The sequence below is a fragment of the Streptococcus sp. KCJ4932 genome (assembly GCF_004352745.1).
GTDB classification, from domain to species: domain Bacteria; phylum Bacillota; class Bacilli; order Lactobacillales; family Streptococcaceae; genus Streptococcus; species Streptococcus ruminicola.
Map to the genome: position 1 here is coordinate 1 of NZ_SJWW01000014.1, position 57,671 is coordinate 57,671.

At 37.3% G+C, this 57,671-nt stretch carries 54 protein-coding genes, 2 pseudogenes, 1 riboswitch and 1 other annotated feature (1 of these 58 running past the window's edge); of the genes and pseudogenes, 49 read left to right on the plus strand and 7 right to left on the minus strand.

Annotation, left to right across the window (positions count from 1 at the left end; genetic code table 11):
* The first annotated feature begins 57 nt into the window (after positions 1–57).
* The 6 genes from E0E02_RS06880 to mmuM all read left to right on the plus strand — a co-directional run bounded on the left by E0E02_RS06880 (position 58) and on the right by mmuM (position 6,005).
* On the plus strand, positions 58–897 hold the full coding sequence (locus E0E02_RS06880; RefSeq protein WP_039696780.1) for a thymidylate synthase: 840 nt from the start codon (positions 58–60) through the stop codon (positions 895–897).
* Between the two features lie 82 nt (positions 898–979).
* On the plus strand, positions 980–1,474 hold the full coding sequence (locus E0E02_RS06885) for a dihydrofolate reductase (protein WP_074560308.1): 495 nt from the start codon (positions 980–982) through the stop codon (positions 1,472–1,474).
* Positions 1,475–1,702: 228 nt separating this feature from the next.
* Positions 1,703–2,932 carry an ATP-dependent Clp protease ATP-binding subunit ClpX gene (clpX, locus tag E0E02_RS06895; protein WP_133018206.1) on the plus strand — a complete coding sequence of 410 codons (1,230 nt, stop codon included), beginning with the start codon at positions 1,703–1,705 and terminating at the stop codon, positions 2,930–2,932.
* Between the two features lie 10 nt (positions 2,933–2,942).
* Positions 2,943–3,536, plus strand: coding sequence for a ribosome biogenesis GTP-binding protein YihA/YsxC (yihA, locus tag E0E02_RS06900; protein WP_074560304.1), 594 nt, complete (start codon positions 2,943–2,945; stop codon positions 3,534–3,536).
* Between the two features lie 137 nt (positions 3,537–3,673).
* Positions 3,674–5,050 (plus strand): amino acid permease, encoded by a 1,377-nt coding sequence (locus E0E02_RS06905; protein ID WP_133018207.1) that lies wholly within the window; start codon positions 3,674–3,676, stop codon positions 5,048–5,050.
* Between the two features lie 10 nt (positions 5,051–5,060).
* Positions 5,061–6,005, plus strand: a complete 945-nt coding sequence (gene mmuM, locus E0E02_RS06910) for a homocysteine S-methyltransferase (RefSeq protein WP_133018208.1) — start codon at positions 5,061–5,063, stop codon at positions 6,003–6,005.
* Between the two features lie 32 nt (positions 6,006–6,037).
* Here mmuM and E0E02_RS06915 read toward each other — a convergent pair whose 3' ends face one another.
* Complete coding sequence (locus tag E0E02_RS06915; RefSeq protein WP_074561098.1) at positions 6,038–6,706, minus strand: YoaK family protein; 669 nt, start codon at positions 6,704–6,706, stop codon at positions 6,038–6,040.
* Between the two features lie 203 nt (positions 6,707–6,909).
* Positions 6,910–9,018 (minus strand): ATP-dependent Clp protease ATP-binding subunit, encoded by a 2,109-nt coding sequence (locus E0E02_RS06920; RefSeq protein WP_039696785.1) that lies wholly within the window; start codon positions 9,016–9,018, stop codon positions 6,910–6,912.
* A 400-nt stretch (positions 9,019–9,418) separates the two neighbouring features.
* Positions 9,419–9,554, plus strand: a sequence feature (ribosomal protein L10 leader region).
* A 28-nt stretch (positions 9,555–9,582) separates the two neighbouring features.
* On the opposite strand from E0E02_RS06920, the gene rplJ reads away from it, so the two are divergent.
* The 3 genes from rplJ (at position 9,583) to E0E02_RS06940 (ending at position 10,975) form a co-directional block, all read left to right on the plus strand.
* Positions 9,583–10,086 carry a 50S ribosomal protein L10 gene (gene rplJ, locus E0E02_RS06930; protein ID WP_039696786.1) on the plus strand — a complete coding sequence of 168 codons (504 nt, stop codon included), beginning with the start codon at positions 9,583–9,585 and terminating at the stop codon, positions 10,084–10,086.
* Positions 10,087–10,154: 68 nt separating this feature from the next.
* Positions 10,155–10,523 carry a 50S ribosomal protein L7/L12 gene (gene rplL, locus E0E02_RS06935; RefSeq protein ID WP_004232036.1) on the plus strand — a complete coding sequence of 123 codons (369 nt, stop codon included), beginning with the start codon at positions 10,155–10,157 and terminating at the stop codon, positions 10,521–10,523.
* 125 nt (positions 10,524–10,648) lie between these two features.
* Positions 10,649–10,975 carry a hypothetical protein gene (locus E0E02_RS06940; protein WP_133018209.1) on the plus strand — a complete coding sequence of 109 codons (327 nt, stop codon included), beginning with the start codon at positions 10,649–10,651 and terminating at the stop codon, positions 10,973–10,975.
* Between the two features lie 31 nt (positions 10,976–11,006).
* On the opposite strand, the gene E0E02_RS06945 is transcribed toward E0E02_RS06940, so the two are convergent.
* Positions 11,007–11,621: a TetR/AcrR family transcriptional regulator gene (locus E0E02_RS06945; protein WP_133018210.1), complete on the minus strand. Its 615-nt coding sequence runs from the start codon at positions 11,619–11,621 to the stop codon at positions 11,007–11,009.
* A 249-nt stretch (positions 11,622–11,870) separates the two neighbouring features.
* On the opposite strand from E0E02_RS06945, the gene E0E02_RS06950 reads away from it, so the two are divergent.
* On the plus strand, positions 11,871–12,059 hold the full coding sequence (locus E0E02_RS06950; RefSeq protein WP_133018211.1) for a hypothetical protein: 189 nt from the start codon (positions 11,871–11,873) through the stop codon (positions 12,057–12,059).
* Positions 12,060–12,098: 39 nt separating this feature from the next.
* On the opposite strand, the gene E0E02_RS06955 is transcribed toward E0E02_RS06950, so the two are convergent.
* Complete coding sequence (locus tag E0E02_RS06955) at positions 12,099–13,040, minus strand: polysaccharide deacetylase family protein (RefSeq protein ID WP_133018212.1); 942 nt, start codon at positions 13,038–13,040, stop codon at positions 12,099–12,101.
* Between the two features lie 220 nt (positions 13,041–13,260).
* Between E0E02_RS06955 and E0E02_RS06960 the strand changes: the two genes are divergently transcribed.
* From E0E02_RS06960 to E0E02_RS07040, 17 genes and pseudogenes are all read left to right on the plus strand, one after another.
* Complete coding sequence (locus E0E02_RS06960; protein WP_074563836.1) at positions 13,261–14,547, plus strand: homoserine dehydrogenase; 1,287 nt, start codon at positions 13,261–13,263, stop codon at positions 14,545–14,547.
* 55 nt (positions 14,548–14,602) lie between these two features.
* Positions 14,603–15,469, plus strand: a complete 867-nt coding sequence (thrB, locus tag E0E02_RS06965) for a homoserine kinase (RefSeq protein ID WP_133018213.1) — start codon at positions 14,603–14,605, stop codon at positions 15,467–15,469.
* Positions 15,456–16,340: an EamA family transporter RarD gene (gene rarD / locus E0E02_RS06970; RefSeq protein WP_133018214.1), complete on the plus strand. Its 885-nt coding sequence runs from the start codon at positions 15,456–15,458 to the stop codon at positions 16,338–16,340. The genes thrB and rarD overlap by 14 nt, the downstream gene beginning before the upstream one ends.
* Positions 16,341–16,352: 12 nt before the next feature.
* Positions 16,353–18,071: pseudogene (pabB, locus tag E0E02_RS06975) on the plus strand (aminodeoxychorismate synthase component I).
* Positions 18,072–18,251: 180 nt separating this feature from the next.
* On the plus strand, positions 18,252–19,505 hold the full coding sequence (locus E0E02_RS06980) for a folylpolyglutamate synthase/dihydrofolate synthase family protein (protein ID WP_133018215.1): 1,254 nt from the start codon (positions 18,252–18,254) through the stop codon (positions 19,503–19,505).
* Positions 19,506–19,541: 36 nt separating this feature from the next.
* Positions 19,542–20,105 carry a GTP cyclohydrolase I FolE gene (folE, locus tag E0E02_RS06985; RefSeq protein ID WP_039696794.1) on the plus strand — a complete coding sequence of 188 codons (564 nt, stop codon included), beginning with the start codon at positions 19,542–19,544 and terminating at the stop codon, positions 20,103–20,105.
* Between the two features lie 34 nt (positions 20,106–20,139).
* Positions 20,140–20,940 carry a dihydropteroate synthase gene (folP, locus tag E0E02_RS06990; protein WP_133018216.1) on the plus strand — a complete coding sequence of 267 codons (801 nt, stop codon included), beginning with the start codon at positions 20,140–20,142 and terminating at the stop codon, positions 20,938–20,940.
* Between the two features lie 67 nt (positions 20,941–21,007).
* Positions 21,008–21,370: a dihydroneopterin aldolase gene (gene folB, locus E0E02_RS06995; RefSeq protein ID WP_074564781.1), complete on the plus strand. Its 363-nt coding sequence runs from the start codon at positions 21,008–21,010 to the stop codon at positions 21,368–21,370.
* Entirely contained in the window at positions 21,367–21,846 is a 480-nt protein-coding gene (folK, locus tag E0E02_RS07000; RefSeq protein WP_133018217.1) for a 2-amino-4-hydroxy-6-hydroxymethyldihydropteridine diphosphokinase, read from the plus strand. Before folB ends, folK begins: the two co-directional genes overlap by 4 nt.
* A gap of 173 nt (positions 21,847–22,019) precedes the next feature.
* A complete protein-coding gene (gene murB, locus E0E02_RS07005) occupies positions 22,020–22,922 on the plus strand; it encodes a UDP-N-acetylmuramate dehydrogenase (RefSeq protein ID WP_093814627.1) in 903 nt (300 codons plus the stop codon).
* A gap of 27 nt (positions 22,923–22,949) precedes the next feature.
* A complete protein-coding gene (locus E0E02_RS07010; RefSeq protein ID WP_039696797.1) occupies positions 22,950–24,101 on the plus strand; it encodes an ABC transporter ATP-binding protein in 1,152 nt (383 codons plus the stop codon).
* Positions 24,088–24,879 (plus strand): ABC transporter permease, encoded by a 792-nt coding sequence (locus E0E02_RS07015; RefSeq protein WP_006531059.1) that lies wholly within the window; start codon positions 24,088–24,090, stop codon positions 24,877–24,879. Before E0E02_RS07010 ends, E0E02_RS07015 begins: the two co-directional genes overlap by 14 nt.
* Positions 24,876–25,667 (plus strand): ABC transporter permease, encoded by a 792-nt coding sequence (locus E0E02_RS07020; protein ID WP_061407897.1) that lies wholly within the window; start codon positions 24,876–24,878, stop codon positions 25,665–25,667. Before E0E02_RS07015 ends, E0E02_RS07020 begins: the two co-directional genes overlap by 4 nt.
* Positions 25,660–26,733, plus strand: a complete 1,074-nt coding sequence (locus E0E02_RS07025) for an ABC transporter substrate-binding protein (RefSeq protein ID WP_133018218.1) — start codon at positions 25,660–25,662, stop codon at positions 26,731–26,733. The genes E0E02_RS07020 and E0E02_RS07025 overlap by 8 nt, the downstream gene beginning before the upstream one ends.
* Before the next feature lie 147 nt (positions 26,734–26,880).
* Positions 26,881–28,413: a ClC family H(+)/Cl(-) exchange transporter gene (locus E0E02_RS07030; RefSeq protein WP_074625651.1), complete on the plus strand. Its 1,533-nt coding sequence runs from the start codon at positions 26,881–26,883 to the stop codon at positions 28,411–28,413.
* 200 nt (positions 28,414–28,613) lie between these two features.
* The gene (locus tag E0E02_RS07035; protein WP_133018219.1) at positions 28,614–29,453 is read left to right on the plus strand and encodes a PRD domain-containing protein; all 840 of its coding nucleotides are present in this window, start codon (positions 28,614–28,616) and stop codon (positions 29,451–29,453) included.
* A 356-nt stretch (positions 29,454–29,809) separates the two neighbouring features.
* Positions 29,810–31,723, plus strand: a complete 1,914-nt coding sequence (locus E0E02_RS07040; protein ID WP_133018220.1) for a beta-glucoside-specific PTS transporter subunit IIABC — start codon at positions 29,810–29,812, stop codon at positions 31,721–31,723.
* A 69-nt stretch (positions 31,724–31,792) separates the two neighbouring features.
* Here E0E02_RS07040 and E0E02_RS07045 read toward each other — a convergent pair whose 3' ends face one another.
* Complete coding sequence (locus tag E0E02_RS07045) at positions 31,793–32,719, minus strand: AraC family transcriptional regulator (RefSeq protein WP_074563816.1); 927 nt, start codon at positions 32,717–32,719, stop codon at positions 31,793–31,795.
* 449 nt (positions 32,720–33,168) lie between these two features.
* On the opposite strand from E0E02_RS07045, the gene E0E02_RS07050 reads away from it, so the two are divergent.
* The 22 genes and pseudogenes from E0E02_RS07050 to E0E02_RS07155 all read left to right on the plus strand — a co-directional run bounded on the left by E0E02_RS07050 (position 33,169) and on the right by E0E02_RS07155 (position 54,641).
* The gene (locus E0E02_RS07050) at positions 33,169–33,456 is read left to right on the plus strand and encodes a hypothetical protein (RefSeq protein WP_039696806.1); all 288 of its coding nucleotides are present in this window, start codon (positions 33,169–33,171) and stop codon (positions 33,454–33,456) included.
* Positions 33,457–33,472: 16 nt separating this feature from the next.
* The gene (locus E0E02_RS07055) at positions 33,473–35,041 is read left to right on the plus strand and encodes an AarF/UbiB family protein (RefSeq protein ID WP_133018221.1); all 1,569 of its coding nucleotides are present in this window, start codon (positions 33,473–33,475) and stop codon (positions 35,039–35,041) included.
* Between the two features lie 108 nt (positions 35,042–35,149).
* Positions 35,150–36,583, plus strand: coding sequence for a 6-phospho-beta-glucosidase (locus E0E02_RS07060; RefSeq protein ID WP_133018222.1), 1,434 nt, complete (start codon positions 35,150–35,152; stop codon positions 36,581–36,583).
* Between the two features lie 97 nt (positions 36,584–36,680).
* Positions 36,681–36,920 (plus strand): SemiSWEET transporter, encoded by a 240-nt coding sequence (locus E0E02_RS07065; protein WP_014334819.1) that lies wholly within the window; start codon positions 36,681–36,683, stop codon positions 36,918–36,920.
* 191 nt (positions 36,921–37,111) lie between these two features.
* Positions 37,112–37,414, plus strand: coding sequence for a hypothetical protein (locus E0E02_RS07070; RefSeq protein WP_074625659.1), 303 nt, complete (start codon positions 37,112–37,114; stop codon positions 37,412–37,414).
* 180 nt (positions 37,415–37,594) lie between these two features.
* Positions 37,595–37,921 carry a hypothetical protein gene (locus E0E02_RS07075; RefSeq protein WP_039696811.1) on the plus strand — a complete coding sequence of 109 codons (327 nt, stop codon included), beginning with the start codon at positions 37,595–37,597 and terminating at the stop codon, positions 37,919–37,921.
* A 17-nt stretch (positions 37,922–37,938) separates the two neighbouring features.
* Entirely contained in the window at positions 37,939–38,277 is a 339-nt protein-coding gene (locus tag E0E02_RS07080; RefSeq protein WP_240789021.1) for a hypothetical protein, read from the plus strand.
* A gap of 234 nt (positions 38,278–38,511) precedes the next feature.
* Entirely contained in the window at positions 38,512–38,829 is a 318-nt protein-coding gene (locus tag E0E02_RS07085) for a PTS cellobiose transporter subunit IIB (protein ID WP_020916863.1), read from the plus strand.
* 50 nt (positions 38,830–38,879) lie between these two features.
* Positions 38,880–40,853 carry a BglG family transcription antiterminator gene (locus tag E0E02_RS07090; RefSeq protein ID WP_074563808.1) on the plus strand — a complete coding sequence of 658 codons (1,974 nt, stop codon included), beginning with the start codon at positions 38,880–38,882 and terminating at the stop codon, positions 40,851–40,853.
* 18 nt (positions 40,854–40,871) lie between these two features.
* Positions 40,872–41,186, plus strand: a complete 315-nt coding sequence (locus E0E02_RS07095) for a PTS cellobiose transporter subunit IIA (RefSeq protein WP_020916861.1) — start codon at positions 40,872–40,874, stop codon at positions 41,184–41,186.
* A gap of 22 nt (positions 41,187–41,208) precedes the next feature.
* Positions 41,209–41,721: a hypothetical protein gene (locus E0E02_RS07100; protein WP_074560265.1), complete on the plus strand. Its 513-nt coding sequence runs from the start codon at positions 41,209–41,211 to the stop codon at positions 41,719–41,721.
* Between the two features lie 40 nt (positions 41,722–41,761).
* A complete protein-coding gene (celB, locus tag E0E02_RS07105) occupies positions 41,762–43,087 on the plus strand; it encodes a PTS cellobiose transporter subunit IIC (protein WP_039696815.1) in 1,326 nt (441 codons plus the stop codon).
* Between the two features lie 259 nt (positions 43,088–43,346).
* The gene (locus E0E02_RS07110) at positions 43,347–44,120 is read left to right on the plus strand and encodes a helix-turn-helix domain-containing protein (protein WP_133018224.1); all 774 of its coding nucleotides are present in this window, start codon (positions 43,347–43,349) and stop codon (positions 44,118–44,120) included.
* Positions 44,107–44,676, plus strand: coding sequence for a sugar O-acetyltransferase (locus tag E0E02_RS07115; protein ID WP_133018225.1), 570 nt, complete (start codon positions 44,107–44,109; stop codon positions 44,674–44,676). Before E0E02_RS07110 ends, E0E02_RS07115 begins: the two co-directional genes overlap by 14 nt.
* Position 44,677: 1 nt before the next feature.
* Positions 44,678–45,382 carry an SDR family oxidoreductase gene (locus tag E0E02_RS07120; RefSeq protein ID WP_074602066.1) on the plus strand — a complete coding sequence of 235 codons (705 nt, stop codon included), beginning with the start codon at positions 44,678–44,680 and terminating at the stop codon, positions 45,380–45,382.
* 44 nt (positions 45,383–45,426) lie between these two features.
* Positions 45,427–46,263, plus strand: coding sequence for an aldo/keto reductase (locus E0E02_RS07125; protein ID WP_039696818.1), 837 nt, complete (start codon positions 45,427–45,429; stop codon positions 46,261–46,263).
* Positions 46,264–46,388: 125 nt separating this feature from the next.
* The gene (locus E0E02_RS07130) at positions 46,389–47,207 is read left to right on the plus strand and encodes a Cof-type HAD-IIB family hydrolase (protein ID WP_039696819.1); all 819 of its coding nucleotides are present in this window, start codon (positions 46,389–46,391) and stop codon (positions 47,205–47,207) included.
* A gap of 24 nt (positions 47,208–47,231) precedes the next feature.
* Positions 47,232–47,885 (plus strand): SGNH/GDSL hydrolase family protein, encoded by a 654-nt coding sequence (locus tag E0E02_RS07135; protein ID WP_133018226.1) that lies wholly within the window; start codon positions 47,232–47,234, stop codon positions 47,883–47,885.
* A gap of 95 nt (positions 47,886–47,980) precedes the next feature.
* Positions 47,981–49,483 (plus strand): family 1 glycosylhydrolase, encoded by a 1,503-nt coding sequence (locus E0E02_RS07140; RefSeq protein WP_074602060.1) that lies wholly within the window; start codon positions 47,981–47,983, stop codon positions 49,481–49,483.
* A 126-nt stretch (positions 49,484–49,609) separates the two neighbouring features.
* A complete protein-coding gene (locus E0E02_RS07145; RefSeq protein ID WP_133018227.1) occupies positions 49,610–52,960 on the plus strand; it encodes a GBS Bsp-like repeat-containing protein in 3,351 nt (1,116 codons plus the stop codon).
* A 187-nt stretch (positions 52,961–53,147) separates the two neighbouring features.
* Positions 53,148–53,606 (plus strand): annotated as a pseudogene (tnpA, locus tag E0E02_RS07150) (IS200/IS605 family transposase).
* A gap of 180 nt (positions 53,607–53,786) precedes the next feature.
* Positions 53,787–54,641, plus strand: coding sequence for a Cof-type HAD-IIB family hydrolase (locus E0E02_RS07155; RefSeq protein WP_240789022.1), 855 nt, complete (start codon positions 53,787–53,789; stop codon positions 54,639–54,641).
* Positions 54,642–54,675: 34 nt separating this feature from the next.
* On the opposite strand, the gene E0E02_RS07160 is transcribed toward E0E02_RS07155, so the two are convergent.
* Both E0E02_RS07160 and E0E02_RS07165 read right to left on the minus strand, forming a co-directional pair.
* Complete coding sequence (locus E0E02_RS07160; RefSeq protein WP_039696828.1) at positions 54,676–56,007, minus strand: sodium:alanine symporter family protein; 1,332 nt, start codon at positions 56,005–56,007, stop codon at positions 54,676–54,678.
* A gap of 134 nt (positions 56,008–56,141) precedes the next feature.
* Positions 56,142–56,319: riboswitch (glycine riboswitch) on the minus strand.
* Positions 56,320–56,499: 180 nt separating this feature from the next.
* Positions 56,500–57,671, minus strand: the 3' portion of a protein-coding gene (locus E0E02_RS07165) for a PLP-dependent aminotransferase family protein (RefSeq protein ID WP_074563783.1). 229 nt of this gene lie beyond the right edge of the window; the window shows 1,172 of its 1,401 coding nt (coding positions 230–1,401); its start codon lies beyond the right edge, outside the window — the gene reads right to left on this strand; it ends in the stop codon at positions 56,500–56,502.

Below are 57,671 nucleotides of genomic sequence, written 5' to 3' on the forward strand. Positions count from 1 at the left end.
AAATAGGAAGGAATGATTTTTTCAAAAAATCAATACAATCAAAGGAGAGCGGATAGCATGACAAAAGCAGATGTTATTTTTAAAGAAAATATCAAAAAAATTATGAATGAAGGGGTATTTTCAGAGAATGCACGTCCTGTTTACCAAAGTGGTGGGCAAGCAAATTCTAAATATGTAACAGGTGCTTTTGCGGAATACGACCTTAGTAAAGGTGAGTTCCCAATTACAACCCTTCGTCCTATTCCCATTAAAAGTGCTATCCGTGAAATCTTTTGGATTTATCAAGATCAAACCAATGATCTTTCAGTTTTAAATGACAAATATAATGTTAAATATTGGAATGATTGGGAAGTTGATGGCACTGGTACAATCGGCGAACGCTATGGTGCAGTTGTTAAAAAACACGATATTATTCGTAAAATCTTAAAACAACTCGAAGAAAATCCATGGAATCGTCGCAATGTTATCTCGCTTTGGGATTACGAAGCTTTTGAAAATACAGACGGGCTTTTGCCATGTGCTTTCCAAACTATGTATGATGTCCGTCGTGTTGACGGTGATATTTACCTTGATGCGACATTGACACAACGCTCAAATGATATGTTGGTCTCTCATCACATCAATGCCATGCAATACGTAGCGCTTCAAATGATGATTGCCAAACATTTTGGTTGGAAAGTTGGTAAATTCTTCTATTTTGTTAATAATCTACATATTTATGATAATCAGTTTGAACAAGCAGAAGAATTATTACGCCGTCAACCAACTGACTGTCAACCGCGTTTGGTTTTGAATGTGCCCGATGGAACAGATTTCTTTGATATTAAACCAGAAGATTTTGAATTAGTTGATTACGAACCCGTTAAACCGCAATTGAAATTTGATTTGGCTATTTAATCTTTTTCAGTGGCTTTCGTATCGCATCTCAGCATTTTTATAGGAAATCTGATAAAATGAAAGTAATGAATGAGAGGACAATATGACAAAGAAAATCGTTGCAATCTGGGCGGAAGATGAAAATCGCTTAATCGGGGTAGATGATAGATTACCTTGGCGTCTCCCAAAAGAATTGAAACATTTTAAAGAAACAACGATGGGACAAGCCTTGTTGATGGGACGTGTTACCTTTGATGGGATGAAACGTCGCATTTTACCAGGTCGCGAAACTTTGATTTTGACACGTGATAAAAACTTTGAAGCCGATGGTGTGACAGTTGTTCATGATGTAGAACAAGTCCTTGATTGGTTTAAAACTCACGACAAAACCCTTTATATCGTTGGTGGGGCAAGTATCTATAAAACTTTTTTGCCATACTGTGATGCTATCGTTAAGACAACGGTTCATGGTGAATTTGAAGGTGATACTTATTTCCCAGATCTTGATTTAAAAGCCTTTAAAAAGGTTTCAGAGTCATTTAACGAAAAAGATGACAAAAACGCCTACGATTTTACGATTACAGTTTTTGAAAAATAAAAATAACACAGGGAGAAAGGAATGCAGAGAAGTATTTTTGGTGTGTTCACGGCTCTACTAGCAGTTATCTGTTTTTTGTGTGCTCTCCCAGCACTTAGAAAAAAACGTTATGGGTTAGCTGTCCTTTTGTTTTTGAATGCCTTTACTAATGTAGTAAATACCATTCATGCCGTGTATGGTACCTTGTTTTAATAAATAGAGAAAGTATAAAGTTAGAGAGAACGAAAAATGGTTGGAAATCGAACAAATGATGTAAAAGTTTATTGCTCATTTTGTGGAAAAAGCCAAGACGAAGTAAAAAAAATCATTGCCGGAAATAACGTATTTATCTGTAATGAATGTGTGGCTTTATCACAAGAGATTATTAAAGAGGAGTTAGCAGAAGAAGTTCTCGCAGATTTGGCTGAAGTTCCAAAACCAAAAGAATTATTGGCAACCCTCGATGAATATGTTGTCGGTCAAGAACGCGCTAAACGTGCCCTCGCAGTGGCTGTATATAACCACTACAAACGTGTTTCTTTTGCCGAAAGTCGTGATGAAGAAGATGTTGAATTACAAAAATCTAACATCCTATTAATCGGACCAACTGGTTCAGGGAAAACATTCCTTGCCCAAACTTTGGCGAAAAGTTTAAACGTTCCATTTGCGATTGCTGACGCGACATCATTGACAGAAGCAGGATATGTTGGAGAGGACGTTGAAAATATCCTTTTGAAACTCATCCAAGCTGCTGATTTTAATATTGAACGTGCAGAACGTGGTATCATCTACGTGGATGAAATTGATAAAATTGCCAAAAAAGGCGAAAATGTTTCAATCACTCGTGACGTTTCAGGTGAAGGTGTTCAACAAGCTCTCCTTAAAATTATCGAAGGAACAATCGCTAGCGTGCCACCACAAGGTGGTCGTAAACACCCTAACCAAGAAATGATTCAAATCAATACTAAGAATATCCTTTTCATCGTTGGTGGTGCTTTTGATGGTATTGAAGATATTGTTAAACAACGTCTCGGTGAAAAAGTTATTGGTTTTGGTCAAAACAACCGCAAGATCGATGAAGACGCTTCTTACATGCAAGAAATCATCTCAGAGGATATTCAAAAATTTGGTTTGATTCCTGAATTTATCGGACGCTTGCCAGTCGTTGCTGCGCTTGAACAATTGACAACAGATGATTTGGTGCGTATCTTGACAGAACCCCGTAATGCTTTGGTTAAACAATACCAAACACTTCTATCATATGATGGTGTTGAGTTGGAATTTGATGAAGATGCTCTTCAAGCAATCGCTAATAAAGCAATCGAACGTAAGACAGGTGCACGTGGACTTCGTTCAATCATTGAAGAAACTATGATGGATATCATGTTTGAAATTCCAAGTCGTGAAGAAGTTACTAAAGTTCGTATCACAAAAGATGCCGTTGAAGGCAAAGATAAACCAATTTTAGAGATTGCCTAAGGAGGAGAGAATGACTGAGTATTTAAATACCCATAATGCCTCACTTCTGTTAAGTGCAGCTAATAAATCACATTACCCACAAGATGAGCTTCCTGAAGTTGCTCTTGCTGGTCGTTCAAATGTTGGTAAATCTAGTTTTATTAACACTCTTTTAGGACGTAAGAATTTGGCTCGTACTTCTAGTAAGCCTGGTAAAACACAATTATTGAATTTCTATAACATCGATGACAAGTTACGTTTTGTCGATGTTCCAGGATATGGTTATGCTAAAGTATCTAAAGCTGAACGTGCTAAATGGGGCAAAATGATTGAAGAATACCTTGTTAGCCGTGATAATTTGCGTGCGGTAGTTAGTTTGGTAGACTTCCGTCATGACCCAAGTGCTGATGACATTCAGATGTATGAATTCTTGAAGTACTATGAAATTCCAGTTATCGTGGTAGCAACAAAAGCTGATAAAATTCCACGTGGTAAATGGAACAAGCATGAATCAGCTATCAAGAAAAAATTGAATTTTGATAAATCTGATAAGTTTGTTGTCTTCTCATCGGTTGACCGTACTGGTTTGGATGAAGCGTGGGATAGCATTTTAGAAGAATTGTAATAATGAAAGCTTGAAATGAAAATTTCAGGCTTTTTTTCATTGTTATAGTTTTTAACTAAGTGCTTGATAGTTAAAGTCTATTATCATTTCTGAAAATCTTGTGATATGATAGATATATTACGGATTGAGAGGCTTATATGGAAAATCATAATTTTGAAAATGAAGGTCAATTCCAGCGTAAGATGACGAGCAGGCATTTGTTTATGTTATCTTTAGGTGGGGTTATTGGGACAGGCTTGTTTTTAAGTTCTGGTTACACGATTGCTCAGGCAGGTCCTTTAGGAGCTGTTTTATCTTATCTGGTTGGAGCAGTTGTCGTTTATCTGGTCATGTTATCCTTGGGAGAACTAGCTGTTGCTATGCCAGTTACTGGATCATTTCACACTTATGCGACACGGTTTATTAGTCCAGGAACAGGTTTTACAGTAGCTTGGCTTTACTGGATTTGTTGGACGGTGGCTCTTGGAACGGAATTCTTAGGAGCAGCAATGCTTATGGGGCGTTGGTTCCCAGATGTTCCGACTTGGCTTTTTGCGACGTTATTTGCTTTAGTCATTTTTGCTATCAATGCACTGAGTGTTCGTAGCTTTGCAGAAGCTGAGTCTTTCTTTGCTTCAATTAAAGTGATTGCTATTATCATCTTTATTGTGTTGGGTCTGGGTGCAATGCTTGGTTTAGTGAGTTTTGAAGGTCAACATAAAGCAATCTTATTTACCAATCTAACTGCTAATGGTGCTTTCCCAAAAGGTTTTGCTGCTCTGGTTTCAGTGATGTTGGCGGTTAATTATGCTTTCTCTGGAACTGAGCTTATCGGGATTGCGGCTGGTGAGACAGACAATCCAAAAGAGGCTGTGCCAAAAGCGATTAAGACAACTATCGGACGTTTGGTCATTTTCTTTGTTTTGACCATTCTCGTCTTGGCATCACTTTTGCCAATGAAAGAGGCAGGAGTGTCAACGGCGCCGTTTGTTGATGTTTTTGACAAAATGGGAATTCCATTTGCGGCTGACATGATGAATTTTGTTATCCTAACGGCCATTTTATCAGCTGGAAATTCCGGACTCTATGCTTCAAGTCGCATGCTGTGGTCACTAGCCAATGAAGGCATGTTATCGAAAAAGATTGTTAAAATCAATGAACACGGTGTGCCAATGCGTGCTCTCTTGTTATCAATGATTGGTGCAGTACTGGCTTTATTTTCAAGTATTTATGCAGCCGATACGGTTTATCTTGCTTTGGTATCTATTGCTGGTTTTGCTGTGGTTGTTGTCTGGCTATCAATTCCTCTTGCGCAGATTAATTTTCGAAAGAGTTTTTTGAAGAATCATTCTCTAGATGAGTTGTCGTACAAAACGCCAATGACGCCAGTCTTGCCTTACTTTACAATTGTACTGTTGTTAATTTCTATTGTCGGAATTGCTTGGGATGCATCGCAAAGAGCAGGTCTGTATTTTGGACTTCCATTTATTGCTTTCTGTTATGTGTATCACTACTTACGTTATAAAAAATGGTAGAAGGGAAGTTATGGGTAAACTTAAAGAATTACTAGAATCAACTGATTATCTTATCTTGGACGGGGCTCTTGGAACTGAGTTAGAAAATCGTGGTCATGATGTGTCAGGAAAATTGTGGTCAGCAAAATATTTGCTGGAAAATCCGAAAATTATTCAAGAACTTCATGAAGATTATCTTCGTTCGGGTGCTGATATTGTGACAACATCAAGTTATCAAGCAACAGTTCAAGGGTTAGAAGATTATGGTTTGTCAGAAAAAGAAGCGCTTGATATTATTGCCTTGACAGTTGAATTGGCTAAAAATGCTCGCCAAAATTTTTGGCAATCTTTGTCAGACGATGAGAAGAAAAAGCGTGTCTATCCATTGATTGCTGGTGATGTTGGACCTTATGCAGCTTACTTGGCAGATGGTTCTGAGTATACTGGGGATTATCAGTTGTCAAAAGAAAGTTTCAAAGATTTTCATCGTTCACGAATTCAGACTTTGCTGGCGGCGGGAAGTGATTTTCTAGCCATTGAAACTATCCCAAATATGATTGAAGCTACGGCCTTGGTTGAATTGCTGGCTGATGAATTTTCTGACACGGAAGCCTACATGTCCTTTACGGCACAAGATAGTCAGAGCATTTCTGATGGAACGCTAATGACTGAGGTCGCAAAACTCTGCGACAGCAGCAAACAAATCCTTGCTTTTGGGATTAATTGTAGCCGACCAGCGATTATTTCAGATTTGTTGAAAGTTAGTCGTACAATTTCTCAAAAACCTTTGGTAACTTATCCAAATTCTGGCGAAATCTATGACGGAGCAACACAGACTTGGAAATCATTGCCTGATAATTCACACACTCTGTGTGAAAATAGTCAAGTTTGGCACAAGCTTGGCGCTAAGATTGTTGGTGGCTGTTGCCGAACTCGCCCAGAAGACATTAAATTATTAGCTGATAAATTAAAATAAAAACGTTTGGAGTTTTCCAAACGTTTTTTTGATTATAGATTTGTTTCTTGAAGGCGGTAGCGGATAACCACACTTGTGTAATGATAAACGATAGCAGCCAGGGTGAGCGATACTACCCAGATGGTTCTTACTTGAATGAAATGGTGGACAATCGCGACAAAGATAGCACCGATGATAAAGCTAACAACGACCAAAGAATAGTTCACAGCTTGTCGTTTCATTTTTGCTGTTTTTTCTTCAACAGTTAAGTAGTTATGCCATGCTGTAATCATTTTGCGGTAATTTCCTGAAGTCATTAAAATGGAATAAGCGTGCGATTCAATCTGGCTACCAGAGAATGTCAAAGTTAGTAAACCAGTACCGAGCGCTAAAAGAATAACCCAAAGTAAACGATTCTCAGGTAATAGTGGCAAAGCAATCGTTACAACTAATAAAGGCAAAATAGCATAGGCACGCCAAAAGGCTGTTTTAGCTTTGGCACGTACACGCAATCCAAACATAAATCCGAGTGAAAAGAATAAAACTGAGTACAAACGGATAAGTGTCTGATGAAGTGAACTATGACTAATATCAGCGATAAGAAAAAGAATATTTCCGGTTTGGGTGGCAACAAGTGTGTCAAATTGAATTTGGCAATAGACGTCTAGGGCACCACCTAAAAATCCGAGTAAAACAGCTTCAAAACGACTGTTCTGAGGCATGTATTCTAAATCATTCACACCATGTCCTTCTTTCTAATAGAGTCAACAGTCATATTGTAACATTTTATATGATAAGGTACTAGGGGGTTTTTAGAAAAATCATACTTGTCCTATATTATGGTAGAAAAAGCCCAACCCATAACAAGTTGGGTTGAGCTTTTAAGAGATTAGGAGTGCTTAGAAATTGGAGTGCCTTGATAGGCTTATTTTTCGCTGATAACAAGTTCTCCGTCAACCATATCAGCTTTAAGGTGTTTAACATCTGTGTGATCAAGGTAGAAATCAGTGATTTTATCGCGAATTTCTTGTTCGATAACACGGCGGAGTGGTCGAACACCCATAGCTTCATCGTAACCTTCTTCGATAAGGTGTTGTTTAGCATCATCGCTGACAACCAAATCAATACCTTTCTTAGCGATAGTCTTGCTAACTTCAGCTAGCATCAAGTCAACGATTTCGTTCAAGTCATCCTTAGTCAAGTGAGAGAATTCTATGATACCGTTGAAACGGTTAAGGAATTCCGGACGGAAGTATGGAGCGATACGATCCATAATCTTCATGTCTTTGTCTTCTTGACCAGTCAAAGCTTCATTACCAAAGCCAGCGTTAGATGTAGCAATGATAACAGTGTTCTTGAAGTTAATTGTATTACCTTGACCATCAGTCAAACGACCATCGTCCAAAACTTGAAGAAGAAGTGTAATAACTTGTGGGTCGGCTTTTTCAATTTCATCAAGAAGAACGATTGAGTAAGGATTACGACGAACACGTTCAGTAAGTGTGTTATTGTTGTCATCGTAACCAACATAACCAGCAGTTGTACCAATCAACTTAGAAACGGCAGTGCGGTCAGAGTACTCAGACATGTCTAGGCGGATGATTGCATCTTTTGAACCAAACATATCAAGAGCCAATTGTTTAGCAAGTTCTGTCTTACCAACACCAGTAGGACCTACGAAGAGGAAGCTACCAATTGGTCGGTTTCCTTCATCAAAACCAGCACGGTTACGGCGAATAGCACGAGCAACAGCATCTACAGCTTCGTCTTGACCAATGACTTTACCTTTCAAACGACTAGCCAATTCTTTCAAACGTTCGATGTCGCTTGCGCCCATGTTTGAAACAGGCACACCAGTTAGACGTTCAACGGACTCAGCAACGTCATTAACGGTAGCAGTAACTTTCTTGTCTTCAGTGTGATTATCGATTTGTTTTTGCAATTCTTCGATACGCACTTTGGCATTAAGAGCTGCTTCGTAATCTTCTTTAGCGGCAGCAGCTTCTTGTTTTTCTTTTTGTTCTGCAATTTCTTTTTCCAAAGATTTAACATCAGTTACAGGATGTTGTGCAGCTAGGTGAGCAGCAGTCATATCGATTAAGTCAATTGCTTTATCTGGTAAACTACGTTGTGGAATGTATTGGATTGAAAAGTCAACGGCAGCTTTCAAAACGTTATCTGGAAGGATAACATTGTGGTGTTTTTCGTACAAATCACGAATACCCATCAAGATGTTAAAGCTGTCTTGAGCAGAAGGAGCGTTAACTTTAACTTCGTTGAAACGACGAGCGAGCGCAGCATTTTTCAAAATGGTATTGCGGTATTCGTCTTGCGTAGTCGCACCAATAACAGTCAATTCACCACGAGAGAGAGCAGGTTTAAGAATATCCGCTAGACCTTTAGAACCAGAGTCACCACCAGTTGAACCAGCTCCAAGAATTTGATGAATTTCATCAAAGAAGAGGATGATATTACCAGCGTCTTTGACTTCTTTAATCATGTTTTGGATGTTTTCTTCGAAAGCACCACGGTATTGTGTACCAGCTTCAAGGCCTGAAATATCAATTGAGATGATTTCTTTGTTCTTGATAGCAGCAGGCACATCACCGTTAACAATGGCTTGAGCTAATCCTTCAACGACAGCTGTTTTACCAACACCAGCATCCCCGACAAGAACTGGGTTGTTCTTTGTACGACGAGACAAGATTTCAGCTGTTTCTTGAATTTCCTTGTTACGTCCGATAACGGGATCGAGTTCGTTGTTACGAGCACGTTCAGTTAAGTTTGTTCCAAGTTTAGCCAAGATACCATCTTCTTTAGGTGCAGAAGTAGGAGCGCCTTCTTGATAATCAGCATTTCCTGGGAGTTTACCAGTTTGACGGTATTGAGCAAATTCTTCAGGAGTTACTTCGCGACCATTGATTAGGTAACGTTTATTTTCTGAATTGTATCCTCCCATGTTTCCCATTAATTGGTTGAAGATATCATCCATATTTCCAAAAGGATCTCTTCCGTAAAATTGATTGTTTGCCATGTATAATTACCTCTTTTCATTCTTAAAATAATTCCAAATGATATTATGCTATGATTTGGAAGATTGAAGGTCGAATCTCTTTAGTCTTTACATATCGGAGTAGAGAGGTCGTATTTAAAGAGATTTATCAATTGTTCCTATCAATCACCTTCTGAGGATATAATACACCTTTGGTCAGTAAAAGTCAAAGAATTATGCGCAGAAAATATGATTTTTTTATCTAGTAAGCGTTTGATATTTTTAAAACTAATACTATAATATGATTTTAGGGTTTTGTTAGAAAAATTCAAAAGTCAATTAGCGTGTTATTTAATAGTAGAAAAGAGTAAAAATAAAAAAATTAAGCAAAAAAAGTAAAAAAGTGTTGACAGCTACAAAAATCTAAGTTATAATGATTAAGGTTTTGTAATGAAACTGACCTAAGACAGCAGGGGAGCTGTGCTCGTAATATTCCTGCCGAGGCACAAAACGTAATGATGAAATAACGTATTTGTACTTTCGTGTCTAGGTTTAGGTGCGAATTTTTTTGTACCTAGCCCAAAAATAATAACGGAGGTAAAACTAATGAGTGAAGCAATTATTGCTAAAAAAGCTGAACAAGTTGATGCTGTTGCTGAAAAAATGAAAGCTGCTGCATCTATCGTTGTTGTTGATTCACGTGGTCTTACAGTTGAACAAGATACAGTTCTTCGTCGTAATCTTCGCGAAAACGGTGTTGAATTTAAAGTTATCAAAAATTCAATTTTGACTCGTGCAGCTGAAAAAGCAGGTCTTGACGGAATGAAAGATCTTTTCGTAGGACCATCTGCAGTAGCATTTTCTAACGAAGATGTTGTTGCACCAGCAAAAGTTCTTAGTGACTTTGCTAAAGATGCTGAAGCACTTGAAATCAAAGGTGGGGCAATCGAAGGCGCTGTATCTTCAAAAGAAGAAATCGCTGCTCTTGCATCATTGCCAAACCGCGAAGGACTTCTTTCTATGCTCCTTTCTGTACTTCAAGCGCCAGTTCGCAACGTTGCACTTGCTGTCAAAGCAGTTGCAGACAACAAAGAAGACGACGCTGCTTAATGCGTATGGTAGCCTAGAGCTACAAACAATTATCTAATAAAACATTAATATTTTTGGAGGAATCTACAATGGCATTGAACATTGAAAACATTATTGCTGAAATTAAAGAAGCTTCAATCCTTGAATTGAACGATCTTGTAAAAGCTATCGAAGAAGAATTTGGTGTAACTGCAGCTGCTCCTGTAGCTGTAGCTGCTGCTGGTGCTGCAGACGCTGGTGCTGCTAAAGACTCATTTGACGTTGAATTGACTTCAGCTGGTGACAAAAAAGTTGCTGTTATCAAAGCTGTACGTGAAGTTACAGGTCTTGGTCTTAAAGAAGCTAAAGCTCTTGTTGATGGTGCACCTGCTAACGTTAAAGAAGGCGTTGCTACTGCAGAAGCTGAAGAAATCAAAGCTAAACTTGAAGAAGCTGGAGCTTCAATCACTCTTAAATAATAGAGTAACTACTCAAGTAGCTTAATAAAACAGAACCACTAGTCAATTGACTGGTGGTTTTTTTGTTGACAATTGTGAAGTGGAAGACTAAAATTTGAGTAACAGTACTTGCTAGGAGAAGTCAGATGAAGAGATTCTCATTGTATGTTAGGTTGCTATATGGTGTTATATTTCTAGTAACTATCGCCTTTGTTCTACTCTCACCAGAAGAAGATGCACTTCATTTTAATAATGGTTTAATGGTTGGTAAAGAAAGTGGGATTAATCTTTTTATTTATCCATTTCTTACTTTTATCCTTGGAGAAGCAGGGATTTTTTGGTCAAAATGCTATCGTAAAAAGACTAATCTGAGAAGTTATCCCGTACTTTTAGCAAGTGAAATCAAATTCATTCAAATCTTATCATTGATCGTGTTGATTTTCATTTTAGTCATGCTACATCAAGTGTTTTAATATTACTAAAAAAACAAGAGCTCTGGAATTCTCAGAGCTCTTGTTTTTCTGTAGTTATATCAGTTTCTTGATAAGTGTCAAGATTGAAAAATTCTGTTAGTTTTACAATCATTTTTTTGACTTCGCCAGCGATAACTTCAGGTTCTTCAGGATTTTCTTTGCTTAACCAATGACGCAAAACATTGTAGTATCCACCGATGATAAAATCCATGGCAAAATTAATTTTTGTCACATCACCGCTGTAAGCAAACCAAGGGAGGGTAATGCTGTCATAGACTTCTTTGGCACGTCGGTTGAATTGGTGAAAGAAAAGATCAAAATGTTGGTGCTTGATTAAGATTGATAAAACGTTTCGCTTATGATACCAAAATTCTAATGAACCAGCCACCACTTCTTCGAAACTTTCAGATTGAGCGAAGTTTTGGCGTTCTCTTAGATACTCATCGATTACCTTTTCAAAATTGTAATTTAAGAGTTCTTGTTTATTAGCGAAGTGACGATAAAAGGTTCTTCTTGAGACTTGGGAGATTTCGAGAATATCTTTAATCCTGATGTCTTCGTAGTTTTTGCCTTTCATCAGGCAGATGAGGGAACAAAATAGCCTGTCTTTTGTATCCTTTATTTGCTTAACTTTACCACATACCATAATTAAATCCTTTCTTTTTGAGCAAAATGGGGAATTGGATCTGAGTATTAGTTAAAGTTATTATAGCACTCTCTTTGTGATGTCGGGGAAAAGAACTTAACTCTAAAACGTTTTCCAAAAATGTAAACGTATCAAATTTATGAGATAGCCCCTTCAATTAGAATGTAAATTCTTATTAAAAAATCATTGGCGATATGGACAGCGTATTCAAATTGTGTTATGATATGACGGTTAAAGGGAGAGTGAGTTATGCAGCAAAAGAAGAAAACATTTCCAATCATGTCATTGGTTTATTTGGTGATTTATCTAGTTGCCGTTTTTTACAATATTGAGCACCATCAGAAACTTTTTGTCTATCTGTGGTCAGCTTTGTTTTTGGGAAATTTAGCTTATATCATTTATAGTTTAATCAAAATGTTTCGAAAAACAAATCATTAATGAAAAATTGACTAAAAAGAGCCTTACTAAGGCTCTTTTTTATGGATTGATACTTGCCATAAGGCTATCTGCTGTTGTTTCTGGTAAAATTCGAATGCGATCTAATGATAGTAAACCGTCATTTTTATCAGCAATTCCTTCATTTGTTGTAATACCAAGCTTATAGTTGAGTTCACCAGCGAGTTGGAGAGTGGTATCAGAATAACGTCCTGCAGGATAGGCGATTGTCATGGTATCTTGTGATAAGTTGCTATCAAGGTAGCTTTTGGCATCGGACATTTCTGTTTTTTGAGTATTGTCATCACTAGCAGATAAGTCTGGGTGGGTTGAAGTATGACTTTGGAAAGACATCCCTTGTTCTTTCATTTCAAGCATCTGGTCAAGACTAAGGTTGGCAGGATTTCCAACAGTACTTGTAATGACATTGTTAGTTGCTTTGGCACCGTATTTTTTCAAAATAGGGTAGGCATTATCGTAAAAATCCCATAAACTATCGTCAAAAGTTAACCAAATGATTTTTGAATTTCCATTTGGTAAAACATTTTCTGTCAGAACTTTATAAGCTTCTTCAGGAGTTAAGAAATAGTATCCTTCATCAGAAAGTCGCTTGATGTGACTTTCGAATGTTGTCGGATCTACGATAAGGTTAGCGTTTGAAGCTTCCTCGGGAGCCATGACGTGAATGGCGTGATACATTAGAATTGGAAGAGAAACATCTGAATCTTGCTGAACCCAGTTAACTTCGCTATTATTGTCACTAGCTTGATTTACTGAAGTTTGATCGGTAGGAGGAGTGGTTGACGTTTGTTGATCTGATTTTTTTGAGATTTGTTCTGCTTTTTCTGCTGATAGAATCGAGTGACTCTCTTTTAATGTGAAAAAGAGCATGGCGCCAGCTATGATACAGGCTAAAAATAGAATAATATTGACGAGTATTAGTGATTTTTTGCTTTTTTTCTCGTGCTTGTGTCGTGTTTTCATGGAAATCTCCCCTGTAGATAAAAATCTGCTTTTATTGTACTACTTTTTTAGTACAGAATAAAGAATTTACCTTAAATTAGGGAAAGATTTTTAGACTTCGTTATTTTTCTGTAAATTCTGAATAATTTTATGGTATAATGTAGAAAATGTTTTTATTTTAGGAAGTGCTGGTTGAAAAAATCACTTTTCCGTTCGAAAATTACTTACTAAGGAGAAAAAAATGTCAATAAAAATTGCTTTGCTCGGTTTTGGTACAGTTGCTAGTGGTGTTCCTTTCCTTTTGAAAGAAAATGATTCAAAAATTACGGAAGCAGCTCATGACACCATTGAAATCGCTAAGGTTCTTGTCAAAGACGATGAAGAAAAAAATCGTTTGTTGGCTGCCGGAAATGATTATAATTTTGTTACAAACGTTGATGAGATTTTAAGTGATGATAGCATTGACATTGTTGTCGAATTGATGGGACGTATCGAACCAGCTCGTACTTTCATTACAAAAGCTCTTGAAGCAGGTAAAAATGTTGTTTCAGCCAACAAAGATTTGATTGCAACTCATGGTAAAGAATTGATTGCGCTTGCTAAGGACAAAGGCGTTGCTTTCTATTATGAAGCGGCAGTAGCTGGTGGTATTCCAATCCTTCGTACACTAGCAAATTCACTTACTTCTGATAAAGTGACTCGTATTTTGGGTGTTCTTAACGGTACATCAAACTTCATGATGACTAAGATGGTTGATGAAGGTTGGACTTACGATGATGCTCTTAAGACAGCTCAAGAACTTGGTTATGCTGAAAGTGATCCAACAAATGACGTTGAAGGTATCGATGCTGCTTATAAAGCTGTTATCTTGAGTCAATTTGGATTTGGTATGACAATTGATTTTGACGATGTGGCTCACAAGGGTATCACAACAATCACACCTGATGATGTGGCTGTCGCTCAAAAACTTGGTTATGTGATTAAACTTGTCGGCGATGTCCGTGAAGTTGAATCAGGTATTTCAGCAGAAGTGTCACCAACATTCTTGCCAAAAGCTCACCCACTTGCTAGTGTAAATGACGTTATGAATGCTGTTTTTGTTGAATCTATCGGTATCGGTGAGTCAATGTATTATGGACCAGGTGCTGGTCAAAAACCAACAGCAACTTCTGTAACAGCTGATATTATCCGCATTTGCCGTCGTATTAAAGATGGTAATGTTGGTAAATCATTTAACGAGTTTGCTCGTGAAACAAAAATGGCAAATCCTTCAGATGTGACAAGCCATTACTATTTTGCAATTAATACACCTGACAAAAAAGGTCAATTGCTTCGTTTAGCTGAAATCTTCAATTCTGAAAATATTTCATTTGAACAAGTACTTCAGCAAAAAGCAAATGGTACTCGTGCGCGTGTGGTTATCATTACTCACTCAATGAGTAAGACACAATTGGCTGCGGTTACTGAAAAATTGGAAGCTGAAGAAGATTTCAAAGTTTTAAATACCCTTAAAGTATTGGGTGAATAAGAAACGATAAGTTTAAAGGTGAAAGGAAGGCTCATTTTTGAGCGATTATAGTGATATGAAAATTACAGTACCAGCAACCTCTGCTAATGTTGGACCTGGATTTGATTCTGTTGGTGTTGCGGTTTCTAAGTATTTGACAATCGAGGTTTTAGATGCTGCTGATAAATGGGAAGTTTTGCATGATTTGGGTGATGTTCCAAGTGATGAAACGAACCTTTTGATTACGACAGCTTTGCAAGTCAAATCAGATTTAAAACCACATCGTATTAAGATGATTTCAAATATTCCTTTGGCACGTGGTTTAGGGTCTTCATCTTCAGTTATTGTGGCAGGTATTGAGTTAGCCAATCAATTGGCTGACTTGAACTTGTCAGATGATGAAAAGCTTACGCTAGCAACCAAAATTGAAGGGCACCCAGATAACGTAGCGCCAGCTATTTTTGGAAATCTTGTGGTGTCATCATATGTTGATGGAAAAGTTAACAGTGCTGTTGCGACTTTCCCAGAAGCATCATTTGTAGCTTTTATTCCAAATTATGAATTAAAGACAAGTGATAGTCGTAATGTACTTCCAGTTCAATTTTCTTACAAAGAAGCTGTTGCAGCCTCATCAATTGCTAATGTCGCGATTGCAGCCCTTTTGACAGGAGATTTGGAAAAAGCTGGAAAAGCGATTGAAGCTGACCTTTTCCATGAACGTTTCCGTCAAAAATTAGTAAAAGAATTTGCTCAGATTAAAGAAAAAGCACATCAAGCAGGTGCTTATGCTACTTATCTTTCTGGTGCTGGTCCAACAGTGATGGTTTTGGCGCCAAAAGAGCAAGAAAGCAAAGTTCTAGAGGCTGTTCAATCACTTGGCTTGGACGGTGAAGTAGTTGCTCTACATGTAGATACTAAAGGAGTTTTTGTTGAAAAAGACTAATTTAGGTTTTCTACTTGGTTTAGTAACATACATTTTGTGGGGCTTTTTGTCCCTTTATTGGAAATTACTTTCAGGTGTTAGTTCATATAACACCTTTTCTTATCGTATCATTTTCACAGTCATTACCATGTTAGTTTACATGCTGCTATCCAGAAATCACAAGTGTTATCAGAGTGAGATTGGTGGTTTGATAGCTGATAAGAAGAAGCTATTCATGATGATTTTGGCGAGCTTTTTGATTGCTATTAACTGGCTGACTTACATCTTCGCAGTGGCACATGGTCAAGCAACTCAGGCGAGTTTTGGTTATTATATTATGCCGCTTGTTTCCATTTTACTTGCTGTGATTTTCTTGCACGAAAGTTTAAGTCCATGGATGCTTTTGGCAATTGCTATTGCAGGATTTGGAGTTGGAATGCTTGCTTTTGACACAGGTCAACTACCACTAGTTTCGATTGTTTTAGCCTTATCTTTTGGCTTATATGGCTTGGTTAAGAAAAATGTTCGACTCTCCAGTGAAGTTGCTATGCTGGTTGAAAGTAGTCTGGTTTTGCCTTTTGTCATCATTTATTTGGTAGCTTTTAGTAAGGAAAGTATGCTTGATTATACTTTACTGGAAAATGTTTTGTTGGTAATTTCTGGTGTGGTGACGGCAATTCCTTTGCTTTTATTTGCAGAGGCAGTTAAGCGAGCACCTTTAAATATTATTGGGTTTATTCAATACATTAACCCGACGATTCAGTTGATTATTGCGGTTCTTATTTTTAAAGAAACAATAGCTGTAGGACAATTAAAAGGATTTATCTTTATCTGGATTGCCATTGCTGTCTTTATTTTAGGACAAGTTATTGTGATGCGTAAAAATAAGTAGTTTGGAGCTAACATGCACAAAAAAACTGTTGTTGATTTTAAGGAATTAGGGCAACGTTTGATTTTTGAAAATCCCTTGATTGAGCTTTCTGCTAAGTCAGCAAAGGATGTTAAACCCATTTTGCAAGAGGTAGAGAATTACCAAATGCAAGGATATTATGTCATTGGTTATGTGAGTTATGAAGCTGCCCAAGCCTTTGATGAGAAATTTTCAGTTAAGACTCGTCCGCTCTCAGGTGAGTATTTGGCTTATTTTACGGTTCATCAAGAAGTTAAAAAAGAGCCTTTCCCGTGTCAATCTCAAAAAAATATTCAATTGCCAAAATCATGGCAATCAAGTACGACTAAAGGTGAGTATGAGAAAGCTATCGCTAGGATTAAAGAGGAAATCAGGCAAGGAAATACCTACCAAGTTAACTACACTTTGCAGTTATCTAGTTTGCTTGAGGAAGATGCTTTTACTTTATATAATCACTTAGTCATTGCTCAAGAAGCAGCTTACAATTGCTATATCGAACATGATGATTTTGCTATTTTGTCTGTTAGTCCAGAGCTGTTTTTTAAGAAAAAAGGAAATCGTTTGATAACGCGTCCGATGAAGGGAACGATTACTCGCGGTTACAGCACTAAAGAAGATTTGGAAAATAAAATCTGGCTGGCAAATGATAGTAAAAATCGTGCTGAAAACATGATGATTGTTGATTTGCTACGTAATGATATGGGACGCATTTCAGAAATCGGTAGCGTTAAGGTAACAAAACTTTGTGAGGTTGAACAATACTCAACGGTTTGGCAAATGACCTCAACCATTGAAAGTCAGTTGCAATCAGATAAAAGTCTTTTAGATATTTTTTCTGCCCTTTTTCCCTGTGGGTCAATTACCGGAGCTCCTAAGATTGCGACAATGGCGATTATCAATCAGCTAGAAAAGCAACCTCGAGGCGTTTATTGTGGGACGATTGGGATTTGTCTGCCGAATGGAGATGCTATCTTTAATGTCGGTATCCGTACCATTCAAAAACTAGGTAATCAGGCTATTTATGGTGCTGGTGGCGGCATTACTTGGGGGAGTGCCTGTGATGATGAGTATAAAGAGGCTTGTGATAAGGCTGCGGTTTTATATCGCAATCAACCTGACTTTGACATACTCACAACCGCTAGGGTATCTCATAAGCAAGTGGTGGATTTAGACGAACACATCAAGCGTTTAAAAGAGTCGGCAAGGTATTTTGCTTACCCGTTCTCAAAAGAAGATTTTTTAGCAAAACTGTCTAAGCAGCTTGAGGAGTTAGATGATGCTGACTATCGTTTGCGAATTTTAGTGAAGCAAACTGGTGCTATTCAGTTCCAGCTAGCAGAACTTAGAGACCTGCCAGAAAATTATCTGAAAGCTGAGCTGGTTCATCGCAGTGAGTCAATTGACAGTCCGTTTACTTATTTTAAGACGACCTATCGTCTGCATTTACAAAGTTTATCTGGTGAGTCTATCTTTATTTCTAATAAGGGTTATCTGCAGGAAACGACTATTGGTAATCTCATTTTAGAAATCGATGGAAAATGATATACGCCCCCAGTTGACGTGGGAATTTTAGACGGGATTTGCAGGCAAAAATTAATCAAGGAAGGTCGCGTGTTTGAAGCATATTTGACAAAAGATGATTTAAAGAAAGCCAGTCACATCTACGTATGTAACAGTGTTCGTGGCGTTTATGAAATCACTTTGAATAAATAGCAAAGCTTCTTTTAGAAATCGTTTCTATCGACTTTCCTTGTGCTATAATAGAAGTGTTATTGTAATTTTATAAGAGAAAGGTATATGCGCTAAAAGCTTATCATTGAAAGATTTCGAGGTAAATGTCTCAATCTTATTTTTAATGTCAGCAACTTTTGGTCATAGTAGGACATTCATTAAATGAATTATCAAGAAGCTTTAGATTGGATTCATGGCAAGTTAAAATTTGGAATCAAACCTGGTTTAAAACGAATGGCTTGGATGCTTGAAGAACTTGACAATCCTCAGGAAAAGCTTGCCGCTGTCCACGTTGTTGGGACAAATGGTAAAGGATCAGTTACCAGCTATTTACAACACATTTTCTCACTAGCTGGTTATGAAGTTGGGACATTTACGTCACCATATATTGTTGATTTTCGCGAACGCATTAGCCTAAATGGGCAAATGATTTCTGAGGCTGATTTTCTGAAATTGGTGGAACGTGTTCAACCTGTTGTGGAACGTTTATCTGTTGAAACTGACTTAGAACCAGCCACAGAATTTGAAGTTATTACTGTTTTAATGTTTGAGTATTTTGGTCACATGCACCCAGTTGACATTGCGATTATCGAAGCTGGAATGGGTGGTCTTTACGATTCAACCAATGTTTTCAAAGCGTTGGCAGTTCTTTGCCCGTCAATTGGCTTAGATCATCAGAATATTTTAGGACAGACTTATGCGGAAATAGCTGCGCAAAAAGCGGGTGTTTTAAAAGAAGGAGTTCCATTCATCTTTGCGACTGAGCGTGATGATGTTCGTCAAGTTTTTACTGAGAAGGCAAAAGCATGTCATAGCAGACTTTATGAATTTGGGAAGGATTTTTCTACTTCAGAAAATGAAAACGGTTTTGATTATCATGGCAAAGAAAGACTTGAACAAGTTAGTTTGGCTATGCCTGGAAAACACCAAGTCAGCAACGCTAGTCTAGCTATTACAGCAGCCCTTCAATTGCGTGAACGTTATCCAAAAGTGACTAAAGAAATCATTAAAGCAGGTTTAGCCAAAACTCACTGGGTAGGTCGTACAGAATTGGTCTTCCCAAATGTCATGATTGACGGTGCTCATAACAACGAAAGTGTTCAAGCACTGGTTAATGTTATGCAAAAGTATAAAGATAAGCATTTGCATATTTTATTTGCGGCCATTGACACAAAGCCAATTGATTCAATGCTTGAGTTACTTAGTCAACTAGCTGATGTGGATGTGACAACTTTTGTCTATCACAATGCACTGCCTTTGGAAAAATATCCAAGCCAATACCATAAAGTAGCAAATTGGCAAGATTGGCTTAAGCAGATTGATTTAGATAGTCAGGATGATTTTTATCTGATTACAGGCTCACTTTACTTCATTTCACAAGTGCGTCCTGTACTTTTGTCAAGACAGCAAAATTAAGCTATAATAGAAAAAATAAAAAGATTGGAAAATAAAATGGCAAATCAAGAAAAACTCGAAGCAGCAGTTTACCAACTCTTAGAAGCTCTAGGAGAAGATCCAAAGCGTGAAGGATTACTAGATACGCCTAAACGTGTTGCAAAAATGTATCAAGAGATGTTTTCAGGCTTGAATGAAGATCCCAAAGATCAATTTACAGCTGTGTTTACCGAAAATCATGATGAGGTTGTTCTCGTCAAAGATATTCCGTTTTACTCAATGTGTGAGCACCACTTGGTTCCTTTTTATGGAAAAGCTCATGTTGCTTATTTGCCAAGCGATGGTCGCGTAACAGGTCTTAGTAAATTAGCGCGTGCTGTTGAAGTAGCAAGTAAACGTCCGCAGTTGCAAGAACGTTTGACTGACCAAGTGGCTACAGCATTGGAAGAAGCTCTTCATCCAAAAGGCATTTTTGTCATGATTGAAGCAGAGCACATGTGCATGACAATGCGTGGCATTAAAAAACCTGGAAGTAAAACGGTGACAACTGTCGCTAAAGGGATTTTTAAAGAAGACCGCGAAGAACGTAAGGAAATCCTATCTTTGATTTTAGGAAAATAATCGCTTAAGGTATTGTATTGCTAAGGAGATCATAATGAAAATCGGTAAACATGACATTGATGGCAAAGCTTGTATCATGGGAGTTCTAAATGTCACTCCAGATTCTTTTTCTGATGGAGGTTCTTACACATCGATTGAGAAAGCGCTTGAGCAAGCAGAGAAAATGATTGCTGAAGGGGCAAAAATTATCGATGTTGGTGGCGAGTCAACACGACCTGGTTACACTTTTGTGGAAGCAGCTGATGAGATTAATCGTGTTGTACCAGTCATTAAGGCTCTCAAGGAAAAATTTGATATCCTAGTCAGTATTGATACCTACAAAACAGAAACTGCGCGTGCTGCCTTAGAAGCAGGTGCAGATATTTTAAATGACGTTTGGGCAGGACTTTACGATGGGGAAATGCTTGCGCTTGCTGCTGAAAAAAACGTGCCAATTATTTTGATGCACAATCAAAAAGAAGAAAAGTATGACAATATTACCAAAGAAGTTTGTGACTTTTTAGCAGAACGTGCGCAAGCTGCATTGGACGCTGGTATTGCTAAAGAAAATATCTGGATTGATCCAGGATTTGGTTTTGCTAAAAATGAAGCACAAAACATTGAACTTTTGCAAGGCTTGGATGCTGTTTGTCAGCTTGGATACCCAGTTCTTTTTGGTATTTCCCGTAAACGCACAGTGGATTATCTGCTAGGTGGAGGGACAGCAGCTCTTGAGCGTGATATGGGAACAGCGGCATTGTCAGCTTGGGCAATTGCTAAAGGTTGTGAAATCGTCCGCGTGCATAATGTTGATCTCAATCGCGATATTGTTAAAGTGATTAGTCAACTCGTTTGAAAGGAGTAAGAGGAGAAGAAAGAGTTTGAGAAAAGTATCTCAGACTTTCTTCTTTGTTACCAATAATATGGATAAAATTCATTTAAAAGGATGCCGTTTTTACGGTTACCATGGTGCTTTTGCAGAAGAACAAACATTAGGGCAAATTTTTGTTGTTGATTGTACCTTGTCTGTTGATTTGGCAAAAGCATCGCAGTCTGATCGTTTAGAAGACACTGTTCATTATGGATTAGTCTTTGAAACTATCAAAAAGCAAGTTGAAGAAAATAAATACATTTTGATTGAACGTTTGGCTGGGGCAATTTGCCAGGACATTTTTGAACAGTTTCCACCAGTTCAAGCAATTACTTTAAAAATTTCCAAAGAAAATCCGCCAATTAATGGGCACTATGATTCTGTTGGCATTGAGCTAGAACGGGAGAGAGTATGAATAGCGTTTATTTAAGTTTAGGCAGTAATATTGGTGACAAGAAAGCCTATCTTGAAGCAGCACTTGATCGGCTAAATCAATTGCCACAAACAACCGTTGCAGCTGTTTCATCATTTTACGAGACAGCTGCTTGGGGCAAGACGGACCAAGATGATTTTTTGAACATTTGTTGTCAATTAGAGACAGAATTGGATGCTCAGCAATTATTGACAGAGTGCCAAGAAATTGAGAAGGATTTGCACCGTGTTCGCCATGAACATTGGGGACCTCGTACCATTGATATTGATATCCTTTTGTATGGTAGCGAGCATATCGCAACTGAAACCCTTAAGGTGCCACATCCTTACATGACAGAGCGTGCTTTTGTTCTTGTACCGCTTTTTGAAATTGCTCCGTCGCTTGAGATTTATGGTAAATCTATTACGTCTTATTTAAAAACATTAAATCTTGAAGAAGTGCGAAAACTTCAGTCTTAAATATCGTCAAAAGCTGATTTTTTTGTTATAATTAAGGTCGGCTTTATGCCGATTTTTTAGTAGATAATTGATCATTTGATCATAAATGAGCTAATAGTATTGATAAGGGTATTGGTTGATTTTAATCAAATGATAACTACAATTTTGATTAATAGTTTTAGAGTTGGAAGAAAATGTTAGAATTTTTAAATGATGAACTAAAAGGGATTGATATTCGAGTTAATGAACCCTTAAAAAAATATACTTACACGAAAGTGGGAGGTCCAGCGGACTATCTCGCTTTTCCACGTAATCGTTATGAATTAATTCGTATTGTTGAATTTGCTAATAAAAATGATATTCCATGGATGGTGCTTGGAAATGCAAGTAACATCATTGTTCGTGATGGTGGTATCCGTGGTTTTGTTATCATGTTTGATAAATTAAATACAGTCACAGTCAATGGCTATGTCATTGAAGCAGAAGCTGGTGCTAACTTGGTTGAAACAACACGTATCGCCAAATACCATAGTTTAACAGGTTTTGAGTTTGCTTGTGGTATTCCAGGTAGCGTTGGTGGTGCTGTCTTCATGAACGCTGGTGCTTATGGCGGAGAAATTTCGCATGTCTTGGTATCAGCTCAAGTACTTACCAAAGAAGGTAAAGTTAAGACAATTGAAGCTCGTGACATGAAGTTTGGTTACCGTCATTCAGCGGTCCAAGATAGCGGTGATATTGTTATTTCAGCAAAATTCGCCCTTAAACCAGGTGATTATGTCTTGATTGAGCAAGAAATGGCACGTTTAACTCACTTACGTGAATTAAAACAACCCCTTGAATACCCATCATGTGGGTCAGTCTTCAAACGTCCAGTTGGACACTTTGCTGGACAATTAATCACAGAAGCCAACCTTAAAGGACACCGTATTGGTGGCGTTGAAGTTAGTAAAAAACACGCAGGCTTTATGGTAAATGTCGCTGACGGTACAGCTCAAGATTATGAAGATTTGATTGCTTACGTTATTGACACAGTTGAGAAAAATTCAGGCGTTCGTTTAGAGCGCGAAGTTCGCATTATCGGCGAGAAAAAAGTTTAAAGAAGCTCCATGGAGGTTTTATGAGAATTGACTAATCCAATTATTGCATTTAAAAACGTATCAAAAGTATTTGAAGATAACGGTACAGTTGTTTTAAAGGATATTAACTTTGAGTTAGAAGAAGGAAAATTTTACACCCTTCTTGGTGCTTCAGGTTCCGGAAAATCAACGATTTTAAATATCATTGCAGGGCTTTTACAGCCAACCACAGGTGATGTTTTCCTTGATGGAGAGCGTATCAATGATATCCCAATCAATAAACGTGATGTTCACACCGTTTTTCAAAATTACGCCCTTTTCCCTCATATGAATGTCTTTGAAAATGTCGCTTTTCCTCTAAAATTAAAAAAAGTCGACAAAAAAGAAATTGAACGACGAGTGGAAGAAGCTCTTAAAATGGTACGTTTGGCTGGTTTTGAGAATCGCCAGATTCAAAAGTTATCTGGTGGGCAGCGTCAGCGTGTCGCGATTGCGCGTGCTATCATCAATGAACCTCGCGTGGTTTTGCTTGATGAACCTTTATCAGCCTTGGATTTGAAGTTGCGTACAGAAATGCAATACGAACTTCGTGAATTACAACAACGTCTTGGCATTACCTTTGTTTTCGTCACTCACGACCAAGAAGAAGCTTTGGCAATGTCAGACTGGATTTTCGTTATGAATGATGGCGAAATCGTCCAATCAGGTACACCAGTAGATATTTATGATGAGCCAATTAACCACTTTGTGGCAACCTTCATCGGTGAATCAAATATCATTCCAGGTAAAATGATTGAAGACTATTTGGTTGAATTTAACGGCAAACGTTTTGAAGCGGTTGACGGTGGTATGCGACCAAATGAAGCCGTTGAAGTGGTTATCCGTCCAGAAGACTTGCAAATCACAATGCCTGAAGAAGGTAAATTACGTGTGAAAGTCGATACCCAACTTTTCCGTGGGGTACACTATGAAATCATTGCTCACGATGAGCTTGGCAATGAATGGCTGATTCACTCAACGCGTAAAGCCATCGAAGGGGAAGTCATCGGACTTGATTTCACACCAGAAGATATTCATATCATGCGCTTGAATGAAACAGAAGAAGAGTTCGATGCGCGTCTTGAAGAATATGTTGAAATGGAAGAGCATGAAGATGGTTTGATTCATGCCATCGAGGAGGAGCGCAATGAAGAAAAATAATTTCTTCTCGATTCCATATATTTTATGGTTGATACTGTTTGTCATTGCTCCCGTCATTTTGATTTTATGGCAGTCATTCTTTGATATCCAAGGACATTTTACCTTGGATAATTACAAGACTTTCTTTAGTTCTTGGACTTATCTTCGAATGAGTTTTAATTCGATTTTATATGCTGCCATCATTACCCTTGTGACCTTGTTGATTTCTTACCCAACAGCATATTTTTTGACACAGCTTAAGCATAAGCAGTTGTGGTTGATGCTTGTGGTTTTACCAACTTGGATTAATCTCTTGTTAAAAGCTTACGCTTTTATGGGGATTTTTGGACAACATGGTGGCGTTAACGCCTTCTTATCATTTGTCGGTATTGGTCCAAAACAAATTTTATTCACAGATTTTTCATTTATCTTTGTTGCTTCTTACATTGAAATTCCATTTATGATTCTACCGATTTTCAATGCGCTTGATGATATTGATACCAATCTCATCAATGCGAGCCACGATTTAGGCGGAAATGGCTTCCAAACCTTTACAAAGGTTGTCTTTCCTTTATCACTAAATGGTGTGAGAAGTGGGGTACAATCAGTCTTTATCCCAAGCCTTAGCTTGTTCATGTTGACTCGTTTGATTGGCGGTAACCGTGTGATTACACTGGGGACAGCAATTGAGCAGCACTTCTTGACAACACAAAACTGGGGAATGGGTTCAACCATTGGTGTGATTTTAATCATGGCAATGCTTGTTATTATGTGGATGACTAAGGAGAGACGAAAATGAAAAAATTTGCGAATTTATATCTAGCTTTAGTCTTTGTTATTCTCTACATTCCAATCGCTTATCTGATTTTCTATTCCTTTAATCAAGGTGGCGATATGAATGGTTTTACTGGATTTACCCTAGAACACTATTCAGAAATGTTTGCGGATAGTCGCTTGATGCTTATCTTGATTCAGACATTTTTCCTAGCCTTTTTAAGTTCAATTCTGGCGACAGTGATTGGGACTTTTGGAGCTATTTTCATCTATCAAGCTCGTCGTAAACACCAACAATCTATTTTATCGATGAATAACATTTTGATGGTGGCACCTGATGTTATGATTGGTGCAAGCTTTTTGATTCTTTTTACGCGCTTGGCAGATATTTTCCATTTTAATCTTGGATTTATGACAGTTTTGCTTAGTCATATTGCCTTTTCAATTCCAATTGTGGTGCTTATGGTTTTGCCACGACTTAAGGAAATGAATGACGATATGATTAATGCTGCCTATGATTTGGGTGCAACACCTTGGCAAATGTTAAAAGAAGTCATGTTGCCATATTTGACACCTGGTATCATTTCAGGATTCTTTATGGCATTCACTTATTCCCTTGATGACTTTGCGGTAACTTTCTTTGTTACAGGAAATGGTTTCTCAACTCTTTCTGTTGAAATTTACTCGCGTGCAAGACGAGGAATCTCACTTGAGATTAATGCTCTTTCAACCATTGTCTTCATCTTTAGTATCTTGCTTGTAATTGGTTATTACTTTATTTCACAAGATAAGAAGGGAGAAAACAATGCGTAAATTATACACATTTTTCCTAGGGCTTGTTGCGGTAACCTTGATTCTATTTGGTGTTTCAGTTTATATGCAAAAAACATCAAGTTCATCAAGTCAATCTGATAAATTAGTCATTTACAACTGGGGTGATTATATTGACCCAGAATTAATTACAAAATTCACTAAAGAAACAGGTATCGAGGTTCAGTACGAAACCTTTGACTCTAATGAATCAATGTATACCAAGATTAAGCAAGGTGGAACAACTTACGACATCACCGTGCCGTCAGATTACATGATTGATAAGATGAGAAAAGAACATTTGCTCATCAAATTAGATAAATCTCAAATCAAAGGCTTAGATAACATCGGTTCAAAATTCATGGGCATGAGTTTTGATAAGCATAATGATTATTCAGTGCCATATTTCTGGGGAACGCTTGGTATCGTCTATAATGATACTATGGTTGATAAAGCGCCAGAGCATTGGTCAGATTTATGGAATCCAGAATACAAGAATGACATCATGTTAGTTGATGGCGCTCGTGAAGCAATGGGAATCGGTCTTGGAACTCTTGGCTACAGCTTAAATACCAAATCGATGACTGAGCTAAATGCCGCTTCAAAGAAACTTGATGACCTAACACCAAATATCAAAGCTATTGTCGGTGACGAGATGAAAGGTTACATGATTAATGACGATGCTGCGATTGGAGTCACATTCTCAGGTGAAGCAAGTGAGATGCTTAACTCAAATGAGCATCTTCACTATGTGGTGCCTAGCGAAGGGTCTAACCTTTGGTTTGACAACTTAGTGATTCCAAAAACAGCTAAGCACATTAAAGAAGCTTATGCCTTTATCAACTTCATGTTAGAACCTGAAAATGCTGCGCAAAATGCAGAATACATCGGCTATGCCACACCAAATACAGAAGCTAAGAAACTTTTGCCAAATGACATTAAAGAAAATAAAGCTTTCTATCCATCTGAAGAAACCTTTAACCATTTGGAAGTTTATAATAACCTTGGTCAAAAATGGCTTGGTATTTATAACGACTTATACTTACAATTTAAAATGTATCGCAAATGATACCAAGAGAGTTTGGAAGAATTTCCAAGCTCTTTTTAAATGTGCTCGAAATCAGCTTTAAGATTTGATAAAATAGTAATGAGTTATTTTTTGAAAAATAGTTGAAACTAATATGATATTTTCAATTTGATTAGATAGGAGTTTTAAATGGAAAGTTATCGTAGAGAGTACGAGTTTTCGCTATCCTCAATCCTTAGCTTTGTGTGGCGTGGTGTTATTGTAGGATGTGTTTCCGGAAGCGTGGTCAGTCTTTTTCGACTCTTGATTGCCAAGATTTTCGCACAAGTGGTCAAGTGTTATCAACTCTCGCATGAAAATCCAGCTTTACTAGGTTTGATTTTACTAGTGAGTGTGATTGTTGTCATTGCTATCGGATTTTTGGTTAAATCTGATCCAGATATTAAAGGCTCTGGGATTCCCCACGTCGAAGGAGAGTTGAAAGGCTTACTTCATCCTGATTGGTGGTCTGTTCTTTGGAAAAAATTCATTGGTGGTGTCCTAGCCATTTCAATGGGATTCATGCTAGGACGTGAAGGTCCAAGTATTCAACTTGGGGCAATGGCTGGAAAAGGTGTAGCGAAATCATTGAAAGCACAGCGCATGGAGCAACGTGTCTTGATTGCTAGTGGTGCAGCAGCAGGTTTGTCAGCTGCCTTTAATGCTCCAATTGCAGGTCTTCTTTTTGTTGTTGAAGAAATCTATCATCAATTTTCACGTTTGGTTTGGATTTCAGCCCTGGTTGCAAGCTTGGTTGCCAACTTTATTTCGTTAAATATCTTTGGTTTGACGCCTGTGCTTGCCATGCCAAGTGATCTTGCTATTTTACCTTTACATCATTATTGGATGCTTTTGCTTTTAGGGGCATTTTTAGGCATGATGGGTTATCTTTACGAAAAAGTAACCTTGAATGCGAATCTATTTTATGACTTCTTAGGCAAAATTTGTCATATTCCAAATTATTTTTATGGTATTTTTGCAGCTATCTTGATTCTGCCAATTGGTTATTTCTACCCACAATTATTAGGTGGCGGAAATGGCTTGATTACATCATTGTCAACTAGTCATTTGACTTTTGCAGTGGTTTGCTTGTACTTTCTTATCCGCTTTGTTTGGAGTACGTTTAGTTATGCCAGTGGTTTACCGGGTGGGATTTTCCTTCCGATTTTGACTTTGGGGTCATTATTAGGTTTTGGTTTTGGTCTAGGCATGCACCAAATTGGCTTTATCAGCACATCTGTCCTTGTTAATTTTCTCGTTCTTGGTATGGCTGGTTATTTTGGGGCTATTTCAAAAGCTCCGCTGACTGCCATTATTTTGGTAACAGAAATGGTAGGAGATTTCCGACAATTAATGACTATTGCAGTCGTTACTTTGGTAGCTTACATTGTAATGGATCTTCTAAAAGGTGAGCCAATCTATGAGGCGATGTTGGCAAATTTATCTATTCCAAAAGACCGCGAAGTTATTGAACCAACGCTTATTGAGTTAACCGTGTCAGATAAAATCGCTGGCAAACGTGTTCGTGATTTGACTCTTCCTAAAAACGTTTTGATTACAACTCAGATTCATCGCAAGAAATCAGAAGTGGTTTGCGGAAGTACCGTTTTAAATGCTGGTGATACAATTTTCTTGGTGGTTAATGAACCAGAAATTGGAAAAATTCGCAAATTATTGATGTAAATATGTCAATAAAATATTTTTGTATCCCCTTTCATTTTAAAGGGATTTTTGGTAAAATGGATACCAGTAAGAGGATTGTTACTGGTTAAGCAGGCAAAACCTAGTGTGCATAGAAAGCATTTGTGCGTAAAAACACAGTGCATTTTGTGTACGCTAGTTTTGCCTTTTCTTTCCGAATTTTTTTGAGGGAGTAGTAGATAATGAGGATAGAAAAAGTCTATAATAACAATGTTGTTTTGGCTAAGGGGGATGAGGGAGAAGAGATCATCGTCATGGGGAGAGGACTTGGTTTTCAAAAGAAATCAGGTGACGAGATTGATACTTCTTTAGTTGAAAAAACATTTGTTATGCAAGATAGCTCTGCTACACATGAGTTAACGCGTGTTTATATTGACTTGTCACCAATAGAGACAGAGGTTGTTCTTGATATTATCAAGCATGGTCAAGAGGTTTTGGAGACTAATTTTGATACAGCTTTTTATATTGCCCTTGCAGATCATTTGCATTACACACTTCAGCGAAGTCGTGAGAACATCATTGTGCAAAATCCTTTGTCTTGGGAGATTCGTAAATTTTTTCCAAAGGAGTATCAGCTTGGTCGTGATGCCCTTAAGATTGTCTTTGAAAGGCTAGGTGTTATTCTGCCTGATGATGAGGTTTCATCAATTGCGCTTCATTTTATCAATGCTCAGAAAGACTCTGGTTTGGTTAAGCAAAGCTATCAAATTTCAAAGATTGTGACAGATATTTTAGGGATTGTTCGTTTATTTTACGGAAAAGTTTCTGATGAAGATTCTGTCAGCTATAATCGTTTTGTGACTCATATTCAGTATTTTGCACAACGTGTCGTCAATGGTGTGGTGCAAGGGAAAAATGACAGCTTTTTGTATGAGCAAGTGAAGTTAAATTACCCAGAAGCTTTTTCTTGCTCTGAAAAAATCAAGAATTATATCGAAAGCTCATATCAATTTCCGATGAGTCGTGATGAGCAAGTCTATATCACCATTCACATTCAACGACTGGAAACAAGTAGTAATTAATCATTAAGAATCTTCTCGACTAAGGTTGGGAGGATTTTTTTAATAAAAATCTTGTGTGAAATTTTTTTGAAAACTTGTGAAAGGTGTTATAATTTCAAGTTTTGAAAGGTGGTCAACTTTCAGAGATAAATGAAAATGTCAAAAAGTGTAATAAAACACCATAAAAGCGCTTGCAAAAAATGTAAGCGCATGCTATACTATGAATTGTTAAAAGGATTGTTACTGATAAGCAGGCAAAACCTAAATAAATACAAGATAGTTTTGGCGTTACCGCTGATGTGGGCGCAGAAAATTGTTTAGTATTTATTTAGGTTTTTTCTGTTGTTAGGAAAGAACATTAAGAAAGGAGCCAGCTTATGGCTAAAGATTATACTGAATTGGCACAAGATATTGTTGCTCACGTCGGTGGAAAAGACAATATCATCAAATTAGTTCACTGTGTGACTCGCTTACGTTTCACCTTAAAAGATGAAAGTAAAGCAGATGATGATTACCTCAAACAACGTGATGGTATTGTGACTGTTGTTAAAGCAGGTGGTCAATACCAAGTGGTTATCGGAAATCATGTCCCAGATGTTTATGATACGGTTTTGAAAGTTGCCGGTATCCAAGGTGAAGGTGGTATTGATGTTAATGAAGGAGATGTTCCTCAAGGAAACCTCTTCGACCAATTCATCGCTTTGGTTTCTGGACTTTTCCAACCAATGCTAGGAGCTCTTTCTGCTGCAGGTATGATTAAAGGTTTGGTAGCTATTTTAGCAGCAGTAGGAGTGAAGGAAACAAGTGGTCTTTATGTTATTTTAAATGCCGCCGGTGATGGCTTCTTCCAATTCTTGCCTGTTATCTTGGCATTAACAGCAGCCAAACGTTTCAAAATGGAACAATTCACTGCTTTAGCACTAAGCTTTGCTTTGGTTTATCCTGACATTGCCGCAAGTTTTGCAAATGGGAAAGTTGATTTCTTAGGACTTCCAGTTATCTTCCCATCATCAAGCTACCTTCAAACAGTTCTTCCAATTATCTTGACTATTTGGGTTGGTTCTAAAATTGAAAAATTCTTCAAGAAAATCATTCCAGATGTGGTTAAGGTCTTCATCGTTCCATTCTTTGTTATCTTAATCACTGTTCCACTTGCTTACTTGGCAATCGGTCCTGTTATGAACTGGGCATCTAACCTTATCGGTGTTATCTTTACAAATATTTACAACTTTAGCCCAATTGTCTTTGGTATTTTACTTGGTGCTTTGTGGCAAGTTCTTGTTATGTTTGGTCTTCACTGGGGTCTTGTTCCAATTGCAATCTTGGATTTCTCTACTAAAGGATGGAGTACATTACTTGTTGCTTCAACAGCTATCTGTTTTGCTCAAGCAGGTGCGCTTCTCAACATCTTCCTTCGTACAAAAGAAGATAAAGTAAAACAATTGACTATCCCAGCTTTTATTTCAGCTCTCTTTGGGGTTACTGAACCAGCTATTTATGGTATTACACTTCCAATGCGCACACCATTTATCATGACATGTGTGGCTGGAGCAATTCAAGGGGCATTTCTAAGTTTCTTTAACACAACTGCTTACACAATGGGTGGTATGGGACTCTTTGCAATTCCTTCATACATCACTCCAAAACATGTTCCAGCAGGAGCAAGTTCAGATTTGAACAACGTTTGGTATTTCCTTATTTCAATTGTGATGTCATTTGTTCTTGGATTTGTATTGACACAATTGACTAAAATTCCTTACCTTTACGGTGGACCAGATGTTAAACCTGTAACTGATGACACAGCAGCTCAACCTGTAACTGAGCTTAAAGAATTAAAACAAGAAATTATTGCAAGCCCAATGATTGGTCAAGTTGTTAAACTTGAAAATGTTCCAGACGAAGTATTTGCGTCTGGTGCTATGGGAAAAGGGATTGCTATTGATCCTGCTGACGGTACTGTAGTTGCCCCAGCAGCTGGTGAAATTACCCTTGTCTTCCCAACTGGACATGCTATCGGTATGCGTACTGAAAATGGTGCTGAAATCTTGATTCACGTTGGAATGGATACAGTGTCACTTGCTGGTAAAGGCTTCAATACCTTTGTTCAAGTTGGTGATAAAGTTGACGCAGGTCAAAAATTACTTGAGTTTGATTTGGCAACGATTCGTGAGGCTAACCTTCCGGTTATCTCACCAGTGATTGTTACTAATTCGACAGAATTTGAAGATGTTCTCACAACACAAGATGCACGTGTTAACATTGGTGACTATCTTCTCACAACATTAGCTTAATAAAAAAGAACGCTTTAAGCGTTCTTTTTTTGTGTTCAAGCATAAGAAAAAGCTGAGGTGAGTCAGCTTTTAATGAGATTTTCTAGCAGGGTTGATTAAGACACGACTTTCTTTTCGTTTACTGAATTGTTTGCGGTATTGACTTGGTGTTAATTCATAGTAACGTTTAAATTGTCGGTTGAAATTTGACAAGTTATTAAAACCAACAGCCGTAGCAATTTCAAGAACAGGATTTGAGGTGTTAATCAACATATCGCAAGCCTTGTTCAGGCGAACTTGAATGATGAATTCCGTACAAGAGCTTCCAGTATGCTGTTTAAAGACCGCCATAAAGTGTGTTTTACTATATCCCATGAATTGAGAAAGGTAATCAATAGAGAGATTCTTTTGATAGTTGTTATTGATGAAGTCAATCAATTCACGAATCTGTTCATTTTTACGATAAGTATCATCGGTGTTCTTGCGAAGAACGTAACGATAGTAAAAGAGCAAATAGAGAAATTCATTGAGTTTTGATTTGAGCAGCAGTTCAAAATGACGTCCTTCGTTTTTTGAAAGCTCAAAAATCGTGAAGAGGCACTCTTTGATTTCTTCATAACCTTCCATTCCTGGTTGAATACGCGGAACAAATTTATAAAGGCTAGTTTGCAAAGGTTGCAAGTATCGAAGACTAACTTGGTCAACAATGGAATACCCAATCATGTCTAAGTGAAATCGAAAAGTATCAGTGACATGTTTCTGGTTTTCTAATGGGTGAATAGAGTGCATACCATTTGGTCGTATGAGGATAATATCACCCGCTTGACTATTAAAGTAATCGTAATCAATGTGAAAACGAGCGGAACCTTCATAAATATAATTGATTTCAACTTCTGGATGCCAGTGGAAAAGGACGTCAGGACGGCCGTTTTCAACCACTGTACTGTAATAATCATAAGGTAGAAGGTGCTTGCTTTCATCTATTTTTATTTCGTGAGCTGGATCTGCTTGTTTCATATAATACCCCTTCTAATCATAACATAGTATTAACTACTCTTTTATTATAGCAGAATAATCCGAAAAATGGAAGCGTATTCTAGAAAAGGTTTTCATAAAAATTTTCAAGACCATATCAGATAAAAGTATTATAAATGAGAAGGATAGTGTTAGAATCATTTTTGCTAGCTGACTATAATAGGAATATAAAATCACTTAGCGAGACCTCTTTTTTGATCGTGCTAGCAAGTGGTTTTAGAGTCTATGAGACACAATTGTTTACATTTTTTGAAAGAGCTCCGCATGACAAATTAATCTCCTTTGTTAGCTGCGGAGCTTTTTAATTTACCAGTTTTCTAGTATAAGAAACTTTCATGAAACGACTGTTTCTTTTAGATATTTTATCTCAAAAGTAGTAGAATGAAAGGGTAAACATAATGTTAATTTAGTCATTCAAGGAGGAATTAATCATGGAAGAATTGAAAAAAGTTCTCTTAGCCGGTATTGGTTTGACGTCTATGACTTTGGAAAAAGCTGATGCTTTTGTAAAAGAGTTAGTCGAAAAAGGACGCCTCACTGTTGACGAAGGAAAAGAATTGCACTCTGAACTAAAACGTCGAAGTGAAGACGAAGCACAAGCTTTTTTAGATCAATTAAATGCTAAAACAAAACCTGTTCAATATGCTACCAAAGAAGATGTTTCTCGTCTTGAAGACAAAATTGATGCGCTTTTGAAGAAGTCAAATATCTTAAATTAGAAATTATTGGTGGGTTATGTCAGGTAGACGCTTAAGAGAAATCATTGGTGCCTTTAGTTCAGTAGGGTTAACCTCTTTAATCGAAAAAGGAAAAGCTGCAGAAGATAAATCAACACCTCGTAAGCTTCGCTTAGCTTTTGAAAAATTAGGTCCAAGTTTTGTTAAAATTGGTCAGATTCTTTCGACAAGAAGTGATATTTTTCCAGAAGCATATGTTAGAGAATTGAGTAAGCTACAAAGCAATGTGCTTCCGCTGCCAACAGAATCGGTCATGGAAGCCATAGAAGCAGAGCTTACTGGTCCTGTTTCCGCTTATTTTTCTGAAATCAGACCTGAGCCACTAGCGAGTGGCTCAGTTGCTCAGACACACCGTGCTCGTTTGCTAAATGGGAAAGACGTTATCATCAAAATTCAACGCCCAAATCTGCCAGAAATTATCGAGGAAGACTTGACACTTTTGATTCGCCTTTCAAAACGTATCCCAAAAGCATTTCTTCCAATGGTAGATTTACCTGAGGTTTTGCAGCAAATCAAAGAAAGCTTGACGCGTGAAATTGATTTTCGCAATGAAGCTCAAGCTATGATTACCTTTGCTGAATTGAATCAATCAAGTAAATGTATTGCTAGTCCAGAAGTCTATGATGAGTTTACAACGCCTCGTTTAATCGTTGAAGACTACGTTTCAGGTATTCCGATTAATCACTATGATGAGTTGATTAAGGCAGGTTATGACCTTGAAGACATTGGTCGAAAACTCATGCTTAGCTTCATTAAGCAAGTCTTTAAAGATGGCTTTTTCCATGGCGACCCTCACCCAGGTAATCTTTTTATCTCAGACGGTAAGATTTATTTTATTGATTTTGGGATTATGGGAAAACTTGATAATGGCATGCGCGTGGCCTTAAATGATATTCTTTATAGCTTTACAGCACAAGACGTCGAAGGTATGATGAAAGGCATTTTGTCTGTCACAAGCTTTGATACCTCAATGAACAAGTCAGCTCTTGCCCAAGACGTGGAACGCATGCTTGCTAAGTATTCTAGCCTAGATATCGGTGTCTTATCTATCACAGATTTGATTGAGGATTTGTTAAATGTCTTTGTCAAAAATGGACTCAAAGCGTCACCACAGATTACCATTTTAGAAAAAGCAGCTCTGCAAATTGAAGGCATTTTTCGTGAGCTAGCTCCGGAAGTTGACCTCATGACCCTTGCTAAGAATTATTTCTTAGAAAATATGGGACCTGACATGCTTAAGCAAGCTTTGAACAAAGAAACCCTGCTTATTGAGCTCTTTTATCAGCTTAAAAATGGTAAGAATATCCCGCGTCGTCTCAATCAACTCTTGGAACAAGTCTTGAATGGACGTATTTTAGTTAACCATGATTTATACGATTACACCAACCGTATTAAGTTTTTTAATCGTGTGGTTAACCGCTTTGTTTTAAGTTTGCTCTTTTTTGCCGTATTGATAAGTGCTGTAATTTTGAGTTTTAATCAAAACTTAGAAATCCTATCAAATGGCCTTTTTGGCTTAGCTTTGTTGCTCTTTTTGTGGGATCTAGTCCTCATTCTCAAAAAATAAAAGGAAACAAGATAGAAGGAATTTCCTAATGACTTAGGAAATTTTTTCTATTTTTATTTTTGTAACCGCTTGCTATAATGACAATGTATTAAACAAGGAGGATATGTAATGGCTAAGTTACCAGATAATTTTTTGTGGGGTGGTGCAGTTGCTGCTCACCAACTTGAAGGTGGATGGAAAGAAGGAGGAAAAGGACTCAGTGTTGCTGACGTGATGACAGCTGGTCGTCATGGTGTTCCTCGTGAAATCACTGACGGTGTGGTTGAGGGTAAATATTATCCAAACCACGAAGCGATTGATTTCTATCACCACTATAAAGAAGATATTGCTTTGTTTGCTGAAATGGGCTTCAAATGTTTCCGTACATCAATTGCATGGACACGTATTTTCCCAAATGGTGATGAATTAAAACCAAATGAAGCAGGTTTGCAATTCTACGATGATTTATTTGACGAATGCTTGAAACACGGTATCGAACCTGTTGTTACTTTGTCTCACTTTGAATTGCCATATCATTTGGTTAAAGAATATGGTGGTTTCACAAACCGTAAATTGGTTGATTTCTTTGTTCGTTTCGCTGAAACATGTTTCCGTCGTTACAAAGACAAAGTAAAATATTGGATGACATTTAACGAAATCAATAACCAAGCAAACTATCAAGAAGATTTTGCACCATTTACAAACTCTGGTATTGTCTACAAAGAAGGCGATGACCGCGAAGCGATTATGTATCAAGCAGCTCACTATGAATTGGTAGCATCTGCGCGTGCGGTTAAAATTGGTCGTGAAATCAACCCTGATTTCCAAATTGGTTGTATGATTGCCATGTGTCCAATTTACCCTGCAACATGTAATCCAAAAGATATCCTAATGGCACAAAAAGCCATGGAAAAACGTTATTACTTCACTGATGTGCATGTTCATGGCTTCTACCCAAAACATATTCTTAAATACTGGGAACGCAAAGGCATTAATGTCGATGTGACAGAAGAAGATTTGGCAGATTTGAAAGAGGGAACTGTTGATTACATCGGATTCTCATACTACATGTCATTTGCAATCGATTCTCACCGTGAAAATAACCCACACTTTGACTACCTTGAAACAGAAGATTTGATTAAAAATAAATACGTCAAAGCGTCTGAATGGGGTTGGCAAATTGACCCAGAAGGTCTTCGCTATAGCTTGAACTGGTTTACTGATATGTACCACTTGCCACTTTTCATCGTGGAAAATGGTTTCGGTGCTATTGACCAAGTAGAAGAAGACGGCATGGTTCACGATGATTACCGCATTGATTACCTTGGTGCTCACATCAAAGAAATGATTAAAGCTGTCGACGAAGACGGTGTTGATTTGATGGGATACACTCCATGGGGTTGTATTGACCTTGTCTCAGCAAGTACAGGTGAAATGCGCAAACGTTATGGCTTCATCTATGTTGATAAAGATGACGAAGGTAACGGTACTTACAAACGTACACCAAAATTGTCATTTGACTGGTATAAGAAAGTCATTGCTTCAAACGGTGAAGAAGTCTAAAGTTATTCATTAAGTTATTATTTTGAAACCTTTGTGGGGGTGTAATCTCTTACCCTACGAAGGTTTTTACATGGTTATAAGAAGAGAGTAGGTCTTTATGATTGGGTATATTGCGGCTTGTTTGACAACGTTTGGTTTTTTGCCACAAATGATCAAGGTTTTAAAAACCAAAGACGTTGAATCCATTTCACTTGGCATGTATACCATGTCAGTCACTGGGATGGCATTGTGGTTAGCACATGGAATCTCTGTTTCAGATCCAGCTTTAATTGTTGCCAATACCATCTCAGTTGCCTTAGCAGGAATTATCCTTATTTGTAAAATAATTTATAAATAATTTTTAAAAGTCTTCGAAATGTTGTTATATCAATGTTTTGGAGGCTTTTTTGCAAAAGAATTCCAGTGGATTCTTCCTATTTAATTTCTGAAAAGAAGCTTTACAGAAAATAATTGACAGGGCTTTCAAAAAGGATTATAGTAATCGTATAATTTGAGTGTTCCGTTAGGAACAAGGAGGTGAGGGTTATTATGGTGACGATTTTAGCAATTATTTTTGGGTTTTTGTTAATCTTTGCGATTGTTCGTGTTGTCCAAATCAAAATGGGCGTGACCAAACGCTTTGGTTACCATTACACCATTACCATGCATCATGGACTGAAGTTACCAGATTTGATAAAAAATGATAATCTTAGAGGAAAGATTAAGATTATTTCGGCAACAGACGACACTTGCAAGGTACAATCACAGATTAATGATACTGAGCTGAAGACAACCTTAATGAAAGATTATGGACTGGATTCAACTCAAGTGCAGGTCGAGAATACTCAGTAAGCATGAATGAGTCGTTTTTAGGAATAGGACATTAGAAATCACAAATCGTCTACAATAATTATTTTGTTAATAATTTAGACATTTTGTTTTAAGAAATGATGTTTTCTTTTGAATGAATGTCTTATAATGTCGGTGAAGTGTTAAAAATACTTCAGACAATTAGGTTAAAGGAGATTAATGATGTTAAAAATGCTATTAATTGTTTTAGTTGTTGCTTTTGTTGTGGCTGGTATCTACAATGTTAGAAATCAACTATGGGTGTCAAAGACATTTGGTTATGATTATGTAGTCGTCATGAAAGATGGTGCAAAACTACCTGATTTAGCAAGCAATGCTAACCTTAAAGGAAAAGTTAGAGTTGTCGGCTCATCAGATGATACTTGTAGCGTTCAATCACATCTCAACGATGTGGAATTGAAAAAGATTTTGATGGCAGATTATCACTTGTCAGATGAACAAGTTTATATCCGCCCAGCACAACTATCAGGTGCCGTTGGTATGATGTAGTTTAGGAGATGACGAATATGAGCATCAAATGGGTTATTATTATCGCATTTTTAGTTCTGATTGCTCTTGTTTACTTTTTGACTAGTAAATATCGAAAAGATTATGATAGTCAAGGTGAACGGATGAGTGGTCCATATATTATCACCTTTTCAAATCTTAATGAGTTTCCTGATATTTTAGCTAATCAAAAGATTTCTGATATGATTCAAGTGCTTCATAAAGATTCAAAAAGTTATCGTGTTTATTCTATAATGAATGATGAAAAATTGAAAAAGCTAATTACTGATGAGTTAGGCTTACAAGAAAATCAAGTTTCTGTCAATTATACAAAATTATTTATTCCAGCATTCTTTTAAGATAGTCAGACTAGTTTTCCCTAGTCTGGCTATTTTTTTCTAAAAAAACTGAAGATTTACAGCAAATTTCCGTAATGATTGCAGTTTGATTACGGAAAAAGTTGCATCTAAACGGAAATTTTCCGTAATGGTCTTATTTTTTTCCGCATCACATAGGAAAAAGAATGCGTTTACATAATGATGGCGTTTTCATATAATATCAGTGTAAACAAAAAACAAAGGAGATTAAACGTTATGGCTAAACAAGCTTTAATTATCTGTGCAGGCGGTATGTCATCATCAATGATTGCTAAAAAAACAATGACATATCTTCAAGAAAAAGGTGAAGACATTGAAATGGATGCTGTTGGGGTTCCAGAAGGACAAAAACGTATCGAAGCTGATAAATATGATTTGTACCTTGTCAGCCCACAAACTAAAATGAACTTTAAACAATTGGCAGATGCAGCTGCTAAAACAAACAAACCAATCGTTCAAATTCCACCACAAGCTTACATTCCAATCCCAATGGGTATTGAAAAAATGGCAGCTTTGGTAAAAGAAAACATCTAATGCCCGTTGTGATATAATAGTTCTAATGGTACTTGGAGGTGTCCTCTTCTGTGTTAAATAAAAAAGAAAAGCAGATTATTCAATATCTTATTAAAGATAAGGATAAATTCGTTACTAGTAAAGAACTAGCAGCGCAATTAGGATGTTCGGATAGAACAATTAGAACTTACTATAAAACACTTGTTGAAAAATTAGATTTTTACTCAGGCATTGATTTGATTTCCAAGCAAGGTTACGGCTACAAGTTAGACATCGTAGATGATGATGCTTATGCTGATTTCTTAGAGGAAAATCATATCAATGACCATCACAATAATTATCAAAATATTACTGATATCAATGATCGTTACAATTATTTGCTAAACAAACTTTTGTTTGAACAAAATGAAATTTATTTTGATGATTTAGCTGATGAGTTGTTTGTTAGTCGATCAACATTATCTAGTGATTTTAAAAAGATAAGACAAAAATTTAAACCTTATCATTTAAAAATTGAAAGCAAAGCCAATAAAGGGGTTTACGTCTTAGGACAAGAACGTGATAAACGTCGTTTCATCATGGATTACTTTATTGATTCTGGTTTTATTAACACCATGCATTCATACGTTGATAATGAGTTGCTTAATCAAAAAATTTCTTTTGAAGAGTTAACCATCATTGTTCTGGATGAATGTCGGGAAGGTGGTCTTAAATTATCAGACTTTGTGATTCAAAATCTAGTCATCCACATTGCTTTAGCAATCCGTCGCATTACCGAAGGGTTTCGCATTAGCAAGGTGTCAGAAGATGAACTGGTACTGAGAGGTTTGGCAGAACGTCAAATTGCTGAAAATATCTTAAAACGTGTTTCAGTATCTACGCACATTGATTTTCCAGCAGAAGAAGTTGATTACATTACTCTCCACTTGGTTTCAAAAGGTCACGGGAGTGCTTGTCACATTTCTGAAGTTTTGCAAGAGCAAATGCGTCAGGAATTGATTGACAGTATTGACCAAATTAATCCAACTGTTAAGAATGACTTCCAATTGATTGAGGGCTTGCTTGCTCATCTATCAACAATGTTCATTCGCTTGCAAAGCAGGGTTGTTATGGAAAACCCTTTGACAGCGGAAATTCAAGCCAATTATCGCGATATGTATCAACTAGCTGAACGTGTTGTAGCTAATATGCCAACTTTCAGTGCTTACACTTTATCACCAAATGAAATCGCCTACATTGCTCTGCATTTTATGGCTGCCAAAGAAAGATACAAAGAACAACGTAAATACAATGTTCTTGTCATCTGTGCTACGGGATACGGTAGTGCTCAAATGCTTAAGAGCCGTATTGAAAACGAGCTCGGGAACTTGGTTTCAATTACGGATGTGATTGGTTATTATGAAATCAACGATGAAAAGTTAAAGGGAATTGATTTTATCGTTTCTTCTATTGATTTGTCAAACTTGATTTTCAATATTCCAGTCTTTACGGTTTCAGTTTTCTTAAATGATGAAGAGTTAAAGGATATTAAACAGGGAATCTCTCATTTGAATAGGTCTTTAGCAAATGTAGAAGATCGTCAATCAGAACTCAGTGTAAGCGATGTGTTTGATGATTACTTCTCAGAAGACTATTTCTTTCTACTATCGGACGCTTCAAAAGAAGAGGTATTGCAAAAACTAGCTCAGAGCATTTCACAAAATGAAAATGAGCAATTTGAGGAACGACTTCTTAATATGATGAAACAGCGGGAATCTATGAGTTCCATCGTATTCGGGAAAAACATTGCCGTACCTCATCCTTTGAAAGCCGTCGGTAGCAAACATCATTTTGCAGTAGCGATTGTTAAAAATGGTGTGAAATGGGATGAACAATATCCATCAATCAAAATTATCTTTTTAATGTCAATGTCAATTCATGATAATGATGGACTACCAGAGTTGACATCTGCCATTGTTGATTTGGTTGATAATCCAAAACTTCAAGAACAAATGTTAGCTTGTCAATCATTTGATGAATTTAAAAAAATATTTTTAACGATTTAAAAAGGAAGTAGGAGTTATATGAATTCAGAAGAATTGCAAGTTGCAGCATTTGAGATTATCTTAAATTCTGGTAACGCACGTTCAATCGTCCACGAAGCATTTGATGCGATGCGCGAAGGAAATTATGCGTTAGCAGAAGAAAAGTTAAAAGAATCAAATGACGAATTATTAAAAGCCCATCAATCACAAACACACTTGCTCCAAGAATACGCAGGTGGTAAAGAAGTTAATGTTGAAATCATCATGGTTCATGCTCAAGATCACTTGATGACTACAATGACACTTCGTGAAGTTGGACTTGAAATGTTAGAATTATACAAAAAAATCGGTTAGTTAGGCAAGAAAGGAGATAACTATGGCTGCTTTAACAGAAAAGGAGAAAAGAGAATTAGATGCTACAAGGCGTGAAAATGGGATTAAAAACATGTATTACACACGTTACTTCCTCATTCGCTACGTTGTTGCCTTCTTCTTTTTCATCAATCTCTACTGGATCTTGATGTTCTTATCTGCTAGTAACTTCAGTCTAGTTATCATTCCAGTTCTTATGGCTGCCTTTGGTGCCATTTGTATGTGGGAACAATCGCGAATGTATTCAAGGGAACAAAAACCTGCGGTTAAGACGCAATTTTATTTTCAAACGATTATTGCTTTAAATATCATTTTAATTATTGCCACTGTATTTAAACAATATCACAGTTTTTATCCATTCTTATCTGAAAATGGTACGACTCAAATTTTTCTCATCGTGATGCTTTTACTTGGGATTATGATTTCATCATGGATGTTAGTAAAAATCGCTCGTATCAATCGTAATTCAGATAAACAATACTATCGCATTCAAAAATATTTGGCATCAATCAATTAGTTAACAACAAACATTCAACAGTTTTTAGGAGGAGAAGAAAATGTTTGAATTTTTAGAAAAGTACTTGATGGGGCCGATGGCTAAAGTATCTGCTTGGCGTCCTGTTCGTGCAATTGTTGCCGCTGGTATGGCAAGTATTCCGTTTACTATCGTCGGATCTATGTTCCTTGTCTTGAGCATTATCCCACAAGCCTTTCCAATTCCTGCCTTAACATCAATTTGGGCAAACTCAGTTGATAAAATTGCACCTCTTTACTTGCAAGCTTACAACTGTACAATGGGTATCTTGTCTCTCTACTTTGCCATTGTTATTGGTTATGAGTATACAAAAATCTTTGCTGACGAAGAAGATTTGAACGTTGACCCAGTATATGGTGCTCTACTTTCAGTATTTGCATTCTTCTTGACAATTCCAGAATTGCTTGTTAAAAATGGTGCATTTGACTACTTGAACGTCAAAGGTGCTACAATCAATGGTTGGACTGTTGGTGGTAACAGCTTGGCTCGTTTGTCAACATCTGGTATGTTTACAGCAATCTTGATGTCTATCCTTGCTGTTCAACTTTACCGTGTATGTATCAAACGTAACTGGGTTGTTAAAATGCCAGAAGCTGTACCATCAGGTGTTTCTCGCTCATTCTCAGCTTTGATTCCATGTGCTTTCGTAGCTCTTGTTGTCCTTGTTATTGATGGTGTATTCATCGCTCTTGGTACTGATATCTACAACGTTGTTGCTATTCCATTTGGTTTCGTTCGTCACATCGCAAACTCTTGGCTTGGTATTGTGGTTATTTACCTTCTTGTTCACGCTTTGTGGATTGTTGGTATCCACGGTGCTAACATCGTCATGGGTCTTGTTAACCCAATCCTTTTGTCAAACATGGCAGAAAACGTTGACGGAGCTCACATTGCCTTTGCCGGTGAATTCTCAAACTCATACGTTATCATGGGTGGTTCTGGTGCAATGCTTCTTGCTTGTGTATGGCTTGCAGTAGCAGCTAAATCATCACAACTTAAAATGCTTGGTCGTGCAGCTATGGGTCCTGCAATCTTCAACATCAACGAACCATTGATCTTTGGTCTTCCTGTTGTTTACAACCCAATCCTTGCCCTTCCATTCATTATCGCACCAATCGTATGTGCTTCAATCGCATACTGGTCAATCAAACTTGGCTTTGCCGCAGTATCAATCATCCAAACTCCATGGCCAACTCCAATCGGTCTTGGTGCTTACATCGGAACTGGTGGTAACATCGGTGCCGTTATCACAGCTCTTGTCTGTGCCCTAGCAGCATTCTTTGTTTGGTTCCCATTCCTTAAAATGTACGATTTGAAACTTCTCAAAGAAGAAGGCGTAGAAGCTTAATAAAAATTAAGAGCGGGTTTACCCGTTCTTTTTTTGTCTTGGGTAAAATAATCAAGATTTTTTAATACTATTTAGGTTGGATAGAATAATTAGATTTTATGTGTATATTATAAGAAATCTTACTGGTTTTTTTTGGTAGTTTTCACTAGAATTTGGTAATAATTCAATCTAATCTACGAAATTGAGCATGATTAGTGTACAAAAAAAATAATTTTTTAGTACAATTCAATTGAGAAATGAATAAAGAGGAGGTGACGAAGTGTCAAACGCGATTACTCGAAAAGAGATAGATTATCAGGCTTTTTTAAATCGTGAGAGAAAGAAACGTCATCATCGTTATGATGAAGAATTGAGACAATATATTTATCTTAAAAATGGTGATTTAGAAAATGCTTTAACGGCAACTAAACAAATGTTCCAGTCAAATTTGACAGGTCAGTTATCAGAAAATCCCGTTAGAAATTACCAATATCTTTTTGTTGCTTCTGTTACGCTCGCCACGCGCTTTGCTATCCAGGGTGGACTGGATGAAGAAGTTGCTTTTAATACCAGTGACCTTTACATTCAAAAAGTTGATAAGATTGATAATGTGCAAGATATTTTTGAATTACAAGTTGAAATGTTTACGACTTTCACAAAACTTGTCAGGCAAAGTAAGCTTGATCAAGCTAAAGCTTTACCTATTTTACGCTGCATAGAATACATAGAGTTGCACTTACATGAGGTGATTCATTTATCTGATTTGGCTAAGCATACTGGTTATTCAAGTAATTATATTTCAAAATTGTTTAAAGAACGAATGAATCAGTCTGTTAAGTCTTATATTCAAACTCAAAAAATTTCAGTTGCAAAGAACATGTTGTTAGAATCTGATTATTCATTACTGGAAATATCAGAAACACTTGCTTTCAGTTCGCAGAGCTATTTCACAAAAATATTTAAAAAAGTGACTGGTGAAAAACCACTTGATTACCGTGCAAATCACCTCACTGATGCTATTCATTCGAAAGGAGTCATAGATGACAGAACTTGAAAAATTAGAGGCTGGTTTACCTTATTGTTTTACGGATCCAGATATTGAAAAAATCAAAAAAGAAGCTTTACGAAAATGTCAAGTTTTAAATGCTATCGATATTTTAGACGTAGAAAAAAGAACAGCTGCAATAAAAGATTTATTTGGATCAGTTGGTGAGGATGTTTCGGTTTTTCCAAATTTTAATTGTGATAATGGAAAAAATATCCATGTTGGTGAGCATTTTTTGATGAATTATAATGGCATTATTTTAGATGTGGCAGAAGTTCGTATTGGTCATCACGTTATGATTGGTCCAAATACTATGATTACTACGGTCAATCATCCACTAACCCCACAAGGCAGACGTGACAATCTTGGTATTGCCAAGCCAGTAATTATTGGTAATGATGTTTGGATTGGTGGAAATGTTACGATTTTGCCAGGTGTAACTATTGGAAATAATGTTGTAGTGGCAGCAGGTGCTGTGGTTACAAAAAATGTTCCAGATAACTATGTAGTTGCAGGGGTCCCAGCGAAGTTTTTAAAAACAATTGAAAATGATGTGGAGAATTGATATGACTAAATTAAAAGGACAAGTTGCTATTATTACTGGCGCAAGTTCAGGAATTGGCCGCGCAACAGCTTACGCATTAGCATCTGAAGGTTGTCACTTAGTATTGACAGCTAGACGTGAAGAACGGCTAAAAGAAGTGAAAGAAAAATGTGAAGCAATGGGAAGTAAGGTTGTCTATTACGTTGGTGATGTTTGCCAAGAAAAGACAGCTATTCAAACAGTTTCATTAGCAATTGAAACCTTTGGAAGGATTGATATTTTAGTTAACAATGCCGGTATTGGTAAATTAATTCCTTTGGTTGAATCAACTAGTGATGACTATTACGAAATAATGGATACTAACGTTTTTTCATCATTTATTTTTTCAAAATATGCAGCTATCGAAATGCTGAAAAAACGTCAAGGTAAAATTATTTTCGTATCTTCTGTAACTGGTCATGTTGGTCATGAAGATGAAACAATTTATACGATGACAAAATTTGCTCAGCGCGGATTATCACAAGCGATTGATAAAGAATTACGCTCACAAGGAATTAAAACTTGTGTTGTTTGTCCAAGTGCTACAAAGACTGAATTTGAAGTTGGTTATGGAAGAACGAAAGAAAGTGTAGAAGCAGCACATTGGGAGACAGCAGATGATGTCGCTCAAGGAATTCTGTATGCTTGTAAGGCTGAGAATACAGTCTGGGAAATTCGTATGAGGTAATAATTAAATTTTAACTATTGAAAAAGAATATGGGAGAGTACATAATGGAAAATTATCTTTTAAATGATGGAAACCTTATTCCAAAACTTGGTTTTGGAACTTGGCAATCTAAAAATGGAGAAGAGGCCTATCAAGCTGTAAAGACTGCGTTGAAAGTTGGTTACCGTCATATTGATACAGCAGCAATTTACGGAAACGAGGAAAGCGTTGGTCAGGCTATAAGAGATAGTGGTATTGATAGAAAAGAGATTTTTGTAACCACAAAACTTTGGAATAATGTTGGGAACTATCAAGAAGCTAGGGAAGCTATTGATACTTCATTAGAAAAGTTAGGCCTTGACTTTGTTGATTTGTACTTAATTCATTGGCCAAATCCGCTTGCTTTCAGGGAAAACTGGGAAGAAAGAAATCGTTCGATTTGGAAAGCAATGGAAGAGGCAGTAGCAGCAGGAAAAATTCGCAGCATAGGTGTCAGCAATTTCTTACCACATCACTTAGAAGCCCTTTTGAAAACAGCAAGGATTAAACCAAGCGTTAATCAAATTAGACTTTCACCGGGAATTTATCAAAAAGAAGTAGTTGATTTTTGCAATCAAAATGACATTTTAATTGAAGCTTGGAGTCCATTTGGTCAAGGGGATGTTTTTAATCACCCATTCTTAAAAGAATTGGCTGAAAAATATCAGACATCAGTTGCTAAGTTGGTTTTAACTTGGAGCCTTCAACAAGGATTTCTTCCATTACCAAAATCTGTAACTCCTAAAAGAATTGAGAGTAATTTTGATGCTTTTGGTGTGACTATTTCAGATGAAGATATGGATAAATTAACGAATTTAAAAGTTGAGTCTAGTGCACCTAATCCTGATCAAGTGGATTTTTAAAATATTTATGGAAAGATGATTTTTAAACTAAATCATCTTTTTTCGTGTCATAGTATCATTTTTTCTGAATATACTCAAAGCTTTTTTCAGAAAGCTAGCGTATAATGGGGGACAAGGAGGGTGTTATGACAGTAAAAGTAATTGCAACTGATATGGACGGAACCTTTTTAACAGATAAAAAGACTTATGACAAGGTTTTATTTGATCGTTTGTTTGATCGTTTTATGGCAGAAGGCATCAAATTTGTGGTGGCAAGCGGTAACCAGTATCGTCAGATTATCCAACAATTTCCTAAACACAAACATTTAATGTCTTTTGTGGCTGAAAATGGCGGTCACATCATTGAAAATGGTCGAACTTTGCAGGAAGAATTTGAAACAGTAGAAGCCATCTCTGCTTTGGTTAATTATATCGAAAAACATTATCCAGATACGGTGATTAACTTGGCAGGAAAGGCATCGTCATACTTGCCAATGTCGACACCGAAAAAAATCAAGGATTTGCTTAGCTATTATTTGCCTGTTTTAAAATACGTTGATAATCTACATCCAATTCCTGAGGATGATTATTTTAAAGTCACTTTACTGGTTCGTGATGAATTGACCTTCCAAGTGAGAGATGAAATTAACACTTTATTTGCGGATTATCAACTAACGGCGACCTCTAGTGGTTTTGGTTGTATTGATGTCATTCCATCGCATGTGCATAAAGGAACTGGCCTTGATTTCTTGCTCAATCACTGGGGCTATGGTCCTGAAAATCTGATGGTTTTTGGTGACGGTGGCAATGATATTGAGATGTTAAAACTGGCTAAATATTCTTTTGCGATGGCAAATGCTCCGCAGGAAATTAAAAACGTAGCCAACTATCAAGCTCCGTCAAATCAAGAAAATGGTGTTTTGCAAGTTCTTGCTCGTCATTTCTTGAATGAGTCAGATTTGTGATAGAATAGTCAAAAAGGAGAAAAAATGACTGATTTTCAAGAACTATATCACAAAGCTGATGTGACAGAATTTCGTAAGCAAATCTTAGCTGACCAACAAGCACAGTTGTGGGAAAAATACGATGCTTTGAATCAACTGGTAAAACAGCCAAATGTTGTCTTTGCTGGAGATTCTATCACTGAGTATTTTCCCATTCATGAAATGCTGACGTTGGATTTACCGCTTTATAACCGCGGTGTTCATGGCATCAACAGTTTGCAGCTTTTAGAACATCTGAATACACAAGTTTTAGATTTGAAACCAAGTAAAGTTGTTCTCTTGATTGGGGTTAATGATTTAAAGACCAGACAGCCAGAAGAAGTGCGTGAAACGATTGAGACTATCATAGCTACTATTCAACAAAAGTTGCCTGAAACTCAGATTATCTTGCTTTCTGTTTTTCCAATGAATGAGTCACCAAGATTCGTCCGCACACCAAGTCATCGTAATAATTATAGTATCAATCGATTAAATGCTTTGTTGTCTGACTTGTCAGGAGATGGTGTGACATACCTTAATCTTCATGGTGCTTTGTGCGATGAAAGTGGTGAGTTGCCACTAAATCGTACAGTTGATGGCCTTCACCTTAATGTCGATGGTTATCGTGTGGTGTCTGAGATTTTGTCAGCGTATTTGTAGTGGGATAGTATCATTTTCCAAGATAATAATGCAAGATTGCGCTTTCAAATAACGGTATACTATTATTGTACTTAATTGAAAGAGGGAAAAGATATATGACAAAAGCATTTCCAAAAAACTTCCTTTGGGGCGGAGCAATTGCTGCTAACCAAGCCGAAGGTGCTTATAACGAAGATGGTCGAGGACTTGTTGCAACTGATGTGACAACTGGTGGGTCAGTAAACGCGCCACGCTACATGACTTATATCGGCAAAGATGGTAAACCTGGTAAAGCGCCAGCTATGGGCCATAATGGTAAGATTCCTGAAGGCGCTAAATACGCCGTGCTCGATACAGAGCATTATCCAAACCATGTGGCTGTTGATTTTTATCACCGTTACAAAGAAGACATCAAGTTGTTTGCTGAAATGGGTTACTCTGTTTTTCGTTTGTCAATTTCTTGGGCTCGTATTTTCCCAAATGGTGATGACAAAGAACCTAACCAAGCAGGGCTTGATTTCTACCGTTCAGTCTTTGAAGAATGCCGTAAATACAATATTGAACCTTTGGTTTCAATTTGGCATTTTGATACGCCATTAGCACTTGAAGAAAATTATGGCGGTTGGAAAAATCGTAAGCTGATTGATTTTTATGTGCGTTATTGTGAGGTTATTTTTAACGAATACAAAGACTTGGTTAAATACTGGTTAACTTTCAATGAAATCAATAACACAACCATGTTCCTTGATATGTTTGGTTCAAAAGCTAGTGATGCAGATTATCAAGAAGGCTACCAAATCCTTCACCATCAATTTGTAGCGTCAGCTAAGGCTGTTCAAATTGGTCATGCCATCAATCCTGATTTCATGATTGGAAATATGATTTGTGGTATTACATTTTATCCTGGCACATGTGATCCAGCAGATATCCTTGCTAATGAACACAAATGGCAATCAGGCATTTACTACTGTGGTGATGTGCAAGCAAAAGGAAAATACGGTACTTATGCCAAACGTCTCTGGAAAGAGCACAATGTTGAATTGGATATTACAGAAGAAGACCTTGAAGATTTGAAACGCGGGACAGTTGATATGTATACTTTCTCATATTATATGTCAAACAATGTGACAACTCACACTGGCGGTGAGCAAGTTTCAGGTAACTTCTCAGCAGGTGCTAAAAATCCATACTTGACTTATTCTGATTGGGGTTGGGCGCATGATCCAATGGGACTTCAATATTATCTTGAAAAAATCTATGACCGTTATGAAATCCCATTGATGGTTGTTGAAAATGGTCTTGGAGCGTTTGATACTGTTGAAGAAGATGGCTCAATTCACGATGATTATCGCATTGATTACCACCGTGCGCACATTAATGCCATGGCAAATGCTATTGACAACGGCGTCGACCTTATTGGTTACACTACGTGGGGTTGTATCGATATCGTCTCAGCTGGTACAGGTGAAATGCGTAAACGTTATGGTTTCATCTACGTTGATATGGATGATGAAGGCAATGGAACCCTAAATCGCACACCCAAAGACAGTTTCTACTGGTATAAAGAAGTTCTTTCAACAAATGGCCAAAAAGCCATTGATGAAGCAAGTGAAGATTAAAACTGATAAATAAATTCCTCGCTCTTTTAGCGGGGATTTTTTGAAATAATTTGAAAAAAAATAGTGTTTTTTTGTTAGAAAGTGATAGAATAAACTTAAAGATTAAAAAGTTTATTGGAGATTATTATGAGAGTTAAAGGTCACGGAACAATAAAAAAATCAAAAGCCTACGGTGCTATTGGAACACTTTTATTATCAGGTGTCTTGCTGACGACTTTTGGAGCTAATGGTGTTTGCGCTGATGAAGTGCAAGCAAGTACGAGCGCCACTGTTAATAGCATGTTAGCTGATGTCAATAGTGAAAATTATCAGGCTGATGCTGGTTTGTCTGAAGAAACTAGTGATTTGTCAGAAAATGATAAGGCAAATGAGCTTAATTCTGAGTTAGCATCTAGTTCAATTAATGATGAGCAAAGTACGACAACTACTGAGCAAACAGAAGTAAATGACGATAAATCAGCAGTTACTGATGACAGTAATTTCACAGGTGCTGAGTCTGAGCAGGTTGACAATCTTTCTGAAAATCAAACTGAGTCAATCGTTGATGCTAATGCTAACAGTCAGCTTACGGATGAATCACAAAACGTTAAGCCTGAAATTACTGCTAATGACAATCAAAAACTTGTTACTGAACGCAGAGCAACAGGAAACGCTACAGACGAAGTAACCAGTGCGACCTTAACGAATAAAGGTTTTGATATTCAGTATAATCAAGCTATTCCAGCAGGTGCTAAAATCATGTTTGCGGTTTGGTCTGAGGTCAATGGTCAAGATGACCTTATTTGGTACACAGCTGATAGCAATGGACACGTCGTAGCCAAATACACTGGTTCATACGGAAAATACAATATCCATACTTACCAAAATATCAATGGTCAAATGATTGGTTTAAATGGTCGCACCATTGATGTGCCAAAACCAAGTGCCAAGGTGACAATTACAAAGGTTAGTGGCACAACTTACAAAGTGATTGTTAGTGATATTCCAGCTTACATCACTAGTATTCAACTACCAACATGGACAGAAAAAGGTGGTCAGGATGATATTCAGTGGTATGCTACTACTCAAAATGCTGACGGCACTTTTACAAGAACCTTTAGTATCGGTGAGCACAACCTAGAAAGTGGTAAATATAATGTCCATGTTTATGGGACAAGTGCAGTTACGAATTCGCTAACAGGTCTTACTGGTACAAGCTTCCAAGGAGATTATCAGTTTGGAGATGTCAAAGTTCAACCAACTTTGACATCAAATGGTATCCAAATTAGCATGCCAAGTGATGTTAGCTCAGATATGACCGTTTACCATGCTGTTTGGTCAGCCAAAAATGACCAAGACGATTTGATTTGGTACAAAGTTCCAGCTAATGGTCAACTGACAGCTAAGTACACTGGTGATTATGGCACTTATCTTATCCATACTTACGCTGTGATTAAAGGTCAGATGACATGTATCAGTGCGACAAGTATTGATGTTCCAAAACCAAGTGCTAAAGTGACAATCACTAAAATTAATGAGACAAGTTACAAAGTAACAGTCAGTGATACCCCAATATACATCACTAGTATTCAACTACCAACTTGGACAGAAAAAGGCGGTCAGGATGACATCCAGTGGTATAGCACTACTAAGAACGCCGATGGCACCTTTACAAGAATCTTCAGTATTGCTGAACACAATCTAGAAGGTGGTAAATACAATGTTCATGTCTATGGAACGAATGCAGTTACGAATTCCCTAACTTGTCTAACAGGAACAAGCATAGAAGCTGATTACCATTTCAGTGATGTTCATGTTCAGCCAACTTTAACGACTAACGGTATTCAAATCAGCATGCCAAGCGATGTTAGCTCAGATTTGACCGTTTACCATGCCGTTTGGTCAGCCAACAATGATCAAGATGACTTAATTTGGTACAAAGTTCCAACCAACGGTCAACTAACGGCTAAGTATACTGGCGATTATGGGACATATCTTATTCACACCTATGCTGTTGTTAAGGGAAAAATGGTATGTATCAGTGCAACAAGTATTAACGTGACAAAACCAGAAGTAAGGGTTCAAATTGAAAAGTTAACAGACTATTCTGCAAAAGTAACGGTGACAGATGTTCCAGTTTATGTTCATGATATTCAATTACCAACTTGGACAAGTAAAAATGGTCAAGATGATATGAAATGGTATCATGCTACTAAGCAAGAAGATGGCTCTTATGTCTACACTTTCTACGCTAAAAATCATAAGTTTGAGTCTGGACATTACAATGTTCATGTTTATGGTACAAATGAAGTCACTCATTCCTTTACATGCCTTTCAGGCTCAGACGGTGTTGATTTAATTTTTAATGAGTTACTAACAAAACCAACAGTAGTTGTTCAAAATTACGATGCTTCAAAAGGTAGCTTAGAAGTTGTGATTGCGGAAACAGAGTCTTCAAAAGATATTGCTAGTGTAGCTGTTGCTGCTTGGTCTGATTCTGCTCAAAAAAATCTTCATTGGTACACAAGCTCAAACGTTTCAAACGGAAAAGTCATTATTACGGTTGACGAAAAATATCATCATAACATTTCTGCAGACTATACGGTCCATGTTTATGTTAAGACCAAAGATGGTGAAACTGTTGGTTATAACCTTGGTCAATATGCTTTTACTAACAAGGAAATAACCACTAGTGTTTCAACGACTTATAAAGGAACTGGTGTTTACGGTGTTAATATTTCTGGTGTTTACTCAAATGGTACTGTAAAATATGCCGTTTGGTCTGATGTGAATGATCAAGATGACATCAGATGGTATGATGCGACTACGTCAGGGACAAATGCCGTAGGTCTCATTAATGTCGCCAATCACTCTGGTACAGGAACTTATCACGTCCATGTTTACCAGTCTGATAATGGGCAAATGTATTTCTTGACATCAACTGAATTCACTGTTAAACGTACGAACTTCAGTACTCCTTATTACAATCAACGTGATGGACGTTGGGCAAATATTACTTTCGGAGGCTACAGAATGGCTTCGACAGCCTGTGCCCCAACAAGTGTTGCTATGGTTGTTTCATCATTAACAGGAACAGAAATTTTGCCGACATCTGTCTGTGCTTATCTCTATAACAACACTGTTGAATATAATCGTGGAGGTTCAGGAACAACTGGACGAGGTGTTATGATTGCTACTCAACACTGGGGATTGGCAGCAACGGTACTTCATAGTTCATCTCAATTGTCAGAGGCATTAAAAGAAGGACACCACGTTCTGGCTGCTGTTCAACAAGATAAGTTTTCACCTTGGGGCTTTGGAACAAGTCACGAAATTGTTCTTAAAGGGTATTCAAATGGAAATACTTTCGTTTATGACCCATATAATGCAGCAAACAACGGTTGGTATCCTATTGAATTGCTTTGGAGAGAACAAAGTACACAATTAGGTGATATCAATGGTCTTGGCAATCCATTTGTCAAAGTGAACGATATTTAAAATGAAAAGGAAGTACTTATACTTCCTTTTTTGTGTTATATGACTTTAGTCAGTCTCACTCCGTAAGGTGTGAGACAAAACAACCACCTGCTATGCGGGTGGGTAACAATAGTTATACAAAATAACTCCTTTCGCATTACATTAAAGTTGTTTAAGCTTATTGCTTAGCGAAAGGAGTATAAAAAGTATGTCTAATAAATCATATAGTTTATCACACACGAAGTGGATGTGTAAGTATCACATCGTCTTCATTCCTAAGTATAGACGAAAAGTTATTTATAATCAATACAGAAGCAGTTTAGGAGAAATCTTCAGGCGTTTATGTGAATATAAGGGAGTAAAAATAATAGAAGGTCACTTAATGCCAGACCATGTTCATATGCTCGTAAGTTTTCCACCCAAACTAAGCGTATCTCAATTTATGAGTTATTTAAAGGGAAAAAGCTCATTAATGATGTTTGATAAGCACGCCAATTTAAAATATAAATTTGGCAATAGACATTTTTGGGCAGAGGGATATTATGTAAGTACAGTTGGACTTAACGAAGCGACGATAAAAAAATATATTCAATAACAAGAACAACATGATATAGTGCAAGATAAGTTGAGTATTAAAGAATATGAAGATCCCTTTAGGGATAAGTAAGTGATTACGAACGTCTCTTTGAGAGACCTGTGACGAGTCAAGAACAATAGGCTTGAACAAAGTGAAAGCCAGCGCCTAAAGGCGCTGGCAGGTGTTATGGGCTTATAGCCCTTGTACAAACCACCTGTTTGACGGGTGGTTATGATTGTACTTTTGCTAAAGTTTTTTGAAACTGCTATCATGGTATTAGAAAAAATTGAAATGGTGAAAAAGATGATAAAACTCATAGCAGTGGATATGGATGGAACATTCTTAGATGAAAAAGGTCAATTTGATGCCAAGCGTTTTGAGCAGCTATTGGATGAGCTGGATAAAAGAGGAATTCTATTTGTCGTGGCGACTGGTAATCAAATCTCACGAATGAAGATTGTTTTTGGAAACTTGGCAAATCGGCTAGCCTATGTTGTTGGTAATGGTAGTCATTTGCTTGTTAAGGACGAGACGATTTACCTTAAAAATCTAAACGCGCAGCAATTGCAGCATTTTCTACAGTACTATGAGCAGCATTTTGATGACTACCATATCGTGATTTCTTCACCTGAGCATTCTTATATGACCAAAGGAGCTTACACCTGCCAGAATCTTGGTAATGCAGAACGTCTGAAGTATTACAATGCCAGCTTTCCAAATGTGATTTTACTTGATAATATGCTTGACTTGCCACATGAAAAGATTAATAAAATCACCATGCAGCTCCCAATGGCTTTGTTTGAAAGTGTTAGTCAGGATTTTAGAAAAGAATTTCCTGATTTAGTACCAATGGCAAGTGGATTTGGGGCTATTGATGTGGTTTTGCCTGGTGTTGATAAGGCACTAGGGATAAAAGAGCTGATGGCCTTAAAAGGCATTTCAACTGATCAGGTCATGACATTTGGAGACGGTGATAACGATATCGCTATGTTACGCTTAGCGAAATATTCTTATGCCATGGAAAATGCTAGCAAGACAGTGAAAGCAGCTGCAAACTTTATAGCACCATCGAATGCTAAATCAGGTGTTTTTCAAGTGATTGAACAATACCTAGAATCACATTAAAAAACACTCCTGAAATCGTTCAGGAGTGTTTGCTTTATTTCATGCGAGCAAAATAGTTTTTTGTTTCACGGATAATAACTGGTGACAGAGCAAGCAGAGCAATAAGGTTTGGTAGAGCCATGAGGCCATTAACGATATCAGCAATAATCCAGATAAGCTCAAGTTTTAGGAAGCCACCAAGAGCAACCATGATGACAAAAATAACGCGGTAAAGTTTGATATGTTTTGTTCCGAAAAGGAATTCGAAACATCTTTCACCGTAGTATGACCAACCAAGAATTGTCGTAAAGGCAAAGAGAACAAGACAGAAAGTCAGAGCAAGAGCACCAGGAGTTCCAAAGAGAGATGAGAATGCTGCTTGAGTAAGAGGGGCACCTTCTAGACCAGCTACAGTCCATTTCTCAGTAACGATGATTGAAAGACCAGTCAAAGTACAAATGATAATTGTATCAATAAAAGTACCAGTCATTGAGATAAGACCTTGTTCAACAGGTTCTTCTGTTTTTGCAGCGGCAGCAGCTATTGGAGCTGAACCTAGACCAGATTCATTTGAGAAGACCCCACGCGCGATACCTTTTTGGATGGCTTCTTTAACAACGGCACCAGCAAAACCACCGACAGCTGCTGTACCAGTAAATGCACCAGTGAAGATTTGACCAAATGCTGGAAGAATTTGATCAAAGTTTGTAAAGATGACAGCTAAAGTTGCAAGGATGTAGATAATCGCCATGAAAGGAACAACTTTCTCAGCAACTTTTGAAATTGATTTGATTCCACCGAAGATAATGATGGCAACAATTACAGCAACAACAATACTTACAATCTGTGGCGCTAAGCCAAATGAATTTTCAAGTGATGAAGTAATTGAGTTAACTTGTGAGAAAGTACCAATGCCAAAGTAAGCAACAAGGATACCAGCGACAGCAAAGAAAATCGCAAGTGGTTTCCAACGTTTACCCATACCGTTTAGGATATAGTACATTGGTCCCCCAGAAACTTCACCATTATCATCACGTGTGCGGTATTTGATGGCAAGAAGTCCTTCAGAGTATTTTGTTGCCATTCCAAAGAAAGCAGCAATCCACATCCAAAAGAGGGCTCCAGGTCCACCAGCTTTGATAGCTGTTGCCACCCCAACGATGTTACCAGTACCTACTGTTGCTGCAAGAGCAGTAGCAAGAGCAGCAAAACTAGAAATATCCCCTTGACCTTTATCGTCAGCGAAAATTAATTTAAAGGCTTTAGGTAATTTTAAAACCTGGAGTAAGCCAAGACGAACAGTTAAATAAATCCCTGTTCCCACCAAGAGAATAAGCAGTGGGGCACCCCAGACAATATCATCTAGCATTGTAAAAAAGTTTAGCATATACGAATAAGTCTCCTATAAAACATAGCGTCCTATGATGCCAGTTAGAATAGAAAAAAGGAGTTATCGTAGTGATAACTCCTGAAAAGTGATAAGAAGACTGACAAAGATAATACACCTTACCTGTTAATCGATTCTTATCTTCTGTCCTTTTGCCTGAGAGTTTGAGCTAGATGTGTGTCTAGCCTTGCCCCTTCGGCGCCTATCTAGTTCTTTCATGTTAGTATTACAATACTCAGTCCTTAAAAACATACTAACGAAAGGTCACTAGTGTCATTTAAAAAATGACTAGGTCTCTCCAGAAGTCCGTCCATCACCCAGTCCTGTCTATGACACCTGAGAGCGTAACTCCTTCGGCGAAAGGCAAGCTTTCTTCTCCTGAATGACATCATTCGGTTTGCTATTTGATTTGAATACTATATTAAAGCAAAAACCGAACTTTGTCAATAGTATTTTTTGAATTGTTTGGAAAAAATATAAATTACAAAAAAATCAAAGAATGATTTGCGATAAAATATTAATGATCTTTTCGATATCTTGATTAGAAATATTAGCATAATTAACGATGAAAGACTTGTCAAAGTGCTTGTTTTCCCCTTGATAATAGTGAGAAATAGCTGTCATTTGCAATCCATTTGCTAGAGCTTGTTTGTAAATGTCATCTTCTGCTAGGTCACTTTTAATGGTCATAATAAAATGCAAACCAGACTCTTCTTCATGAATGCTGATGTGATTTTTGAGAGGACTGTCTAATAATCTTTGAATCAGACTGTCACGTTTTTTCTGATAAAAAAGTCGCATACGATTTAAATGCTTTTCAAAATAACCGTCGTTGATAAAGTAAGCAAGGGTGTATTGTTGTAAGTTTGAGACAGTGTTATTGTAAAAGCTAAGTTGCTTTTCAAAGCGTTCCAATAATTGCGGTGGCAAAATCATATAACTAATACGTAAAGTTGAAGCCAAGCTTTTGCTAAAAGTATTGATATAAATGACTTTTCCGAGGCTATCAATCTCTTGAAGGCTAGGAATCGGTAGCCCTTGAAAACGAAATTCACTATCATAATCATCCTCAATGATATAACGATTGCCTTGATTTGCCCAACTTAAAAGTTCATAACGTTTGCTGATAGATAAAATAGCTCCTGTAGGAAATTGGTGCGAAGGAGAAAGGTGGACAATATCGGCATCTGTTTCTTTTAGTTGTGACATACTAAGTCCGTCATTTTCCATATCAATGAAGGTTTGTTTGACCTGAAATTGCTGATAAATTTTACGGATTTTTGAATAACTTGGCTCTTCTAAAGCAACTGTTTTATCAAGCCCAAGTAATTGAATGAGAATAGTATACAAATACTCGGTTCCTGCACCGATGATAATTTGGCGAGGGTCGACAGCCATTCCTCTATAGTCATTTAGGTGTTTAGCGATAGCTTGTCTTAGTAGTAGAACACCTTTACTTGGTGAAGGGTGAACAAGTTCATCTTGGCAGTTATTCAGAACTTGACGAACAATTTTTGACCACGTAGCAAATGGAAAGGTTTCGGAATTGGTCTGGTTATTACTAAGTCGCAGATAAGTTTTGGCTTCATCTGGCCTGCTTTCTGGATTTGAAAGTAACCTTATGGTTTTTTCAACGGGCGGATGGTGTGGATTGATTTCTGAAA

Coding starts and splice junctions, on each gene's coding strand:
- E0E02_RS06880 (WP_039696780.1), top strand. CDS start 58: ATGACAAAAGCAGATGTTATTTTTAAAGAAAATATCAAAAAAATTATG.
- E0E02_RS06885 (WP_074560308.1), top strand. CDS start 980: ATGACAAAGAAAATCGTTGCAATCTGGGCGGAAGATGAAAATCGCTTA.
- clpX (WP_133018206.1), top strand. CDS start 1,703: ATGGTTGGAAATCGAACAAATGATGTAAAAGTTTATTGCTCATTTTGT.
- yihA (WP_074560304.1), top strand. CDS start 2,943: ATGACTGAGTATTTAAATACCCATAATGCCTCACTTCTGTTAAGTGCA.
- E0E02_RS06905 (WP_133018207.1), top strand. CDS start 3,674: ATGGAAAATCATAATTTTGAAAATGAAGGTCAATTCCAGCGTAAGATG.
- mmuM (WP_133018208.1), top strand. CDS start 5,061: ATGGGTAAACTTAAAGAATTACTAGAATCAACTGATTATCTTATCTTG.
- E0E02_RS06915 (WP_074561098.1), bottom strand. CDS start 6,706: ATGCCTCAGAACAGTCGTTTTGAAGCTGTTTTACTCGGATTTTTAGGT.
- E0E02_RS06920 (WP_039696785.1), bottom strand. CDS start 9,018: ATGGCAAACAATCAATTTTACGGAAGAGATCCTTTTGGAAATATGGAT.
- rplJ (WP_039696786.1), top strand. CDS start 9,583: ATGAGTGAAGCAATTATTGCTAAAAAAGCTGAACAAGTTGATGCTGTT.
- rplL (WP_004232036.1), top strand. CDS start 10,155: ATGGCATTGAACATTGAAAACATTATTGCTGAAATTAAAGAAGCTTCA.
- E0E02_RS06940 (WP_133018209.1), top strand. CDS start 10,649: ATGAAGAGATTCTCATTGTATGTTAGGTTGCTATATGGTGTTATATTT.
- E0E02_RS06945 (WP_133018210.1), bottom strand. CDS start 11,621: ATGGTATGTGGTAAAGTTAAGCAAATAAAGGATACAAAAGACAGGCTA.
- E0E02_RS06950 (WP_133018211.1), top strand. CDS start 11,871: ATGCAGCAAAAGAAGAAAACATTTCCAATCATGTCATTGGTTTATTTG.
- E0E02_RS06955 (WP_133018212.1), bottom strand. CDS start 13,040: ATGAAAACACGACACAAGCACGAGAAAAAAAGCAAAAAATCACTAATA.
- E0E02_RS06960 (WP_074563836.1), top strand. CDS start 13,261: ATGTCAATAAAAATTGCTTTGCTCGGTTTTGGTACAGTTGCTAGTGGT.
- thrB (WP_133018213.1), top strand. CDS start 14,603: ATGAAAATTACAGTACCAGCAACCTCTGCTAATGTTGGACCTGGATTT.
- E0E02_RS06980 (WP_133018215.1), top strand. CDS start 18,252: ATGAATTATCAAGAAGCTTTAGATTGGATTCATGGCAAGTTAAAATTT.
- folE (WP_039696794.1), top strand. CDS start 19,542: ATGGCAAATCAAGAAAAACTCGAAGCAGCAGTTTACCAACTCTTAGAA.
- folP (WP_133018216.1), top strand. CDS start 20,140: ATGAAAATCGGTAAACATGACATTGATGGCAAAGCTTGTATCATGGGA.
- folB (WP_074564781.1), top strand. CDS start 21,008: ATGGATAAAATTCATTTAAAAGGATGCCGTTTTTACGGTTACCATGGT.
- folK (WP_133018217.1), top strand. CDS start 21,367: ATGAATAGCGTTTATTTAAGTTTAGGCAGTAATATTGGTGACAAGAAA.
- murB (WP_093814627.1), top strand. CDS start 22,020: ATGTTAGAATTTTTAAATGATGAACTAAAAGGGATTGATATTCGAGTT.
- E0E02_RS07015 (WP_006531059.1), top strand. CDS start 24,088: ATGAAGAAAAATAATTTCTTCTCGATTCCATATATTTTATGGTTGATA.
- E0E02_RS07020 (WP_061407897.1), top strand. CDS start 24,876: ATGAAAAAATTTGCGAATTTATATCTAGCTTTAGTCTTTGTTATTCTC.
- E0E02_RS07025 (WP_133018218.1), top strand. CDS start 25,660: ATGCGTAAATTATACACATTTTTCCTAGGGCTTGTTGCGGTAACCTTG.
- E0E02_RS07030 (WP_074625651.1), top strand. CDS start 26,881: ATGGAAAGTTATCGTAGAGAGTACGAGTTTTCGCTATCCTCAATCCTT.
- E0E02_RS07035 (WP_133018219.1), top strand. CDS start 28,614: ATGAGGATAGAAAAAGTCTATAATAACAATGTTGTTTTGGCTAAGGGG.
- E0E02_RS07040 (WP_133018220.1), top strand. CDS start 29,810: ATGGCTAAAGATTATACTGAATTGGCACAAGATATTGTTGCTCACGTC.
- E0E02_RS07045 (WP_074563816.1), bottom strand. CDS start 32,719: ATGAAACAAGCAGATCCAGCTCACGAAATAAAAATAGATGAAAGCAAG.
- E0E02_RS07050 (WP_039696806.1), top strand. CDS start 33,169: ATGGAAGAATTGAAAAAAGTTCTCTTAGCCGGTATTGGTTTGACGTCT.
- E0E02_RS07055 (WP_133018221.1), top strand. CDS start 33,473: ATGTCAGGTAGACGCTTAAGAGAAATCATTGGTGCCTTTAGTTCAGTA.
- E0E02_RS07060 (WP_133018222.1), top strand. CDS start 35,150: ATGGCTAAGTTACCAGATAATTTTTTGTGGGGTGGTGCAGTTGCTGCT.
- E0E02_RS07065 (WP_014334819.1), top strand. CDS start 36,681: ATGATTGGGTATATTGCGGCTTGTTTGACAACGTTTGGTTTTTTGCCA.
- E0E02_RS07070 (WP_074625659.1), top strand. CDS start 37,112: ATGGTGACGATTTTAGCAATTATTTTTGGGTTTTTGTTAATCTTTGCG.
- E0E02_RS07075 (WP_039696811.1), top strand. CDS start 37,595: ATGTTAAAAATGCTATTAATTGTTTTAGTTGTTGCTTTTGTTGTGGCT.
- E0E02_RS07080 (WP_240789021.1), top strand. CDS start 37,939: ATGAGCATCAAATGGGTTATTATTATCGCATTTTTAGTTCTGATTGCT.
- E0E02_RS07085 (WP_020916863.1), top strand. CDS start 38,512: ATGGCTAAACAAGCTTTAATTATCTGTGCAGGCGGTATGTCATCATCA.
- E0E02_RS07095 (WP_020916861.1), top strand. CDS start 40,872: ATGAATTCAGAAGAATTGCAAGTTGCAGCATTTGAGATTATCTTAAAT.
- E0E02_RS07100 (WP_074560265.1), top strand. CDS start 41,209: ATGGCTGCTTTAACAGAAAAGGAGAAAAGAGAATTAGATGCTACAAGG.
- celB (WP_039696815.1), top strand. CDS start 41,762: ATGTTTGAATTTTTAGAAAAGTACTTGATGGGGCCGATGGCTAAAGTA.
- E0E02_RS07115 (WP_133018225.1), top strand. CDS start 44,107: ATGACAGAACTTGAAAAATTAGAGGCTGGTTTACCTTATTGTTTTACG.
- E0E02_RS07120 (WP_074602066.1), top strand. CDS start 44,678: ATGACTAAATTAAAAGGACAAGTTGCTATTATTACTGGCGCAAGTTCA.
- E0E02_RS07125 (WP_039696818.1), top strand. CDS start 45,427: ATGGAAAATTATCTTTTAAATGATGGAAACCTTATTCCAAAACTTGGT.
- E0E02_RS07130 (WP_039696819.1), top strand. CDS start 46,389: ATGACAGTAAAAGTAATTGCAACTGATATGGACGGAACCTTTTTAACA.
- E0E02_RS07135 (WP_133018226.1), top strand. CDS start 47,232: ATGACTGATTTTCAAGAACTATATCACAAAGCTGATGTGACAGAATTT.
- E0E02_RS07140 (WP_074602060.1), top strand. CDS start 47,981: ATGACAAAAGCATTTCCAAAAAACTTCCTTTGGGGCGGAGCAATTGCT.
- E0E02_RS07145 (WP_133018227.1), top strand. CDS start 49,610: ATGAGAGTTAAAGGTCACGGAACAATAAAAAAATCAAAAGCCTACGGT.
- E0E02_RS07155 (WP_240789022.1), top strand. CDS start 53,787: ATGGTATTAGAAAAAATTGAAATGGTGAAAAAGATGATAAAACTCATA.
- E0E02_RS07160 (WP_039696828.1), bottom strand. CDS start 56,007: ATGCTAAACTTTTTTACAATGCTAGATGATATTGTCTGGGGTGCCCCA.